This window comes from Arenibacter amylolyticus, from assembly GCF_002150785.1.
In the GTDB taxonomy this organism is placed as follows: Bacteria; Bacteroidota; Bacteroidia; order Flavobacteriales; family Flavobacteriaceae; genus Arenibacter; species Arenibacter amylolyticus.
In genome coordinates this window covers 1-57671 of record NZ_MTAZ01000019.1, presented here as the reverse complement: position 1 = coordinate 57671, position 57671 = coordinate 1, and the positions used below count along the sequence as shown (strand labels likewise).

Annotated in this window: 59 protein-coding genes (1 of these 59 running past the window's edge); 29 read left to right on the top strand and 30 right to left on the bottom strand. The window is 40.4% G+C overall.

Annotated features, from left to right (window positions below; translation table 11 throughout):
• The 3 genes from BV214_RS09035 to BV214_RS09025 form a co-directional block, all read left to right on the top strand.
• Positions 1–1238 carry the 3' portion of a serine hydrolase domain-containing protein gene (locus tag BV214_RS09035; RefSeq protein ID WP_086477179.1) on the top strand. The gene continues 10 nt to the left of window position 1, outside the view, so the window shows 1238 of its 1248 coding nt (coding positions 11–1248); the start codon falls outside the window, past its left edge; it ends in the stop codon at positions 1236–1238.
• A 299-nt stretch (positions 1239–1537) separates the two neighbouring features.
• Positions 1538–2206 (top strand): GDSL-type esterase/lipase family protein, encoded by a 669-nt coding sequence (locus BV214_RS09030; RefSeq protein ID WP_223883320.1) that lies wholly within the window; start codon positions 1538–1540, stop codon positions 2204–2206.
• Between the two features lie 24 nt (positions 2207–2230).
• Positions 2231–3817 (top strand): beta-N-acetylhexosaminidase, encoded by a 1587-nt coding sequence (locus tag BV214_RS09025; protein WP_086477177.1) that lies wholly within the window; start codon positions 2231–2233, stop codon positions 3815–3817.
• 144 nt (positions 3818–3961) lie between these two features.
• Here the strand turns inward: BV214_RS09025 and BV214_RS09020 are convergent, their stop codons facing one another.
• From BV214_RS09020 to ruvX, 3 genes are read right to left on the bottom strand one after another with little or no spacing between them, the layout of a single operon-like run.
• Positions 3962–4393, bottom strand: a complete 432-nt coding sequence (locus BV214_RS09020) for a DUF5606 family protein (protein WP_086477176.1) — start codon at positions 4391–4393, stop codon at positions 3962–3964.
• A gap of 58 nt (positions 4394–4451) precedes the next feature.
• On the bottom strand, positions 4452–5042 hold the full coding sequence (gene def / locus BV214_RS09015) for a peptide deformylase (RefSeq protein ID WP_086477175.1): 591 nt from the start codon (positions 5040–5042) through the stop codon (positions 4452–4454).
• Positions 5043–5046: 4 nt separating this feature from the next.
• Positions 5047–5457, bottom strand: coding sequence for a Holliday junction resolvase RuvX (ruvX, locus tag BV214_RS09010; RefSeq protein ID WP_086477310.1), 411 nt, complete (start codon positions 5455–5457; stop codon positions 5047–5049).
• A 103-nt stretch (positions 5458–5560) separates the two neighbouring features.
• Here ruvX and BV214_RS09005 point away from each other — a divergent pair, with 103 nt between their 5' ends.
• The 9 genes from BV214_RS09005 (at position 5561) to BV214_RS08965 (ending at position 15674) form a co-directional block, all read left to right on the top strand.
• The gene (locus BV214_RS09005) at positions 5561–6376 is read left to right on the top strand and encodes a 2,3,4,5-tetrahydropyridine-2,6-dicarboxylate N-succinyltransferase (protein WP_086477174.1); all 816 of its coding nucleotides are present in this window, start codon (positions 5561–5563) and stop codon (positions 6374–6376) included.
• A gap of 651 nt (positions 6377–7027) precedes the next feature.
• Positions 7028–7822 carry a glycosyltransferase family 2 protein gene (locus BV214_RS09000; protein WP_086477173.1) on the top strand — a complete coding sequence of 265 codons (795 nt, stop codon included), beginning with the start codon at positions 7028–7030 and terminating at the stop codon, positions 7820–7822.
• 538 nt (positions 7823–8360) lie between these two features.
• Positions 8361–9047, top strand: a complete 687-nt coding sequence (locus BV214_RS08995; protein ID WP_086477172.1) for a phosphocholine cytidylyltransferase family protein — start codon at positions 8361–8363, stop codon at positions 9045–9047.
• Positions 9044–10861 carry a CDP-glycerol glycerophosphotransferase family protein gene (locus BV214_RS17120; protein ID WP_086477171.1) on the top strand — a complete coding sequence of 606 codons (1818 nt, stop codon included), beginning with the start codon at positions 9044–9046 and terminating at the stop codon, positions 10859–10861. Before BV214_RS08995 ends, BV214_RS17120 begins: the two co-directional genes overlap by 4 nt.
• A 4-nt stretch (positions 10862–10865) precedes the next feature.
• Complete coding sequence (locus BV214_RS08985) at positions 10866–11438, top strand: L-threonylcarbamoyladenylate synthase (RefSeq protein ID WP_245806766.1); 573 nt, start codon at positions 10866–10868, stop codon at positions 11436–11438.
• Entirely contained in the window at positions 11438–12862 is a 1425-nt protein-coding gene (locus BV214_RS08980; protein ID WP_086477170.1) for a CCA tRNA nucleotidyltransferase, read from the top strand. The genes BV214_RS08985 and BV214_RS08980 overlap by 1 nt, the downstream gene beginning before the upstream one ends.
• A 98-nt stretch (positions 12863–12960) precedes the next feature.
• Positions 12961–13995 carry a COX15/CtaA family protein gene (locus tag BV214_RS08975; protein ID WP_086477169.1) on the top strand — a complete coding sequence of 345 codons (1035 nt, stop codon included), beginning with the start codon at positions 12961–12963 and terminating at the stop codon, positions 13993–13995.
• A 26-nt stretch (positions 13996–14021) separates the two neighbouring features.
• On the top strand, positions 14022–14519 hold the full coding sequence (locus tag BV214_RS08970) for an IS1096 element passenger TnpR family protein (protein ID WP_086477308.1): 498 nt from the start codon (positions 14022–14024) through the stop codon (positions 14517–14519).
• Positions 14520–14615: 96 nt separating this feature from the next.
• Positions 14616–15674: a nucleoid-associated protein gene (locus tag BV214_RS08965; protein ID WP_086477168.1), complete on the top strand. Its 1059-nt coding sequence runs from the start codon at positions 14616–14618 to the stop codon at positions 15672–15674.
• Between the two features lie 91 nt (positions 15675–15765).
• On the opposite strand, the gene BV214_RS08960 is transcribed toward BV214_RS08965, so the two are convergent.
• Positions 15766–16845, bottom strand: coding sequence for a hypothetical protein (locus tag BV214_RS08960; protein ID WP_086477167.1), 1080 nt, complete (start codon positions 16843–16845; stop codon positions 15766–15768).
• A 742-nt stretch (positions 16846–17587) separates the two neighbouring features.
• Here BV214_RS08960 and BV214_RS08955 point away from each other — a divergent pair.
• The 3 genes from BV214_RS08955 (at position 17588) to uvrB (ending at position 21479) form a co-directional block, all read left to right on the top strand.
• Positions 17588–18496, top strand: coding sequence for an ABC transporter ATP-binding protein (locus BV214_RS08955; protein WP_086477166.1), 909 nt, complete (start codon positions 17588–17590; stop codon positions 18494–18496).
• Positions 18497–18509: 13 nt separating this feature from the next.
• Complete coding sequence (locus BV214_RS08950; protein ID WP_086477165.1) at positions 18510–19343, top strand: ABC transporter permease; 834 nt, start codon at positions 18510–18512, stop codon at positions 19341–19343.
• 147 nt (positions 19344–19490) lie between these two features.
• Positions 19491–21479: an excinuclease ABC subunit UvrB gene (uvrB, locus tag BV214_RS08945; protein ID WP_086477164.1), complete on the top strand. Its 1989-nt coding sequence runs from the start codon at positions 19491–19493 to the stop codon at positions 21477–21479.
• A gap of 134 nt (positions 21480–21613) precedes the next feature.
• Here the strand turns inward: uvrB and BV214_RS08940 are convergent, their stop codons facing one another.
• The 4 genes from BV214_RS08940 to BV214_RS08925 form a co-directional block, all read right to left on the bottom strand.
• Positions 21614–21985, bottom strand: a complete 372-nt coding sequence (locus BV214_RS08940) for a DUF2200 domain-containing protein (RefSeq protein ID WP_086477163.1) — start codon at positions 21983–21985, stop codon at positions 21614–21616.
• A gap of 28 nt (positions 21986–22013) precedes the next feature.
• The gene (locus BV214_RS08935) at positions 22014–22451 is read right to left on the bottom strand and encodes an SRPBCC domain-containing protein (protein ID WP_086477162.1); all 438 of its coding nucleotides are present in this window, start codon (positions 22449–22451) and stop codon (positions 22014–22016) included.
• A 127-nt stretch (positions 22452–22578) separates the two neighbouring features.
• Complete coding sequence (locus BV214_RS08930) at positions 22579–23487, bottom strand: SDR family oxidoreductase (RefSeq protein WP_217868680.1); 909 nt, start codon at positions 23485–23487, stop codon at positions 22579–22581.
• Between the two features lie 351 nt (positions 23488–23838).
• The gene (locus BV214_RS08925; protein ID WP_086477161.1) at positions 23839–24735 is read right to left on the bottom strand and encodes a restriction endonuclease; all 897 of its coding nucleotides are present in this window, start codon (positions 24733–24735) and stop codon (positions 23839–23841) included.
• 383 nt (positions 24736–25118) lie between these two features.
• Here BV214_RS08925 and BV214_RS08920 point away from each other — a divergent pair, with 383 nt between their 5' ends.
• Positions 25119–25421: a monooxygenase gene (locus BV214_RS08920; protein ID WP_086477160.1), complete on the top strand. Its 303-nt coding sequence runs from the start codon at positions 25119–25121 to the stop codon at positions 25419–25421.
• Positions 25422–25573: 152 nt separating this feature from the next.
• Here BV214_RS08920 and BV214_RS08915 read toward each other — a convergent pair whose 3' ends face one another.
• Together BV214_RS08915 and BV214_RS08910 are read right to left on the bottom strand one after the other, a co-directional pair.
• The gene (locus BV214_RS08915) at positions 25574–26002 is read right to left on the bottom strand and encodes a DoxX family protein (protein WP_086477159.1); all 429 of its coding nucleotides are present in this window, start codon (positions 26000–26002) and stop codon (positions 25574–25576) included.
• A 45-nt stretch (positions 26003–26047) separates the two neighbouring features.
• Entirely contained in the window at positions 26048–26971 is a 924-nt protein-coding gene (locus BV214_RS08910; protein WP_086477158.1) for a ClpXP adapter SpxH family protein, read from the bottom strand.
• A 301-nt stretch (positions 26972–27272) separates the two neighbouring features.
• Here BV214_RS08910 and BV214_RS08905 point away from each other — a divergent pair, with 301 nt between their 5' ends.
• A complete protein-coding gene (locus BV214_RS08905; protein ID WP_086477157.1) occupies positions 27273–27641 on the top strand; it encodes a winged helix-turn-helix transcriptional regulator in 369 nt (122 codons plus the stop codon).
• Between the two features lie 165 nt (positions 27642–27806).
• Here the strand turns inward: BV214_RS08905 and BV214_RS08900 are convergent, their stop codons facing one another.
• Positions 27807–28232, bottom strand: coding sequence for an Hsp20/alpha crystallin family protein (locus tag BV214_RS08900; protein ID WP_086477156.1), 426 nt, complete (start codon positions 28230–28232; stop codon positions 27807–27809).
• Positions 28233–28665: 433 nt separating this feature from the next.
• On the opposite strand from BV214_RS08900, the gene BV214_RS08895 reads away from it, so the two are divergent.
• Positions 28666–29049: a DUF1456 family protein gene (locus tag BV214_RS08895; protein WP_086477155.1), complete on the top strand. Its 384-nt coding sequence runs from the start codon at positions 28666–28668 to the stop codon at positions 29047–29049.
• 35 nt (positions 29050–29084) lie between these two features.
• Here BV214_RS08895 and BV214_RS08890 read toward each other — a convergent pair whose 3' ends face one another.
• The 3 genes from BV214_RS08890 to BV214_RS08880 form a co-directional block, all read right to left on the bottom strand.
• Positions 29085–29423 (bottom strand): hypothetical protein, encoded by a 339-nt coding sequence (locus tag BV214_RS08890; RefSeq protein WP_086477154.1) that lies wholly within the window; start codon positions 29421–29423, stop codon positions 29085–29087.
• Between the two features lie 188 nt (positions 29424–29611).
• A complete protein-coding gene (gene sucC, locus BV214_RS08885; RefSeq protein ID WP_086477153.1) occupies positions 29612–30805 on the bottom strand; it encodes an ADP-forming succinate--CoA ligase subunit beta in 1194 nt (397 codons plus the stop codon).
• Between the two features lie 180 nt (positions 30806–30985).
• Positions 30986–31624 carry an LON peptidase substrate-binding domain-containing protein gene (locus BV214_RS08880; RefSeq protein ID WP_086477152.1) on the bottom strand — a complete coding sequence of 213 codons (639 nt, stop codon included), beginning with the start codon at positions 31622–31624 and terminating at the stop codon, positions 30986–30988.
• A 165-nt stretch (positions 31625–31789) separates the two neighbouring features.
• On the opposite strand from BV214_RS08880, the gene lysA reads away from it, so the two are divergent.
• Together lysA and BV214_RS08870 are read left to right on the top strand one after the other, a co-directional pair.
• Positions 31790–33031, top strand: a complete 1242-nt coding sequence (lysA, locus tag BV214_RS08875; RefSeq protein WP_086477151.1) for a diaminopimelate decarboxylase — start codon at positions 31790–31792, stop codon at positions 33029–33031.
• A 64-nt stretch (positions 33032–33095) separates the two neighbouring features.
• The gene (locus BV214_RS08870) at positions 33096–33623 is read left to right on the top strand and encodes a thioredoxin family protein (protein WP_086477150.1); all 528 of its coding nucleotides are present in this window, start codon (positions 33096–33098) and stop codon (positions 33621–33623) included.
• Positions 33624–33702: 79 nt separating this feature from the next.
• On the opposite strand, the gene guaB is transcribed toward BV214_RS08870, so the two are convergent.
• The 6 genes from guaB to BV214_RS08840 form a co-directional block, all read right to left on the bottom strand.
• Positions 33703–35175 carry an IMP dehydrogenase gene (gene guaB / locus BV214_RS08865; RefSeq protein ID WP_086477149.1) on the bottom strand — a complete coding sequence of 491 codons (1473 nt, stop codon included), beginning with the start codon at positions 35173–35175 and terminating at the stop codon, positions 33703–33705.
• 62 nt (positions 35176–35237) lie between these two features.
• A complete protein-coding gene (locus BV214_RS08860; RefSeq protein WP_086477148.1) occupies positions 35238–35741 on the bottom strand; it encodes a hypothetical protein in 504 nt (167 codons plus the stop codon).
• Complete coding sequence (locus BV214_RS08855; protein WP_086477147.1) at positions 35731–36276, bottom strand: FMN-binding protein; 546 nt, start codon at positions 36274–36276, stop codon at positions 35731–35733. The genes BV214_RS08860 and BV214_RS08855 overlap by 11 nt, the downstream gene beginning before the upstream one ends.
• A 193-nt stretch (positions 36277–36469) precedes the next feature.
• Positions 36470–37648 (bottom strand): hypothetical protein, encoded by a 1179-nt coding sequence (locus BV214_RS08850; RefSeq protein ID WP_086477146.1) that lies wholly within the window; start codon positions 37646–37648, stop codon positions 36470–36472.
• A 140-nt stretch (positions 37649–37788) separates the two neighbouring features.
• Positions 37789–38658: a hydroxymethylglutaryl-CoA lyase gene (locus tag BV214_RS08845; RefSeq protein WP_086477145.1), complete on the bottom strand. Its 870-nt coding sequence runs from the start codon at positions 38656–38658 to the stop codon at positions 37789–37791.
• Between the two features lie 28 nt (positions 38659–38686).
• A complete protein-coding gene (locus BV214_RS08840; RefSeq protein ID WP_086477144.1) occupies positions 38687–39316 on the bottom strand; it encodes a LysE family translocator in 630 nt (209 codons plus the stop codon).
• A 119-nt stretch (positions 39317–39435) separates the two neighbouring features.
• Here BV214_RS08840 and BV214_RS08835 point away from each other — a divergent pair, with 119 nt between their 5' ends.
• Positions 39436–39858: a Dabb family protein gene (locus BV214_RS08835; RefSeq protein WP_086477143.1), complete on the top strand. Its 423-nt coding sequence runs from the start codon at positions 39436–39438 to the stop codon at positions 39856–39858.
• Between the two features lie 34 nt (positions 39859–39892).
• Here BV214_RS08835 and BV214_RS08830 read toward each other — a convergent pair whose 3' ends face one another.
• Positions 39893–40936 carry a quinone-dependent dihydroorotate dehydrogenase gene (locus BV214_RS08830; RefSeq protein ID WP_086477142.1) on the bottom strand — a complete coding sequence of 348 codons (1044 nt, stop codon included), beginning with the start codon at positions 40934–40936 and terminating at the stop codon, positions 39893–39895.
• A gap of 79 nt (positions 40937–41015) precedes the next feature.
• The gene (locus tag BV214_RS08825; RefSeq protein ID WP_086477141.1) at positions 41016–41429 is read right to left on the bottom strand and encodes a hypothetical protein; all 414 of its coding nucleotides are present in this window, start codon (positions 41427–41429) and stop codon (positions 41016–41018) included.
• A gap of 234 nt (positions 41430–41663) precedes the next feature.
• Here BV214_RS08825 and pepT point away from each other — a divergent pair, with 234 nt between their 5' ends.
• Together pepT and BV214_RS08815 are read left to right on the top strand one after the other, a co-directional pair.
• Positions 41664–42911: a peptidase T gene (gene pepT, locus BV214_RS08820; RefSeq protein ID WP_086477140.1), complete on the top strand. Its 1248-nt coding sequence runs from the start codon at positions 41664–41666 to the stop codon at positions 42909–42911.
• A gap of 36 nt (positions 42912–42947) precedes the next feature.
• A complete protein-coding gene (locus tag BV214_RS08815) occupies positions 42948–43538 on the top strand; it encodes a YdeI/OmpD-associated family protein (protein ID WP_086477139.1) in 591 nt (196 codons plus the stop codon).
• Between the two features lie 105 nt (positions 43539–43643).
• Here the strand turns inward: BV214_RS08815 and BV214_RS08810 are convergent, their stop codons facing one another.
• The 4 genes from BV214_RS08810 to nusB all read right to left on the bottom strand — a co-directional run bounded on the left by BV214_RS08810 (position 43644) and on the right by nusB (position 47014).
• A complete protein-coding gene (locus BV214_RS08810) occupies positions 43644–44960 on the bottom strand; it encodes a Gfo/Idh/MocA family protein (protein ID WP_217868683.1) in 1317 nt (438 codons plus the stop codon).
• A gap of 290 nt (positions 44961–45250) precedes the next feature.
• Positions 45251–45538 (bottom strand): preprotein translocase subunit YajC, encoded by a 288-nt coding sequence (yajC, locus tag BV214_RS08805; RefSeq protein WP_086477137.1) that lies wholly within the window; start codon positions 45536–45538, stop codon positions 45251–45253.
• Positions 45539–45551: 13 nt separating this feature from the next.
• On the bottom strand, positions 45552–46025 hold the full coding sequence (locus BV214_RS08800) for a DUF1573 domain-containing protein (RefSeq protein WP_086477136.1): 474 nt from the start codon (positions 46023–46025) through the stop codon (positions 45552–45554).
• Positions 46026–46066: 41 nt separating this feature from the next.
• On the bottom strand, positions 46067–47014 hold the full coding sequence (nusB, locus tag BV214_RS08795; protein WP_086477135.1) for a transcription antitermination factor NusB: 948 nt from the start codon (positions 47012–47014) through the stop codon (positions 46067–46069).
• Positions 47015–47193: 179 nt separating this feature from the next.
• Here nusB and BV214_RS08790 point away from each other — a divergent pair, with 179 nt between their 5' ends.
• The 3 genes from BV214_RS08790 (at position 47194) to BV214_RS08780 (ending at position 52004) form a co-directional block, all read left to right on the top strand.
• A complete protein-coding gene (locus tag BV214_RS08790) occupies positions 47194–48948 on the top strand; it encodes an ABC transporter ATP-binding protein (protein ID WP_086477134.1) in 1755 nt (584 codons plus the stop codon).
• A 76-nt stretch (positions 48949–49024) separates the two neighbouring features.
• Positions 49025–49393, top strand: a complete 369-nt coding sequence (locus tag BV214_RS08785; RefSeq protein WP_086477133.1) for a PUR family DNA/RNA-binding protein — start codon at positions 49025–49027, stop codon at positions 49391–49393.
• A gap of 85 nt (positions 49394–49478) precedes the next feature.
• On the top strand, positions 49479–52004 hold the full coding sequence (locus BV214_RS08780; protein ID WP_086477306.1) for a M14 family zinc carboxypeptidase: 2526 nt from the start codon (positions 49479–49481) through the stop codon (positions 52002–52004).
• A 72-nt stretch (positions 52005–52076) separates the two neighbouring features.
• On the opposite strand, the gene BV214_RS08775 is transcribed toward BV214_RS08780, so the two are convergent.
• From BV214_RS08775 to BV214_RS08760, 4 genes are read right to left on the bottom strand one after another with little or no spacing between them, the layout of a single operon-like run.
• The gene (locus BV214_RS08775; RefSeq protein ID WP_086477132.1) at positions 52077–53123 is read right to left on the bottom strand and encodes a lysophospholipid acyltransferase family protein; all 1047 of its coding nucleotides are present in this window, start codon (positions 53121–53123) and stop codon (positions 52077–52079) included.
• Complete coding sequence (locus tag BV214_RS08770) at positions 53120–54040, bottom strand: bile acid:sodium symporter family protein (protein ID WP_086477131.1); 921 nt, start codon at positions 54038–54040, stop codon at positions 53120–53122. The genes BV214_RS08775 and BV214_RS08770 overlap by 4 nt, the downstream gene beginning before the upstream one ends.
• Before the next feature lie 3 nt (positions 54041–54043).
• Positions 54044–54382, bottom strand: a complete 339-nt coding sequence (locus BV214_RS08765; protein ID WP_086477130.1) for a tRNA-binding protein — start codon at positions 54380–54382, stop codon at positions 54044–54046.
• Complete coding sequence (locus BV214_RS08760; protein ID WP_086477129.1) at positions 54379–54684, bottom strand: phosphoribosylpyrophosphate synthetase; 306 nt, start codon at positions 54682–54684, stop codon at positions 54379–54381. The genes BV214_RS08765 and BV214_RS08760 overlap by 4 nt, the downstream gene beginning before the upstream one ends.
• A gap of 109 nt (positions 54685–54793) precedes the next feature.
• Between BV214_RS08760 and BV214_RS08755 the strand changes: the two genes are divergently transcribed.
• The 3 genes from BV214_RS08755 to BV214_RS08745 all read left to right on the top strand — a co-directional run bounded on the left by BV214_RS08755 (position 54794) and on the right by BV214_RS08745 (position 56994).
• Positions 54794–55354: a thioredoxin family protein gene (locus tag BV214_RS08755; RefSeq protein ID WP_086477128.1), complete on the top strand. Its 561-nt coding sequence runs from the start codon at positions 54794–54796 to the stop codon at positions 55352–55354.
• Between the two features lie 394 nt (positions 55355–55748).
• The gene (locus tag BV214_RS08750) at positions 55749–56387 is read left to right on the top strand and encodes a peroxiredoxin (RefSeq protein ID WP_086477127.1); all 639 of its coding nucleotides are present in this window, start codon (positions 55749–55751) and stop codon (positions 56385–56387) included.
• Between the two features lie 412 nt (positions 56388–56799).
• Entirely contained in the window at positions 56800–56994 is a 195-nt protein-coding gene (locus BV214_RS08745) for a cold-shock protein (RefSeq protein WP_086477126.1), read from the top strand.
• The last annotated feature ends 677 nt before the right edge of the window (positions 56995–57671 follow it).

Below are 57671 nucleotides of genomic sequence, written 5' to 3'. Positions count from 1 at the left end.
CCACCCGCCTATTTACTCTCCTAAGTTTCCTATTGCTTTTTGGTAGTTTAACCTATGGACAAGCCGATATACAGCTAACTCCCAGTTCCGTTGTAGCGGGTGTTGATAAGGATCGATTAGCGAGGTATGATCAATTTCTACAAAAGGAGATAGCGGATGGAAGAATTCCAGGGGCAGTTTCTTATATCATGAGAAAAGGAGAGGTTGTCCATAAGTCCGCCTATGGATATAGCAGCAAGAATGAAAAGAAACCCATGGAACAAGATCAACTCTTCCACATCATGTCCATGACCAAGCCCATTGTAACCGCTGCATTTATGATGTTATATGAGGAAGGGCATTTTTCATTGACCGATCCAGTTTCCAAGTACCTACCACAATTTAAAAATGCCCGCGTGGCTAAAAACGTAGATCAGGGTGCCCAAGGGGAAACCGTTCCGGCCAATAAGGAAATTACCATTAACCACCTATTGACCCATACAGCAGGTTTTTCACATGGATTGGGGGGAACAAAATTAGACAATGACTATGCAAAAGCGTTATATTCAGAACCACATAACAACATAGAAAGCAGGGTAAACACCCTGGCCAGTTTACCCTTGGTAGGGCAACCTGGAGAACAATGGTACTACAGTGCCTCGCCAGATGTATTAGCCTTGCTTATAGAACACTTTAGCGGATTAAATGTTTCAGAATTCCTAAAAAATCGTCTTTTCACCCCCTTAGATATGAATGACACTGGATATAACATTCCTAAAGATAAAAGCAATAGATGGGTACCGGTACATCATATTGACAAAGATGGGACTCTTATAAATTCTCCCAACCAATTACCCATTGAAGGCAATACCATCTATGGAGGCACACACGGCCTTTTCTCCACTGCTGCAGATTATATGAAATTCTGCCAAATGTTACTCAACCAAGGAACCTATAAGGGCAGACATTTTCTAAGCCCAAAAACTGTGGAGATCATGACCATGAATCATGTTGGCGACTTATATGAAGCTCCAGGACAGGGTTTTGGACTTGGTTTTGGGGTTACCACCAATTTAGCGGAGAGTAAAAGCTTGGGGTCTGTAGGGCAGTATTATTGGAGCGGCGCCTATAGCACCTATTTTTTTATTGACCCCAAAGAAGAGATGGTAGTTATCTTAATGACCCAATTACAGCCCTACAATAATTATTATGGTGAAAAAATGCGACAGCTGGTCTATCAGGCCATTATACAGGAGTAACTTAATTTATTGATGGCCAGTGTATCTAATTTGGTAGGAAAATCAGAACCAACGAATGCCCCCTAAAGGTCGCAGGCGATTAAAGAATTCAGGCACAGCAGGTACAGGGGAAGGCATAACAAGGCAGCCCCCTAATTGCTTTACTCCAATCCTTAACAACCTTTACCCCATTCAACTATGGTAGGATTTTCTTTAAAGGACCACGATTCAATACCCACATCTTAGCCTAGGCGTTCTCGGTCGAAATTTATTGGTCTATTACTAAAATCATTTAAATTTGTTTATTAATTCTCATCCAATTGAAACCAATATTTTACCTCCTATTAATATTCCCCCTCCTTGTACTGGGGCAGGATAACATCCCATTCGCCCAAGAGGTACAAGCCCTTAAGGCGAAATACGATACTATTTGGGATAGCAACCAGGAAACCATTGTTTTTACTGGAAGCTCTAGCGTTCGCATGTGGAAAAACTTGAACGACCTGTTTCCGGGTCAACAAATTGTGAATACGGGATTCGGAGGATCCCAGGCGACTGATTTATTACACCATAGACAAGAGCTCATCCTGCGATTTAATCCTAAGAAGGTCTTTATATATGAAGGGGACAACGATATTGTTTCGGGCAAAAAAATTAAAAATATCGTAGCGACCACCCAACAAATAATCTCTCATATTAAAAGGGAAAACCCACATGCACAACTGATCTTAATTGCCGCAAAACCCAGTATCTCCCGTTGGCACTATAAGAGAAAATATAAAAGATTGAACCGCCGTCTCCAAAAATTGGCTCACAAGGAAACCGGAGTACAATATGCCGATGTGTGGACTGCCATGCTAGACGGTAGGCAACTGAAACAAGATATTTTTATTGAGGACGGACTGCATCTAAATGAAAAGGGGTATAATCTCTGGTATTCCGTAATTGCCCCGTTTATGAAAGACGACCGCGACTTTATCACTAAATGACATTAATTTTTGAAATTGCTTATTATGAGAAGAACACTATTATTGAAACCTCTTTTACTCCTCTGCTCCTTGCTAGTCCTTACAGCATGCAAGCAAGGCCAAAATGACATTGAGCATTATCCAGAAACCAATTTGGCCCAGGAAAATCTAATTCCCAAACCGCTACAAATTAAGGCCACCCATAGCGCGTTTGGTTTGGACCAAAACACTGGAATCTACACTGCAACCGGTTTTTCGGAATTGGGCCAATACCTTGCCGAAAAAATAAAATGGCAAACCAACTTAGACCTTTCGGTAAATGGAACTTCCAACTCAAACCGGAACATTTTAATCCAAAAACTAAATGACAGCAAGCTTCCCAACAAAGAGGCCTACGAATTAAATATCTCTCAAGACTCCGTTGTTATTAGCGCAAACACCGCAGAAGGAGCTTTTAGAGGCGTACAGACCCTAAGACAACTGATCCCAGAGACCAGCAATGACACCCTGTCCAAGAATAAATTGTGGTTAATTCCCTCCGGAAAAATAACTGACTACCCCAATTTTGAATATAGGGGTGCTATGTTAGATGTAGCACGGCATTTCTTTAGCGTGGAAGACGTAAAAAAATATATAGACCTTTTGGCCTATTACAAGATCAATGCACTACACTTGCATCTTACGGACGATCAAGGATGGCGAATTGAGATAAAATCGTGGCCCAAGCTTACCGAAATTGGTGGAAGCACCGAGGTAGGTGGTGGTCCTGGAGGATTCTATACCCAAGAAGAATATAAAGACTTGGTGGCTTATGCCGCAAAACAGCACATCACCATCATCCCTGAGGTGGACATGCCCGGACACACCAACGCGGCATCCTTGGCCTACCCCTTCCTAAACGGAAATGGAAAGGAAGTAACTCCCTATACGGGCATCGAAGTAGGCTTTAGCACCTTTGACACCAGAAAAGACTCTGTATACGACTTTATAGATGATGTAGTTAGGGAAATTTCGGAAATGACCCCGGGCCCCTACTTCCACGCGGGAGGAGATGAAAGTCTGGTTACCAAGAAAGAAGACTTCAACTATTTTATATCTAGGGTAGATAAAATTGTTAAAAAACACAACAAACGTATGATCGGTTGGGATGAGATTGCCCATGCGGATATTGATACCACCGCTATAGCCCAATTCTGGAGCAATAAGGACAATGCGAAGCTTGCGGTTGAAAAAGGATTAAAAGTAATCCTCTCCCCGGGTAAGAAAGCATATCTTGATATGAAGTACGACTCGCTTTCCAAGTACGGATTGCACTGGGCGGGGTATATTCCTGTAGACACCGCTTATATCTGGACTCCAGAACGATATATTGAGGGCGTTAGCAAAGAGAATATTTTAGGAATAGAAGCGCCACTATGGTCAGAGACCATTACCAATATGGAAGAATTGGAGTATTTAGCCTTTCCCAGAGTAATAGGCCACGCCGAACTAGGGTGGAGTACTGAAGAAAATAGAGATTGGGAGGACTATAAACAGCGATTGGCCAATCAGACGCCTTACCTAGATCGGATGAACGTAAAGTATTACCCCTCCAAATTAATAGATTGGAAAAAAAGCAAGGATTCCAACTAAGCCTTGTGCGAATTACACTTTTAAAAACAACAGCTTCCCAAAAGGAAGCTGTTGCATGAAAGATCTTGATTAAACATATAATAGTAAAAAAGCCTTCGGAGTTCCGAAGGCTTTTTTACTTATCGTAGTGGAAATCAATCCAATTTATTCATTTTCCTCGGAAGCAATTTCTTCTTCCTCTTCCGAACTGTCGAACTCAGTTATTCCGTGCTCGTGCAACAAGTTATACCATTGGATAATTTTTTTGATATCGCTGGCATATACCCGATCTTCATCGTAGTTAGGCAAGACCTCAAAAAGATACTCCTCCAATTTAATTTTAGCGTCCTTATGGCTAACCGATGTTTTGCCACCGTTTTCCTTTTCCTTGATCTTTTCAAATACATCTTTTAAGGGAACTTCTTCCTCTAGGGTGTAGATAGCGATTTCGGAAAGGACACTGACGTTGTTCTTAAAACTAACGGTCACTTTCTTACCGTCCAATAAAGATTCTGCCACAAAACCAGAACGAGTCTGTGTCAACAATTTATAAAGTCCGGGTTTTCCTGAAATGGATAATATTTTATTTAAACTCATCTGACATCTTAAATTTCAAGCGCAAATATTACACTTTTTGTTTATATAAGAAATTGTTTTAACGTGCTTTTTTTTGCTGTGGGAATCGCATACGGTAATCTACTTTCACCTTCCCTTTGGAAATATTGGACAACTTACCTTTTAAAAGCCTCTTTTTTAAGGTAGATAGTTTATCCGTGAACAGCACCCCTTCAATATGATCGTACTCATGCTGAATAACACGGGCTAGCAATCCATCATAAGTTTCCGTATGCTCTTTAAAATCAGCATCCAGATAAGAGATGGTTACGGTATCCTTTCTAGAGACATCCTCCCGTATTTCCGGAATACTCAGACATCCTTCGTTAAAGTTCCATTCCTCACCGGTCTCTTCCAAAATATGCGCATTGATAAACACCTTTTTAAAGCCATTCAATGCTTTTTGCTCTTCTTCGGAAAGATCTTCATCCTCGGAAAAAGGGGTCGTATCTATTATAAAAACCCGAATTGGAAGCCCTATTTGAGGTGCTGCCAAACCAACACCATAAGCGTTGTACATGGTGTCCCACATATTGGAAAGCAATTCCTCCAATTTAGGATAATCTTGATCAATATCTGCTGCTACTTTTCTTAAAACGGGATCTCCGTAGGCTACTATTGGTAATATCATGCTACTATTTTCTATTTAAATATGCTTGAAGGATGAGGGTTGCACTAATTTCATCGACCAAGGCCTTATTTTTTCTCTTTTGCTTCCCAATTCCGCTATCGATCATAGTCTGTACGGCCATCTTAGAAGTAAAACGTTCGTCTTGCCGCTCTACTGGAATTTTAGGGAATACCCCTTGCAGAGTTCGCAGGAAAGGTTGAATCAACGCTTCAGATTCGGAGGGCTGGTTATTCATTTGCTTTGGTTCCCCAACTACAAATACCGCCACATTCTCCTGTTCTACGTACGTCCTCAGAAAATTTAAAAGTTCTTTAGTGGGAACGGTCGTTAATCCCGATGCAATGAGTTGCAACTCATCGGTCACCGCAATACCCGTCCGTACTTTTCCATAATCCAAGGCTACAATTCTTCCCAAACTATTTTTTTCGCAAAAATAAACCATAAATTGTTATAAGTGTAAAAACAAAAGGTTAATTACAAAGTTGCCCCTATCTTTGTCTAAATTTGAAATTACGACTATGACAGAATTAAGACAGACCATAGAGAATGCATGGGAGAATAGAGAGCTTTTAAAAGAGACCGCTACGCAAGATGCCATTAGGCGCGTTATAGATCTATTGGATAAAGGTGAATTGCGATGTGCATCCCCTACCGAGGATGGGTGGCAAATTAACGAATGGGTAAAAAAAGGCGTAGTTCTTTATTTCCCCATCCAGAAGATGGAAACTTTGGAAGCGGGTATCTTTGAATACCACGATAAAATGCCTTTAAAGAGAGGCTATGCAGAAAAAGGGATTCGAGTAGTTCCAAATGCGGTGGCCAGACATGGTGCATACATTTCTTCTGGCACCATCCTTATGCCGAGTTATGTTAATATTGGTGCTTACGTAGACGAAGGCACTATGGTAGATACTTGGGCTACAGTAGGGAGTTGTGCACAAATTGGAAAAAATGTTCACCTTAGTGGTGGTGTTGGTATTGGTGGCGTATTGGAGCCGCTACAAGCTGCTCCCGTAATTATCGAGGACAACGCCTTTATAGGATCTAGATGTATTGTTGTAGAAGGGGTACGTGTTGAGAAAGAAGCGGTATTAGGAGCCAATGTGGTACTAACTGCCTCTACAAAAATTATTGATGTTACCGGAGATACTCCCGTAGAGCGTAAAGGCTTGGTACCTGCACGATCCGTAGTAATTCCTGGAAGCTACACAAAATCATTCCCCGCGGGCGATTTCCAGGTTCCTTGCGCATTAATCATCGGGACCCGAAAAGAAAGTACCGATAAGAAAACATCCTTAAATGACGCCTTGCGCGAATACGATGTTGCCGTATAATGCGATCTAAGCATTAATCCTTTACCGGTTGTACAGATAAAATTGATCGGGGATGTTCTTCCTAGCACTTATAGTGCAAGCAGTTTAAGAGGAACATCCCCTTCAATCGGTTATAGTTGAATCTACAAGTACCCCATGCCGACCCTAACAATTACTTAAACAGTGATTCCGATATATTCCTTAATACTGAATACAGAAATAGTATTACATTTTGTTGATGCGGACCCTAAGGCAACAAACAGCGCGAATCACTCAAAGTTCGCCTCCCATTACCAATATGTTACTCCCCACGGAATAAGCGACCTGTAGATTCGCTTTTCGAACCCTGATACAGCCCCCTTTCATAACTTTCCTTTTTCTATAAATCCTTTCTTAAAATAATTCTTTCAAGGGTAGCATAGCACCTAATAGTTGGAACCATCCAGCAAAACTTCTTTCCCTGATCCCCCTTGACCTGTAAGGTGGCCTTTGCTTCCTCAATATTCGTAGGAGGAATAAATGGTTGCTATCATCATATAAAACATCAAAATACTACCCGCCACATTTTCATTGAATGTTATGTTTTTAAAGTAAAGCTGGAAATTAAACTCCAATAGTTTACGCAACTATTTCCCGCTACCCTATCTAATCAGAAACACCTTATTTAATGTCATGATACACAACACGGAAAGAATTTCGGCCTTAATCATCACATATAACGAAATGGGATACATAGAAAAATGTCTGGAATCCGTTTCCTTTGCCGATGAAATTATCGTTGTAGATTCTTACAGCACTGATGGCACCTACCAGTTTCTCCTAAATCACCCTAAGGTAAAGGTTCTACAAAAGCCCTTTGTGAACTACACGGATCAAAAATCCTTTGCTTTAAAACAAGCAAGCAACGACTGGGTTCTATTTCTGGATGCCGATGAAGTAATAACGGAGCCATTAAGGGAGGAGATAAAAATTACGGCGACAAGAGATTCCAAGCACAGTGCCTATTGGTGTTATAGAAAATTTATGTTTCAAAACCGACGTTTGTATTTCAGCGGCTGGCAAACCGATAAAAACTATAGACTATTCAGGAAAAGTAAAGTCCGATTTTGCGATAAAAAAATAGTACACGAAACGCTTATTGTTAACGGGTCTTCAGGTGTATTACATAAACCTCTTATGCATTACTGCTATAAGACCTATACTGACTACAAAATGAAAATGATGAAATATGGCCGATTAAAAGCCAAAGAAGCCTTTCAGCAAAAGAAAACATTCAACTATTTCTCCTTAATTGTAAAGCCTTTGTGGAAATTTTCCTATAACTATATTATTAGATTGGGTATTCTTGATGGCAAAAAGGGGATCATCGTATGTTATTTGAACGCCCTTGGGGAAGGGGAAAGGTATATGGAGCTAAAACGCCTATGGAAAAAACGACAACATGTGTATTCCCCATCCTTTAGGTAGCCGTTTTCGGCACCCTTTATAAGCCCCACAAAGGGCTACTTTATTAGAAGGATAATCCAAGCGCATTCACAATGGCTAGACATTGCCGTTCCACAGCTTCCGTAAAGCCTAAATCTTTAGTACGCAATAGCACTCTTAACCCTATACTGTGCGAGCAAATTAAGAAGAACATCCCCAACAACCAGCTCCCTTCTTCCACCCTACTTTGAAATCTCTGGATTATAATAATCCATTTTATAGGACCCTGTATAACGATGAATGCTTTTTGTATATTGATGCATGTAATACATATTTTAGTGCCAGCATATCCAACGAAAAAGGAACTATAAAGGCCAATTCACCCACACCTATCACTACAAACCGTTAAATTTAACCGTGTAGAAAGCCACCTTTTGAGAAGGTTAAATGCTTAAGGATTTCATAAATCGACTAATTAAAATTAACTTTGGCCACGAAAATTACGACCTCGATAGAGGTTGATGCTGTTAAATCTAAAACTTTGGCTATACAACCGGTTTAGCCCCTTATAAACATCCAAATGAAAATTGTTATCCTTGCCGCAGGAATTGGTTCAAGATTAGGAAATCCCTTCCCAAAGCCGCTTACCCCTTTAAATAACGGCAAAAGCATCATGGAAATACAGGTTTCCAACCTAGACCAAGTCTTCAACGCAGAGGATATATCTGTGGTAGTAGGCTTTAAAAAAAATCTGATCATGGAGAGATTTCCAGATCTGACCTTTGTCTACAATCCATTTTTTGATCAAACCAACACCTCTAAAAGTCTTTTAAAAGCCTTAAAAAAGAATAGGAATACCTCTGTACTTTGGCTAAATGGCGATGTGGTATTTGATGTAAAAGTACTTTCCCTCCTAGAACCATACATCTCTAAAGATCAATCCTTTGTAGCGGTTAACACGGATAAAGTTGGTGAAGAAGAGGTAAAATACACCCTTAATGATAAATATATAGACCTGTTATCCAAAACCGTAGAAAATGGGTTGGGTGAAGCCGTTGGTATAAACTATATATCCAAAAATGACATTAAGCAATTTATTCAGGCGTTGGAACAGTGTGATGATAACGATTATTTTGAACGTGGACTTGAAATTGCCATTGCCAATGACGGACTTGAAATAGAAGCTGTGGACATCTCTAAATACGACTGTATGGAAGTAGATTTTCAGGAGGATTTGGACAACGCCAATAACCTATTTACTAGATGAGGGTAATCCTATTTTGTCAAAACGCTTATGCTTTTGGAATATTAAGACCAATTCGCGATCTTCTAAAAGAACAGAGGCATACTTTCGTATGGTACATCTCGGATAAGCTACTAGACAATTTCCCTTTTAAAAAGGACCCTTACACCTTAAGCATATTAGATCTTCAACGATTTGAAAGCGACGTAATATTTGTTCCGGGAAACGAGGTTCCCTATTATCTAAGAGGTTTAAAAGTACAGGTATTTCACGGTTTAGCCGGCGAAAAAAAAGGGCATTTTAGAATCCGACATTACTTTGACCTTTACCTAACCCAAGGCCCTTATTTCACGAAGAAATTTAATGAATTAAAAAGAAAACATCAGGATTTTGAGGTCATAGAAACAGGGTGGCCCAAATTAGATGTCTATAGTACGGAAAGGACAAAATACGATCTCAAAAAACACGAGGCACTACAGCAGCAGCAAACGGACAAAATAATTCTTTACGCACCTACCTTTTCCCCTAGTTTAACCTCTGCTCCATTTTTAGTAGAAGAAATAAAAAAATTGGCGGTAAGCACTGGCTATCTGATCTACTTAAAGTTTCATGATCTTATGGACCCGAAATGGATAGCGCACTACAAGAAATTAGCCGAAGAAATTCCCAATATTGTTTTTAAATCAGATAAAAACATAACGAAACTTCTTCTACAAGCCGATCTGCTTATCAGTGACACCTCATCAGTTATCTATGAATTTATCCTCCTCAATAAACCGGTAATTACATTTAAAAATATTTCCAAGAATATTGCATGGGATAACGCTAGCACTTACACCGGACTCACTGAGAAGGTTAACGTAAATATAGAAAAGGATCCTTTTGCAGCTGAAAGGGCTCATATCACTGAGCAGTTTCACCCCTATCAAGACGGGAAATCTGCACAGCGCATGATAAATGCCGTCACCAAATATATAGAAACCAACGGTGTTCCAGACAAGCGAAAACTCTCCACCCTAAGGCGACTCAAAATCAATTCAAAATTTGGAAAACCCGTACAGAATATTTTCAACGGAAAAATCACCAATAAAATTTCCGCCGTTTTAATTACCTATAACGAAGATATCCATATCAATGCCGTTTTAGAGAATCTTAAATTTGCAGACGAAATTATTGTGGTGGATTCCAACAGTACGGACGGCACCATTGAAAAGATTAAACAACATCCAGAGGTAAAATTAATTATTCGTCCTTTTGTAAATTATACGGATCAAAAAAGTTTTGCCATGGACCAGGCCACCCACGATTGGGTTCTATTTTTGGATGCAGACGAACGTGTGACCGATAAATTGCGAAACGAAATATTACATACCGTAAACGCTGAAAATCCCACCGCAGTTGCTTATTATTTTTACAGGATTTTTATGTTTAAAAATAAGGTGCTGCGTTTTAGCGGTTGGCAAAGCGACAAAAATTATAGACTTTTTAGGAAGAGTAAGGTACAATTCACCAAAGACAGAATTGTTCACGAAACTTTGGTGGTGGATGGGAAGTCGGCAGTATTAAAAAATAAATTGATCCACTACTCCTACAAAGATTACGAGGATTACAAGGGGAAAATGATCAAGTACGGTCAAATGAAAGCCGAAGAGGAGTTGGCGAAGGACTATGACCCCAACCTCTATCATTTTATATTCCGCCCCGCCTATAAGTTTTTAAACCACTACCTCCTAAGGTTAGGGATCTTAGATGGTAAAAAAGGAATTATCATCTGCTACCTAAATGCCCTTGGGGTATATGCGAGATACAAGAAATTAAGAGAATTAAGAAAAAACTGATACCATGAAGGACGACATGCGAACCGAGATCAACAACTGTTTGGAAGTCCTAGCCGAGGGCGGATTAATCGTCTACCCCACAGACACCATTTGGGGCATTGGTTGTGATGCTACCAATGAAGCGGCGGTTGCCAAAGTATACGCCCTTAAAAAAAGGGTGAACACCAAAAGTATGATCTGTTTGGTGGCGAACGATTTTATGCTGGAACAACACATCACCAAGGTACCCGATCTGGCCTACGACCTTATGGACCTGGCTACTAAGCCAACGACCATTGTTTATGAGGCGCCCAAGGGAGTTGCCAAGAATTTAATTGCGGGAGATAACACCCTGGGGGTTCGGGTAGCCACGGATAATTTTTGCCAAAACCTCATCAAGAGATTTAAAAAACCCATTGTTTCTACCTCTGCCAATATTTCTGGGGAAGCTAGTCCCACTTGCTTCGCAGAAATCTCGGAGGAGATTTTAAAAGGTGTGGACTATATAGTAAATTTGGAGCGCGATATAAATAAGACTACCCCATCCTCCATTATCCTCCTAGGAAATGATGGTACGGTTAAAGTGATCAGAGAATAATGACGAAGACAAACCTAGAAGCGGCCATAGACAATCCTATTTTCACCACCATTTCCAATGTTGCCAAGGAGCTTTCCATGGACGCCTATGTGATTGGGGGATATGTTAGGGACCACCTTTTAAATAGAGGAACACCTAAGGACATCGATATCGTTGCTATTGGGAGCGGGATAACCCTAGCGAAGCAGGTAGCGTCCCAATTGCAGGGAAGTACGGACGTTTCCGTATTCAAGAATTTTGGCACGGCGATGATCAAATACAAGGATATTGAGATCGAATTTGTTGGGGCCAGAAAGGAAAGTTATCACCGGGATAGCAGAAAACCAGTAGTAGAGGACGGTAGCTTGGAAGACGATCAAAAACGACGGGATTTCACTATCAATGCATTGGCAATTAGCCTAAACCCCCACGACTATGGGCAGCTATTGGACCCCTTTGACGGGATAGGGGATTTGAAAAGAAAACTAATCAGAACCCCCTTGGATCCCAGTATCACCTACTCGGACGATCCCTTACGGATGATGCGGGCCATTAGATTTGCTACCCAATTAAATTTTACTATCCATCCAGAATCATTGGATGCCATTACCAATAACAAGGATCGTATAAAGATTATATCCAAGGAGCGGATTGTGGATGAGCTGAATAAGATTTTAGCCAGTGAAAAACCTTCTATCGGATTTACGCTCCTTCACAAAACGGGGCTCCTTAAATACATCCTTCCAGAACTGTTGGCTTTGGAAGGCATAGAAGAAGTAGAGGGTCAACGCCATAAGGACAACTTTTGGCATACCTTGGAAGTGGTAGACAATATAGCGGAGAACACGGATAATCTTTGGTTGCGTTGGGCCGCCCTATTGCACGATATTGGTAAAGCGCCCACCAAAAGATTCGATAAAAAAGCCGGGTGGACCTTTCACGCCCACGAATTTGTAGGCGCCAAAATGGTCTACAAAATCTTTAAACGCCTTAGAATGCCCTTGAACGATAAAATGAAATTCGTTCAAAAAATGGTACTTATGAGCTCTAGGCCCATTGTACTTTCCGAGGACTTTGTAACCGACTCCGCAGTAAGGCGACTAATTTTTGATGCCGGGGAATACGTAGAGGACCTAATGACCTTGTGCGAAGCGGATATTACTACCAAAAATCCCAAGAAACAACGGAAATACAAGAACAATTTTAAAATTGTCCGTCAGAAAATTGTAGAGGTAGAGGCCCGTGATCATGTTAGAAACTTTCAGCCCCCTATCAGCGGGGAAGAAATCATGGCCACTTTTAACCTAAAACCCTCTAGGGAAATAGGAATCATAAAAGAAGTGATTAAAGAAGCCATCTTGGAAGGGGAAATCCCCAACAATTATGACGATGCCTATGCCCTAATGCTAAAAAAGGGAAAGGAAATGGGACTGGTTGCCAAGTAAACAATTATAGCATTGTAGACTGCCTTAACTTTTATAGGATAAAAAATAAGGCATCCATATAAGAACCGTAAATTTGAGAAACATTTTCAATCTTTCAAATGCAAAATAACTTTATAAAAATTGCCAAGATCGCTTTAGTGTTGGTCTATCTCGTTATTATAGCTGGGGCTGTAGTAAGAATGACGGGAAGTGGTATGGGCTGTCCGGATTGGCCTAAATGTTTTGGATATTATATTCCTCCTACGGAACAATCGGAACTGGAATGGCAGCCGCAACGGGAGTTTAAAAAAGGGCAGGTCATTATTGTGGATGAAACCCTTCAGGTGGCCAAGTCCGACTTTACTACTTCGGACACATTTGACGCAGAAAATTGGTCCCTTTACACAAAACACGATTATGCCGTATTTAATCCAACTCATACCTGGGTAGAATTTATCAATAGGCTCTTTGGGGCCTTAGCAGGACTGGGAACCTTGGTTATGGGAATAGCCTCCTTTGGCTATTGGAAACGAAACAAAAAGATCACCATTCTCTCATGGGCGGTAGTCTTTGGGATGGGCTTTCAAGCTTGGTTGGGCGCTACAGTAGTATACTCTGTACTGGCCCCAGCAAAAATCACCATCCACATGGTAATGGCATTGGTAATAGTAGCGGCCATACTCTACATAATACATGCGGCCAGTGAAAGGGACCAGACCCATAAGGCAGACAAAATGGCCAAAAACCTGATTTTAATTACCCTAATCGCTACCCTTCTACAGGTAGTATTTGGAACACAGGTAAGACAGTTTGTTGATGAACAGATTATGATGTACGGGGACAATGCACCGGAATTGTGGCTGCAATCTCCCGATCTATTTTTCTATATTCACCGATCCTTCTCGATCCTCGTGGTACTGCTAAACCTGTACCTCGCGTATAGAATTACGAAATTTAATTTGGGATACTCCAAAATTTACTGGGTATTGTTAATGTTGCTGATTGAAGTTATCAGCGGTCTGGCCATGTATTTTTGGGATTTCCCCTTCTCTACCCAAGCTATACACTTAGTAATGGCCGCCCTCCTTTTTGGATTTCAATCCTATTTGGCTTTGGAAGTCATAAATGCTTTTAAAACGAGGAAAACTTCGTAACTTTGCCTCCACAAAAAAAGGACGAAATGATATATAAAATAAGGATCATTCTAGATGCGGATAAGGATATCTTTAGAGACTTGGAAGTAGAGGCATCTACCACCTTGGAGGAATTTCATGACGCTATTACCCAATCTTTTGGGTTTTTAGGGAATGAAATGGCATCCTTCTACACCTGTGACGAGGAATGGAACCAGGATGAGGAAATTGCCTTGTTTGACATGAGCGAAAGTGGAAGTGATGTTCGGCTGATGAGTGAGGTATTGCTGAGCGATGTGGTTACAGAAGCAAATCCTAAACTTATCTACGTGTACGACTTCTTGAGCATGTGGACCTTTTTTGTGGAATTGGCCGATACTACCGAAAAGATAGACGGACAATCCTACCCAAATATCTTGTTTAGTTTTGGTGAAATACCAGATTCCCCACCAGAAAAAAAGTTTGAGGCTGACGAAAGCGAGTTTGATTTTGACAATACCTTAGACAACTACGAAGACTTGGATTTTGATGAGAATTGGAATTAATTTTCCACTTTTACATTTACTTTACCCCTACCATATAAACTAAAGGGGCATGGGGCCATGGCCACCTAACAATCCCAAATCAATAATGTTAATTTCATGATCAACTTATATACTACGCAGATTGAAACGATTTCCATACATCGTGTGGGAAACAAAAACAAAAGTGAAGGTGTATTTTTATCGGAGGAGCCCTTTGCTCTGAACGATGAGACTACCGGGCTATTAAAAGAATATTTTTTTAAGCCCTTTAGGGAAAAGGAGGAGAATTACTTTCATTTTTACAATGAGGTAGATTTGGAATTCAACGAACTCTACAATGTGGTAGATGCTATTTTCAAGAACCCGAATACCCTCCATGAAAATTCTAAAAAGGTAGCCAATCACCTCTTTGAGCAATCTAATCACCCTCATATTAAAAGTGGGGAACTCTATGTTACCTACCTTACGGATGTGATGTTAGACAATGTTAAGATGGATGCCGTTGGTATATTTAAGAGTGAGTTGAAACACGATTTCTTACAATTCGAAGAAAATGGTGCCAACCTGGATATATTGGTACAACAGGGGATCAACATCAACAAGTTGGATAAAGGTTGCTTGGTCTTTAACACCGAAAGGGAAGCAGGGTATAAAATACTATCCGTAGATAGTAACCGCTACGATGCCAAATACTGGCTGGAAAACTTCTTGGATGTAGAAGCCTTATCGGATGACAACTTTAAGACAAAGAACTACTTGAAGTTCTGCCAGAGCTTTGCCAAAGACGTAGTATTACCGGCCGAGGATAAACAACAAGAGGTCCTTTTTATGAATAGGGCTGTAAACCATTTTGCTAAAAATGATACTTTTGAGGAGACCAACTTCCTGAACGAGGTAATGGAAAACCCGGAACTTATTCCAGAGTTTAAGCACTATAAGGAAGAAAAAGGCCCTAAATATAGCATAGACGATGTGGCTTCCTTTGATATTGTGAACAAAGCCGTATCCGATGCGCGAAAGAAAATAAAGAATGTCATTAATCTAGATACCAACATCCAGATTAAACTAGATTTCATCAATCCAGAATCTGCTGAAAAATTTGTGGAAAAAGGATGGGACGAAGAACGTCAGATGTACTACTACCTAGTATATTTTAACAAAGAACAAAAGAGTTAAGCATCATTACTAAAGAAGGGAAGTTTAAACGCTTCCCTTTTTCATTTTTACCACCCAATAAAATTCCTTCATAAAAAATAAACAAACGTCCTTATAGTTTTATTTTATTCTCCAAAATTTGCTTCATACTTACATCCTCGTAATTCCTTTTAACAAAATCTAAGGCCAAGGACAGCACCTCTCCCATAGACTTACAGTTTTTAAAGGCAATATCGCCAGTAAGTTCGTGGATATGTTGGGACAAGGCTTCAATATTTTCTGGATTGGAGATTTTGTCAGACTTGCTAATGGCGATGAGTCGCTTAATCCTGTTACCCGAACTCAAAATTCGCTTCGCAACAATAGAGCGCTCCTCAATTTTGTATTGATCCACAGAATTTCGCTGTAGCTTGTCTTTTACCAACATCACCATTGAATAGTTTTCCTTAAAAAACTGCGGACGGTACACCTTCAACTTACCCTCATAGCATTGCTGGTCAAAATCAATTGCCCGTATCTTGTAGACTACATGGTCAAAATCGTGCGTAGGCACAATGACATAGTTATACGAACGCATATCCCCTAGGAGTCGGATCATACAACGTTCATTGAACTTTACAAACTCTTTTGCCAACTGGGATTTTTCCGATTCCGTACACTTGGGTAAAAATTCCTTGATAAAGACATCTCCCGGAATTCCGGAAATATGCTCTTCAATTAAGGTGTCTTTATACACCAAAAAGTTTAGGTTATAGGGAGATAACATATGCTCTAGCTCCAGGCCATAAATTCTGGATGCATCGGTTTTTTTCACGTAAAAATAGGTGTAGTTATCGTTCAGCACGTTCCTTACCTTGATCCTAAAGGGTTTGGTATTCCCAAAAGTACAATAGTCTACCGCATCCACATTAAGGAAGGGAAAGATACTATCACTACCGTCGGAGTGAAGAATGGAATACACTTTCTTTAGACTACTGTCTATTTCCTTCCTATCGAACTCATTGTAATAGACCCTCACCCAAAGCGTATCCTCATCATTGGCGTCGTAAACCACTACAGAGCCCGCAAACCTAAGCAGATCATCATAGAAAATAGGAATTTCGGTTTTCCTACTATAATGCGCTAAGTATGCGTCCAGTTTATCATTGACCGGGAACGGCGGCTTTTTCTTAGACATCAATTTTTCGGACATAGGTGTTAATTTAATAAAGTATTTAAAAGTTTATACTGAGTTGGTTTATGTGATTTTATCCAATATACATATCCTAGCACGCAATAAAAATTTAAAAATCATAAAAACGGGATATCCAACCTTGCTTTTTTGGCCTTTAAATTGCTCATTGACCACCATTTTTCTTTTTAACAGAAAGTTAATCGCCTAAATCCAACTCCTTAAATTCTTAGGGAAATTACACAAATCCTGTCATGCGTTATCCCATAGCACCTAAAATTAGTCGACTCCTTTATTAGTGGTCTAAAAAAATGATTTCCTCCCTCTAATGCTGATATAACAAGGCATCCAATTACTATAAAATTGGCTGAAGCTCGGTAAATTCTTGGGATAAAAACTGTTTCCAAGCACGATTATAAAGCTAAAATAGTGCCAAAACCATTTCCTGCAACAGGAAAAGCAGACTTTACAACATTTCCTACAAGTTTTCACTGTGTCTTGTTAGATTTGAGGTTGACCAGCCTACATCCAAAGCTACTTAAAGATTGTTTAGATGAATTTAAAAAAGGTATTATTACACCTAGTTAACTATCCCTGAACACCTTATATCAACCCAGCTTTTTTACTATTCTACGCGAACGGTAATAATATTAGCTAGATAAGGATTAAAACCGTCGATAGGATTCGATTAGATTCCTTAAAATTGTAACAAAACCATCAGTTGCTCGTCAAGTAGGTACGAACAACTCCAAAAACAACCAACTTGGAAACAATTTTAACTGTTAACAACCTAACCAAAAAATTTGGTTTCCTTACCGCCGTTAAAGACCTCTCCTTCACTATAGAAAAGGGGAATGTCTACGGTATTCTAGGCCCTAACGGAAGTGGGAAGTCTACCACCCTGGGCATTGTATTGAACGTAGTAAACCGCAGTGCAGGCAGCTTCTCTTGGTTTAACGGCAGTCTTTCTACGCATGAAGCCTTAAAGAAGGTGGGCGCTATTATAGAACGCCCCAATTTTTATCCGTATATGACGGCCGTTCAAAACTTGAAACTGGTCTGTAAAATAAAAGAAGTATCGCCCGATAAGATAGCGGAGAAATTAGAATTAGTAGGACTATTGGATCGGAAAGACAGTAAGTTCCGTACCTACTCCTTGGGGATGAAGCAACGCTTGGCCATTGCCTCTGCCCTACTAAACGATCCTGAAATTCTTATTCTGGATGAACCAACTAACGGATTAGATCCGCAGGGAATTCATCAAATTCGAGAGATTATAAAGAAAATTGCCTCCCAAGGTACCACCATATTACTGGCCTCCCATTTGTTGGATGAAGTTGAAAAAGTTTGCAGCCACGTAGTCATTCTAAGAAAAGGGGAGAAACTATATTCGGGACCTGTAGAAGACATGCTTGCCAGTCACGGATTTTTCGAATTACAAACTGAACACACCGATGCCTTACTCGACTTTTTAGAGAAACAGGCCATTTTTGGTGCCGTAAAGCAAGAAAATGGCGTGATTAAAGTAATCTTAAAGGAAGAAATGGATGCAAAAACCTTGAATGAGCAGTTGTTTGCAAAGGGAATAGTACTCTCCCATTTAGTGAAACGAAAAGAGAGCTTGGAAGAACAATTCCTCACCCTTACCAACAACATTCAAAAACCAGCTTAACCCTACTTTAATTATGTTGCGACTTTTACAAATAGAGTTAATAAAACTATGGAACAACCGAGCCAGTAAAGTACTGATCATCTCCTACTTCACCCTCTTGTTATGTATGGCACTGATAGCGGCTATAAAATTTGATATTGGCCCCATACAATTCCATATGGCCGAGCAGGGGATTTTTAACTTTCCCTATATATGGCACTTAAACACCTGGATTGCTGGTGGATTAAAGCTATTTTTTGCCATCGTTATTGTTTCCATGATGGCCAATGAATACAGCAATAAAACCATAAAGCAAAATTTAATAGACGGACTTAGCAAGAAAGAATTTATTGCCTCCAAGTTTCTTACGGTATTTACGTTCTCCCTAATATCTACCTTATTCGTATTTCTGATCTCCCTGACACTGGGGCTTATTTACTCCGATTTCACCGAACTCTCCATCGTATTTTCCGAATTAGAATACCTATTGGCCTATTTCGTAAAACTTTTGGGATTCTTTTCTTTCTGTCTTTTTTTAGGCATCCTAGTAAAGCGATCGGCTTTTGCCTTGGGATTCTTGATTGTCTGGTATGCCATAGAGAATTTAGCCCTCCGTTTTCTGGTATGGTGGTTTGCCGGGCAGGAAGCTTCAGCCACATTTATGAAGTACCTCCCGCTGGAATCCATGTCTAACCTAATTAAGGAACCTGTAACCCGCTTTAAGGCGGTACAGAGCATGGTGGCACAGGTAGGGGAAGAGCTTAATAAAAATTACAATGTCCATTTTTATGAACTACTGATAGTACTATTGTGGACAGCCATTTTCATCTACCTATCCTATGCCTTATTAAAAAAACGGGATTTATAGGGAATACACTCCTTAACTGCTTCTAAAGAGTACTATTTGAACAGTTACATCCTCTACGCCTGCGCAATTTTTAATCGCTGACCGGTACAATCTTAAATTCTACCTAAAGCGTCCATGGGATTGGGCGCCTTTTCGTATTTTTAAAAAATGAAATTTAAAGTTGTTTCGGAGTTTAAACCGACAGGAGATCAGCCTACAGCAATCAAGGAATTACAGGAAGGCTTGGAGTCCAATGTCCGGTATCAAACCCTATTGGGGGTTACCGGTTCTGGAAAGACCTTTACTGTTGCAAATGTGGTGGAAGCGGTACAGCGCCCAACCTTAGTACTTGCCCATAACAAAACCTTGGCGGCACAATTGTACTCGGAGTTCAAGCAATTTTTCCCAGAGAATGCTGTGGAGTATTTTGTTTCCTATTACGATTACTACCAGCCTGAAGCCTATATTCCCACTAGCGGGACCTATATAGAAAAAGATTTATCCATTAATGAGGATATAGAAAGATTACGGTTAAGTACTACCTCCTCCCTACTCTCGGGAAGACGGGACGTACTGGTAGTAGCCTCCGTTTCCTGTTTATATGGAATAGGGAATCCGGTGGAATTTAAAAAGAACGTGATCCACGTACAGCAAGATCAGGTAATTTCACGGACCAAACTTTTGCATCAGTTGGTACAGAGTCTTTATTCTAGGACTACTGCCGATTTTAAGAATGGTAATTTTAGGGTAAAGGGCGATGTGGTGGATATATTTCCCAGTTACGCCGACCATGCTTTTAGGATTCATTTCTTTGGGGACGAGATTGAAGAAATAGAAGCCTTTGATCCTTTAAAGAACAAGATACTAGAAAAGTATGATCAATTGACCATCTACCCTGCCAATATGTTTGTTACCTCCCCGGATGTACTACAGAATGCCATTCACCAGATTCAAGAGGATATGGTGAAGCAGGTGGATTATTTTAAGGAAATTGGTAAGCCCCTTGAGGCCAAACGACTGGAGGAACGCACCAATTTTGATTTGGAGATGATTCGTGAACTGGGGTATTGCTCCGGCATTGAGAACTACTCCCGCTATTTGGACGGCCGGTTACCAGGGACCCGTCCCTTCTGCTTGTTGGATTATTTCCCGGACGATTATTTAATGGTGGTGGATGAAAGCCACGTAACCATTCCACAGGTACACGCCATGTATGGGGGCGACCGATCCCGGAAAGAAAATTTAGTGGATTACGGATTTAGGCTCCCTGCTGCCATGGACAACCGCCCCTTGAAATTTGAAGAGTTTGAAGCACTTCAAAATCAGGTGATCTATGTAAGTGCCACCCCTGCAGATTATGAGTTGGAATTAAGTCAGGGTGTATATGTAGAACAGGTAATACGCCCTACTGGATTGTTGGATCCTATTATTGAAGTGCGCCCTAGTTTAAACCAGATTGATGACCTTATTGAGGAGATCCAAGTCCGCGTAGAAAAGGACGAGCGGACCTTAGTAACGACCTTGACCAAACGGATGGCCGAGGAACTAGCAAAATACCTGACCAGAATAAATGTACGGTGTAGGTATATACACAGTGATGTAGATACCTTGGAGCGGGTAGAAATAATGCAGGACCTACGTAAGGGGATCTTTGATGTCCTTATTGGTGTAAACCTATTGAGAGAGGGACTGGATCTACCGGAAGTATCTTTGGTAGCTATCTTGGACGCTGACAAGGAAGGTTTTTTACGAAGTGCCCGATCCCTGACCCAAACCGTGGGAAGAGCGGCAAGACACTTAGATGGCAAGGCTATTATGTATGCGGACAAGATTACCAAAAGCATGCAACAGACCATAGACGAGACCAACTACCGCAGGGAAAAACAGACCAATTACAATACGAAGCACAACATCACTCCTACTGCTTTGAATAAAAGTTTGGACAGTGTACTCGCGAAAAATTCGGTCTCTACCTATCACTTTGAAAAGGAGGAAATAAGAGCTGCGGAACCTGATATGATGTATCTAACCCCTCCTCAAAAGGAAAAGATGATCAAGGAAAAGCGCAAGGCGATGGAAAAAGCTGCTAAGGAGCTGGACTTTATGCAGGCTGCTAAATTGCGGGACGAGATTAAAGCCTTGCAAGAACAGGAGTAATTAATTCCTTATACCTTTAAATCCATAAGGGGGATTATTTATTTATATATTGATTGAAGGGAAAAGCGTGGAGCCGCAAAAAAATCAGGTCGATTCTTTTGCGGCTCCCTGCTACCTACGTTTTATGATTGCATTTATGCGGTCTCCGTTCGTAGAATTTTTTCCATTTTCCGTCCTCTGGCCAGTTCATCTACCAACTTATCCAAATAGCGCACCTGTTTTGTTAGTGAATTATCGATTTCCTCGATACGATACCCACAGATCACCCCTTTAATAAGATGGGCGTTGGGGTTTAGCGCTGCCTTATCAAAAAATTCTTTAAAATTGAGTTTCCCGTCGATTGCTTCCTGGATTTTAGCCTCATCATAACCGGTGAGCCAAGTAATTACCTGATGTAATTCTTCCTTAGTCCTATCTTTTTTCTCCACTTTGGTTACATAATGTGGGTAAACCGAGGCAAAAGTCATTTTTGCAATACGCTCATTGTGTTCTGGGGTAACTTTCATTTACTATAATATTTAATGTTTTATGTAACTAATTTTTCAAAAAATCATAGGCTCCCTTACGGAGGGATATACCATACTCCAAATAGGCTTTCATACAGGCAAGAAAATTTGCCCAACCTCCCGTATTATCTATGAGCCATTCCATGTTCTTTTCGTTAAGCTCCTTTCCGTTCTCGGACACACGAACCACCGTGCTATGGTCTGGTTGCGGCTCCAACACAATTTTCACCACAGTAGCTGGATCCCAGACAAAGGATACAGAACTATTGGGTTTTACCTCGATATCACTTAGGGGAAAGGTCTCATCGAACTCGGGGAACTTCCAAACTATTTCCTCTTCAGAATCTAAGCGACCACTACTTTCAGAGATGAAGTATTGGGTCATTTGTGCTGGGTTCACAATACTCTCAAAAACTTCTTCTACCGGCTTCTGAATTTGAATGAATGCTTTAGATATAAGTTTCATGTGTATCTATTTTAAATTATAATTCGTTGGCTGCTATTTCCCTAAAAGTAAAGATTCTTTGTTTACCGATGAAACATGGCGGACTTCCCTAAAATTTAATGCTCGAATATGGCTTGGAGCTAGTTACTCACCCCTTAACTCCCCCACCCCTGGTCGCAAATTCCTTTACCGAGCATAGTTGTAGCTTAAATTTATCTAGGGTGGTTTTCATATCAATTTCGCTTCCGCTCACCACGCCCAAGGTTAAGGCTGCAATAGATTCGGCCAAGGGGTCTTGGGCCCCCTCCTTTTGTGCTCTAAGGGCTTGTTCCGGCACAAATTGAAGCTCAAACTTCTTCTTTTTAGTTTCCTCAAATATGGTTACCACCTCTAGCGGACTCAATGCCTTAGGACCTCCAAGCAAAATTGACTTATTATGCGCGGCTGCATTATCTAGGGATGCTACTGCAAAAGAGGCGACATCCTTTAAAGAAATCCAGGAAATCTTTTTCTTGCCTTCCCCAAATATGGTGGCTTTGGCATTGGCCGCATCAAAACCTACCAGCGGACTTAACCATACCTCCATAAAATAGGTGGGTTGTAAAATAGTATAATTTAGACCACTATTTTCTAGCTGCCTCTCCACCCTTCGCTTGGCATTTTGCAATGGAAATTGCCCTGGCATTTCACTAAAAGAAACATAGATAAACCGTTCTACACTCACATCAGCGGCTGCCTTAATAAGGTTTATTTGTCCGTCCTCATCCACAGTTTTAATGGTATCCCCTTCTTTTCTGGAATGCGTGGAGGAAACCGTAGAAATGACGGCATTAACCCCTTGTAAAGCACTATCTAAGGAATCCCTATCCTTTAGATCGCCCTTCACTGTTATCACCCCCATTTTCTCTAAGTGAGTTACCTTGCTAGCATCTGAAGTATCACGCACCAATCCTTTTACCTTCCTGTTCGCTGCGATTAATTGACGGCAGATTTCACTTCCCAAGAAGCCAGTAGCTCCTGCAACCAGTACCACTAACGACTTATCTGTGCTGTTCATATTATTGGATTTAAAGATTCTAGACCAGTATGCTGCCTAAAGTGCTACTCAAAAAAAAACATCCCTTTGAGTATAACAAACAGTAACACTACACCACAAGGACTTGGTGGGTTAACTTCCTTTTGGGCTTGGCATATCCATATCTGACTACCAACTGTTCATCGCCGCTATTACATTTGAAGGAACTTAATTCCCACAATACTTAAAGTTACTAAAAAAATGCGGTTTTTTAAACCCGTTTAAATCCAAACTAATAAACTACTATTCAAATATTTAGGACAGTTTAAAAATCAATAAAAACAAGTGAAAAGAACCTATAGACCTACAGTTGTAGCTTTTCGTGGAAATCATTTATTCTCCCTCAAAAAAGTCATTATCCAATTCTTTTACCTCATATACTGTTTTCACTTGCACCCCGACATTGTATTGATGCATTAGGTCTACTAATTTAGGTCCGTCAATTAGAATTATAGTATGATGGGCTTCTCTTGCTTTCTGAATGGCAGAATTGTCAAAGGTTGAAGTTGTTATAAAAACTCCTTTACTCGTATCCCCACTCATTGCCCCTATGAAATTACGAATATCTTTTTCACGCACTTTGTTTTCATTATATCGCTTCGCTTGAGTATAAATTTTTTCGAGTCCGAGTTTGTCTTCATTTATAATACCATCAATACCTCCATCACCAGACTTTGATGTTTCAATAAAATCTCCATAACCCATTCTTTTTAAAAGAATAAGAATTACTTTTTCAAAGTAATAAGGATCAATTTCTTTCAGTTTTTCTAATAGCTCAGTTTTAACCTCAGTTTCAATTGTAGAGAACCCAGAATCTATTAGATCTTGAGGCGATGCATTGTCTACATTTACTGAATCAATTTCAACTTCTTCGTCTTTTTTACTTTGTACAGATTTTCTATGCTTAACAAAATCCTTATCATTTTGAAGTTGCCTTAGCGACAAACTACCTGTCTCCAAAATTTGCTTACCCTTCTCCGTAATTTGGACCAGTCCCCTTTTCGGATATGAAACAAACTTCCCCATTTTGAGGTATGATTTTCCCCATGAAATCCTATCTAGTAATACATTGGATCCTGAACTGGTTTTTTTGTTTAACAGTTTGTCTGATAAATCCGAATAATATTTGTCACGTACACGAATTGACAACTCTCTACTTTTAATGGATTCTTCATAATTTAAAATTTCTAATATCGGCATGAAAGTTTCATGATATTTAGGTAGTTCCATTTATCCTTAATTTGCTCTAATTATACACAATCACCTCATTAGTCTACCAAGAATATTATTATTCTATCTTGTAGGAGTTTATTGTAAAAATCTAATATAATCCTTTTAAGTTAAGACCTAAAATGCGGTTTATTTTTCCCGTTAATAATTTCTAAACACCGCTTCCTTTAATTCAAAATTAAAAACACAAAATACATCTGCCCCTTCTAGAGCTGACTGCAAAACAATACCAATCCTACCACAACTAACTTTTATCTTTCCCTAGACCTCATTTATTCGTATCTTATGGTTTCCTGCAGGAAATTGGTTTCTTGGAGGAAAGCTATAGCTTGTTTGTTCTTCCCCTTCTGGAACTTTGTCAACTAATTAAAAAATGTACGATTATGGCCGTCATCATGTATGTAGATTTTCCACATAAGGAAGTGTGGGGAAAAGAAATGGCAATTCAAATGAACGATCTTGCCCAAAGTATTACCAAGGAACCCGGTTTTGTTTGGAAATTCTGGACCGAAAATCAAAAAGAAAATATGGCAGGAGGCGTCTATATGTTCGACACTCGAGAAAATGCCGAGAACTATCTAAAAATGCACACCGAACGCTTAAAGAAATTTGGGTATTCTGATATTAAAGGAGGGGTGTTCGAAATAAACGAAGCGCTTTCCAAACTATGCAAGGCACCGCTCTAAACAGCTAGTCGAGCGTCTTAAACTTAACAATTCTGTTCTGTAATTAAGTACAGATACGGAATATAAAGAGGGGCTGCAGCCCCTCTTTAATACTTTGTTCCCCTATTAATCAATAGCTTCAGCGATAAAAGCTAGTAAAAATTAGTAGTGCCCTACTCCTCTTTAATTTTAGCGTACACCAAATTATCCAGTGAAATTTTACCGGCACCTAATAGGCCTATAACCACATAAACCGTTGCGTAGAAGAGGGGCAGTTCCTGCCTCCCAAATCCATCAGTGGCATGGACTATAAACGCAGCTACTAACATAGTGATGAGTAATGGTAGGGTGGCAAAGCGAGTTCCCAAGCCCAGAATTAGGAGCAAGGAACAGAACACTTCGGAAAAAACGGTAAGCGCTAGGGACACCGTTGCTCCTAACCCAATGGGATCTGGAAACTGAATGGGGTCACTACCAAATAAGGCGGATAATTTCCCCATACCATGGGTCAACATGAACACCCCTGCGGCCAGACGGAGCAATAATATTGCATAACTTATCGTATTGGAGGTCTCCCCGGGATTAAAGATTTTTTTGATCATTGGTGATTTATTTAAAATTTATAGGTTGATGGTGGATAGTACATATTATTGTAAAATCCAGATGGCCCCGTTTTTTGTGTTCCATTTATCTAACTTTCCACTATCTGAAAGCGCATTCAACATTTCCTCACTTTCTATTCTTGGCGCACCGGATAGCACGGAATACTCTTTTGCTGTTAGTGTGGGATATTTAGAGAATAGTGTTTCCCAGTTTTTACTGTATTCACTTTTTGAAATATTCGGATTCAGTTTAAGAATGGCCGCTTCGTAAAGGGCGTAGGGTTTTGATCCATATACCAATTCTTTATTTCCAGCATCATCCAAAAAGTAGATAGTAGGGAATCCTCTTACCCCATAATCCCTTGCCACTTTTAAATCCTCTTCAAACAAGGATTTGGCCTTGCCTTCAAAATCGACTTTTAATTGGGTCACATCCAGTCCTACGCTAGTTGCGGCAGTAGCCATGTGCTCCCATTTAGCAAGATTCTTTTTCTTTAGGAACATCATTTCCCTCATCTCCCTCATAAATAGCACGGCCTTCTCTTCATCCTGTAATTGCGCTGCCTTAAAAGCAATGGAAGGTGGGTAGGACGAGTTTAAGGGGTCTTCTAACCACAGATCCCCATCTATGGGCATATCGTAATAAACACTCACCTCATCCCAGTGTGAAGCAACATCGGAGGGCTTACTGATACCTCCACTATTGTAACTCCAATTTGGTAATAAGCCACCCATTCTGTATTCAATCTCTAACTGATTTCCATATTCCAATTTCAGTTTTCTCAATTGGGGCTCAATCCCCCAACAAGAAGAACAAATTGGATCGGTAAAATAAACCAACTTAATTTTTTTATTGGTAGCGGCAGGGGTTGAATCGGAAGCCTCTTGAACTTCATTAGTCGTTACCTCACACATTCCCGTTTCTATATCGCATAAAAGCGGATTATTTTTTGATGTTTCGTTACTCATATCTTTTGATTTTTCCCAATAAAGCGGTAAAACCCTAATGGATGATTCGTTTAATAATTTTAAGGATTGATTTTAACTGATATTTTTAATCGACATTGTATTCCTTTTCTTGTCAGTAGGGCCCTTTGTGACTACAGTTGAATTTCCCTCCTCATTGGATACACTCCTTTTTCATTTTTAATCACAGGCAAAGATACGGGGAATAAGCTGTATATTTGATACGCATTTCCTTTTGGGAAGTAGTTTCCTATAGGGAACTACCCTTGGTAGTAGCACCTTCATATTTAACACAAAAAAAACTATGAGAAAGAAAGCAGTCATAAACAACTCCCCGGTTTGTCAGGTTAGAATGCAGGCCATTAGCGACACCATGAGTATTTTATCTGGCAAGTGGAAGTTCCATATACTGGGCACCCTCATAGAGGGCGATAAGTTAGGCTTCATGGATTTACTACGCGAGGTGAAGGGCATTGGCACCAAAATGCTCTCCAAGGAACTCCAGGACCTGGAAATGAACCAGTTGGTGAGTCGCACCGTCATGAACACCAAGCCCATCACGGTAGAATATTCTATCACCAAGTATGGTAAAACCCTGTCGCCCTTAATAGACGAAATGGCAAAATGGGGAATTGAGTATAGGCAATCTATGATTGATGCCGAACGCGACTAAGGCATTAAAACGCTTCTGAGTTCTATTGCAAAAACCTAATTGCATCTCACGGAAAACTTGAGGCTGCTATAACAATGGAAGGCGCCTTAATAATATAAAGCGCCTTCCTTCACTAACCAACCAAACTATGAAAATTACCCTGTAGCCAGGGACTTCTTCCTATCTTTAAGAGATGGTAATTGCCCTTTTAGGTTTCGGCATGGCCTCCTCCTTTTTAGGCAGTTCAAACTTTAAAATTCCGTCTTCGTACTTAGCATCAATCTTGTCCGGATTTACACTTTCGGGCAAGCTAAACACACGCCTAAAGGAATTATAAGAGAACTCCCTTCTGGTGTAACTATCCTCTTCCTTACTGTCTTCAGTTTTCACTTCCGAGGAAATAGTAAGTACGTCATTATCGATCTCAATATTGAAATCTTCTTTATTTCTACCAGGAATGGCCATTTCTAACTCAAACCCAGTTTCAGTTTCTTTTACGTTTACGGCTGGCATTGAATCTCTTACACTATCCATACCGCCAAACCAATCTTGTCTTAAAAATTCATTCATTAAAGACGGAAAAACGATGTTATTTCTTTTTACTATACTCATAATTATCAATTTTTTTTGTTCAACTTTCTTTTGTTCATAAGGTGAAATGCAAAACGCATACCAGTACTAAATTCATGACGTTTTGACCGATTTGACGCGGCTTAAGGTGTCATTTCGTCATCTTTATGCGTTATTACCCGCTATTTCTTGGCAAAAAGGATCCAACCCACCTCCAAATCCACCTACCCTTGTTCTATGAGCCACTCCAGAATCAAACGGCTTACCCTCCCCATATTTCATTTATAAAACAACTTACCTAACCTCCTATTTTTCGTTAACGCAAACCTCCCTCTCTCGCAAGCAATTAATTTAATAGGGCCGGTAAGGGGTTTAAATTTCAAATGCCCCATATAAACCGATTTAGCCGCCGTAAAAAAGGGAGTAGATAGTCATTGGGTTTAAATTTTGTAATATCTTGCCAAAAAATAATAGTATGACCAATAACGATATTCTAAAAAAGTTACGGGTAGCCCTAAAACTTCGAAATGACGAGATTGTAGATATTTTACAACTGGTAGATTTTAAAATATCCAAAAGCGAACTGGGCGCTTTCTTCAGAAAGGAAGACCACCCCAACTATGTAGAATGTGGCGATCAAATTCTGCGGAATTTTCTAAACGGATTGGTCATTCACTACAGGGGCACCAAGGACAACCCCAAGGACACTGAAATTAGCTTACCCAAACCGGCAAAATCAACATCGGCAAAGCCCAAAACTCAAAAAGCCTCAGCGCCAGCTTCATTTAAGGGCAAGTACAAGAAGAAGCCTACTCCGGACATCAGCCCGGTTAAATACAAGAACAAAAAAAAGTCCTGAGTGTTATTCAGGACTTTTTCTAACAACTTACCGCATTAACTCTTGACCTCGACGGGAATCTTATAGGTTTCCCCAATCTCCAATTCGGTGCATTTTACCTTTTCGTAATTCAGCCTACTTTTTATATAGGCATCTAACGCCTCTTCATTGGTCATTACTGAGAGTACTACAATTTCTTTTTCGGTATTCACCGTAAAGTAAACCACAGCGCTCATGTCCTCTTCCATTAGACTTAGAGGCACATTACGGGTTAAAAGCTCGTTAATCTGTTGGGTTAACCCCTTGGGAGACTCCTCCTCCAAACCACTATTGGCAAAGACACTCCCTACAGAAAATAGCATTACAGCTACAAGAATTAAATTTAGTTTTTTCATGATGCTCGTTTTTTAGATTGATGAACTAATAAATAATGTATTGATGAGATACACCTAAAAGACGGGCAACTTTAAACATTGTTACGCTCATATCCATTTTTAACAAGCTTTTAACATTGGAAGCAGAAAACAAAAAAAAGGCAGCTCCCATCGGTAACTGCCTTTTAACTATCAAAAATAATATATTCTTAGGCCAAAACCTCTTTTACCTTATCGGCAGCCTCTTGGAACTGAACAGCAGCGTGAACGGCCAATCCAGAGTTATCCAAGATTTCCTTCGCCAATTCGGCATTGGTCCCTTGCAATCTAACAATAATTGGAACTTTAATGGCATCGCCCATATTCTTATAAGCATCTACCACTCCTTGCGCTACTCTATCGCAACGTACAATTCCTCCAAAAATATTAATAAGGATACATTTAACGGCCGGATCCTTAAGGATGATCCTAAAGGCTTCTTCAACCCTTTTAGCATCTGCAGTACCACCAACGTCCAAGAAGTTGGCAGGCTCACCACCAGCCATTTTAATCAAGTCCATGGTAGCCATCGCCAAACCGGCTCCGTTCACCATACATCCCACGTTTCCGTCCAAGTCCACGTAGTTAAGTCCAACAGCCCTTGCCTCTACCTCGATTGGATTCTCCTCGCGAAGATCCCTCATTTCGGCATATTGCTTTCTTCTATATAACGCATTGTCATCTATAGAAACCTTAGCATCCACAGCCATGATCTTATCGTCCGACGTTTTAAGCACTGGGTTAATCTCGAACATACTTGCATCACTTTCTATATACGCTTTGTACAAGTTGGATACAAACTTGGTCATTTCCTTAAATGCCGTTCCAGACAACCCTAGGTTGAAAGCTATCTTTCTAGCTTGGAAAGGAAGCAATCCGGTTGCCGGATCAATTTCCTCCGTAAAAATAAGGTGTGGAGTCTTTTCTGCCACTTCCTCTATATCCATCCCACCTTCGGTGGAATACATTACCATGTTTCTTCCTGTACCTCTATTGAGCAAAACGGACATATAGAATTCACTCGTTTCACTATCCCCTGGATAGTAAACATCTTCTGCCACTAAAACCTTATGTACCTTTTTTCCTTCGGCCGAAGTTTGTGGAGTTATCAGGTTCATTCCAATAATGTTCCCTGCAATCTCCTCGACCTCGCGTAAGTTCTTGGCCAGTTTTACACCGCCACCTTTACCGCGACCTCCAGCATGGACCTGAGCCTTTATTACATGCCATCCGGTCCCTGTCTCCTGCGTTAACTGCTTGGCGGCCTCTACTGCCTCCTTAGCATTATGTGCAACTACTCCGCGTTGGATACGCACTCCAAAGCTTGCTAAAATCTCTTTTCCCTGATATTCGTGAAGGTTCATAAATTATAGGTATCTATTTGTTACGTTGCAAAAATAGGAAACCCAATGGATTTACCCTAATTAAATAAAATAGAAAGCTAAAACCTTATCACACAGGACGAAATAAGCTACATCTCCCCATAAAAGGAGGTGGTTTTTAGAAATGGCCACTAGCCCATCAGCATTTTTTTGGCGTCCGAATTATAATTTAAAGTTTTTGAAGTCTAACGGATCAAAACTTTTAAAATGCCCGTTCATCCCAATCATTTCCTTTGCCCTATCTACCTGCTCCAAAACTTGGATTATGTTGAGCAAATGGTGTTTTAGCAAAAGAAGCTGCTCACTCTCATACGCCATCTGCAATAAAAGATATTCCTGAGAAAGGGACAATCCTACTTTGTGAACCCAAACATGGAGGTCTAGTTGCTGGGTGTCATGCACCAATACAGAAGCCCCCATAGATTGATACAAGCTCACCACCAGCTGCAATACCTCTCCAATAAGTGCTACCTCCCCATCTTTATGGTAGTCTAGATAAGAAACTTCACCCCCTGCATATTTCTTGGAGGCCATGTTATTTTGAAAAGATAGGATCTTAAAAACTCGTTGAGCCTTGCAGACAATATCCATTTCCCCATTGGGATAGGTTTTACTGATGCCCTCTAGCCGCATTTCGGTCCCAAATGCAATCTTCCCATCTATATAGGCCGGCACCCCAAAAACCCCGCTACCTATACTAATATCCCCGATCAACGCTTTATAACGATCTTCAAAAATATGTAGGTGAACCGTTTCTCCTGGAAAAAATACCGCCTGTAAAGGAAACATTGGTAACCACATAGTCTAATATGTTTAAACCCTAACATCAGCAACAGCTAGCCACGAAAGCAATCAAGCTGCTTTTTTTTGTTGCAAATACAACATTGTGTTACATATTTCTAATAATCCTTTTTATTTTTGCTATCAAACAATAAGTAGTATAGATTTGTATAAAATTCAGATAAAATGCAACGAACTGATCTATTAAAGATAGCAAAAACATTTGGTGATCCGGTGTATGTTTATGATTCGGAAAAAATTATTTCCCAATACCACCGTTTGACGAATGCATTTAAGGGTGTAAAGAAGTTACAACTTAATTATGCGGCCAAGGCTCTTTCCAATATTACCATTTTAAGGTTAATGAACAGTTTGGGCAGTGGTCTAGACACCGTATCTATACAAGAGGTACAACTAGGCTTGTTGGCTGGGTTTAAACCCAACGACATTATTTACACCCCCAATGGCGTGTCTTTAGAAGAGATTGAAGAAGCCGCTAAGCTAGGGGTACGTATCAATATTGACAATTTATCTATCTTAGAACAGTTCGGTAGTAAGCACCCAAATATTCCCGTTTGTATTAGGATAAATCCACACGTTATGGCTGGGGGCAACTCTAACATATCCGTTGGGCATATCGACTCTAAATTCGGGATCAGCATTCATCAAATTCCGCATTTGCTACGCATTGTAGAGCTGACCAAAATGAACGTGAATGGGATTCACATGCACACAGGAAGCGATATATTGGATATAGACGTATTTTTATACGCTTCTGAGATCTTGTTTGAAACCGCAAAAAACTTTAAGAATCTAGATTTTATAGATTTTGGAAGCGGTTTTAAAGTACCTTATAAGAAAGGGGATATAGAAACCAATATTGAGGAGTTGGGCACCAAATTAACGAATCGCTTTAATTCCTTCTGCAAGGAATATGGTAAGGAGCTTACCTTGGCCTTTGAGCCAGGAAAATTTTTGGTGAGCGAGGCGGGTGTTTTCTTAGCCAAGGTAAATGTGGTTAAACAAACCACCTCTACGGTGTTTGCCAGTGTAGATTCTGGCTTCAACCACTTAATAAGACCCATGCTTTATGGTGCTACCCACTTTATAGAGAATATCTCCAATCCGGACGGACGGGAACGTTATTATTCTGTAGTGGGTTATATATGTGAGACCGATACCTTTGCTAGCAATAAGAGAATTAAGGAAATTGCAGAAGGTGATATACTTTGCTTTAGAAATGCGGGTGCCTATTGTTTTACCATGGCCAGCAACTACAATTCTCGTTACAGACCAGCAGAAGTGCTTTGGCACAATGGCGAAGCTATCCTAATTAGGGAAAGGGAAACGTTTGAAGATTTGGTACGCAACCAGATAGACGCAAAAGATCTATTTAGCCCCGCAAAAGAAAAAGCGGTTGCAAAATAAATCGGTCCAAATAGCGTTAGGTTTTCAATGCTAATGCGACCAAGCACAAAAATTTAGAATCCCCATGGTTAGAAAATCTCTATTCACGCTACTGACCTCTTTAGGTTTTGCGTTGATGTCTTTTAATAGTACGGCACAGACCGTGGAATGGTTAAGCTGGGAAGAAGCCATAGAATTGGCAGGTACCGATAAGAATCCCAAGAAGATTTTTGTGGACGTCTACACCGACTGGTGCGGATGGTGCAAAAAGATGGATAAGGACACTTTTCAAAACCCTCAAGTAGCTGCCTATATGTCTAAGACCTATTATATGGTAAAACTGGATGGAGAAGGGAAAGAACCCATAGAATATAAAGGACAGACGTTTAAGTATGTTCCCTCTGGGAGAAGTGGATACCACGAATTGGCCGCTGCCTTAATGCAAGGGAAATTGAGCTATCCTACGACTATTTTTTTAGATGAGCAGGCAAATATGCTATCCCCAGTACCTGGATACCAGAAACCTGAACCATTTTTGAAGATTGCCAAATATTTTGGGGAGGACATTCACAAGGAAAAAGATTGGCAGACCTACGTCAGCGAAAGCAAATAATATAATTTTAGGAATTATAGGACATAAAAAAAAGACCCAAAGTTGGGTCTTTTTTTTATGCTCTATACGTACATTTCCCCTACCTACTGTAGTTGGGAGATTCTTTGGTAATGGTTACATCGTGTGGGTGACTTTCATTGATACCACTAGAAGTAATTTTCACAAAACGTCCGCTCTCCTGCAGAGTTGCTACATCTTTAGCACCACAATATCCCATTCCGGCACGTAGTCCTCCAATAAATTGATGGATACTCTCGTAAAGATCACCTTTATACGGAACGCGACCTACAATTCCTTCGGGCACCAACTTTTTAATATCATCTTCCACATCTTGGAAATAACGGTCCTTACTCCCTTGCTTCATGGCTTCTACGGACCCCATTCCTCTATAGGTCTTGTACTTACGACCTTCGTAAATAATAGTCTCTCCTGGAGATTCTTTGGTTCCTGCCAACAAAGAGCCCAGCATTACGGAATCGGCACCTGCAGCAATAGCCTTGGGTATATCTCCTGTATATCGAATTCCACCATCGGCAATAACAGGAACTCCACTTCCTTTAATGGCCGCTGCTACTTCCATAACAGCAGAGAACTGTGGAAAACCTACTCCGGCTACCACTCTAGTAGTACAAATAGATCCAGGACCTATTCCCACCTTCACGGCATCGGCACCAGCTTCCACCAAATATTTTGCTGCTTCCGCAGTGGCAATATTCCCCACCACCACATCCAGGTCCGGGAATTTACTTTTAACCATATTCAATATCTGCACCACCCCTTTGGTATGTCCATGGGCGGTATCTATAATAACAGCATCTACCCCTGCATTAACCAAGGCTTCTGCCCTTTCAATGGCATCGGAAGTTACTCCCAATGCAGCTGCTACACGCAATCTTCCATATTGATCCTTGTTGGCGATGGGCTTCTGGGTTAATTTAGTAATATCCCTAAAAGTGATTAACCCCACCAACACATTGTTTTTATCAACAACGGGAAGTTTTTCTATCTTGTGTCTTTGCAGAATATCCTCGGCCTGTTCTAGGGAAGTCCCTTCGGCTACGGTAACCAGGTTCTTATGGGTCATAACCTCCTCAATGGGTCGGCTATTATTTTTTTCGAAACGCAAATCCCTATTGGTGACTATCCCGATTAGCTTTCCTTCATCGTCTACGATTGGGATACCGCCAATGCTATAATCCTTCATATAGGCTTTAGCATCACCTACTTTGGATTTTAACGGAAGGGTAATGGGATCTAAGATCATTCCGCTTTCTGCACGTTTAACACGTCGCACCTTTTCGGCCTGATCCTTTATGGTCATGTTTTTATGCAACACCCCAATTCCTCCCTCACGGGCCATAGCGATGGCCATGCGAGATTCCGTTACTGTATCCATAGCAGCGGATACAATGGGAACGTTTATTGTAATATTTCTTGTAAATTTTGTTTGGATGTTGACTTCCCGTGGGAGAACCTCGGAAAATGCCGGTACTAAGAGTACATCATCGTAAGTTAGACCTTCGCCAACAATTTTTTGTAGGTGCGCTTTCATAGCAATTAAAGATTAATTGCGTGCAAATATACTACATTCAGAAATAAAATTGGACAGTTATTTCAATTAATGATGCGGGAAGGCTTCAAAAATAATTGAAATACCACTAGAAGTGCAGCTACACTAAAGGTGAGCGTCATTAAAAAACCAGACAACATCACCACATATTTCATCCACAGCCATCCAGACCACATAAGATAAATTCCCCCAAAGGTTAGCAACACGGAAATAAAGGGCTCTATAGTTAGGAAAAGCTTTAATTTATGCGGTAGTTTAGTTATCCAGACCAAGATCCCCAGAAGAAAGAATATCAGGGACATGGATAATATATGGGTATGGATGATGGTGAGCATCTCCCTATCCCCTTTTTTAAACTTCATTATTTCGGCCTCCTCATCTTCCTCATTACCCAAGTAGTTTTCCACCAAGCCAGTGCTGTTGGTAGAACTGGTTTCGTACACAAACAATAATCCGGTATAGTATCCGATACTTAATACCAATACAAAACACCCAATAAACCACTTGATACCCGATGGCAAATTGCCCAACAGACCGTTATAATTCATTTAAGAGATTTTTCTTTTGAAGAATTGCTAAGGATTGAAAAAGATTATCCATTGCTGTAGTCATGGAACGAACGGAAATTGTAGCACCTGAAATACCATCAATATTGGTGGTGTGATCTACCCTATCTGCACTACTCTTCCCATTAAATTGACGCAGCCATCTTTTACTACCGATTTCTCCCCCGTATTCTTCGCGATAGACCAACACTTTGGAATGGATTACCTTTAAGTCGGCATCGAACACCACTAGATAGTCGAACGTTGCTGTTTTACTTGGGGCGTTCCCCACATAGATATATCCCAAGGCAGCGTTCCCCTGCTTTAGTTTGAAGAAATTATCCTCATTAAAACTAGCGGGTAGTTGTTTAAGTGCATCTTTTGGCAGGGAAATGGTTTTCAACTCAATATTTTCCGATCCAAAGACCCGCTCAATTTCTTTACCGACCTTCTTCTCAAGGTATTTGGGCAGCCCAAAGGAAGAGAAGCCCCAAGCGACCAAGAGTACTAAACTGATGATTTTAATTCGGTATTTCATGCCGCAAAAATAGTAATTTAGAATGATTTTTAATAATAAAGCAAAGAAGCAATCACATATTTTCCATTAAAACTCACAAAAAGAGGGCGCTACAACCTCAAAGAAGCATAAAAAAACCCGACAACTAGCAAAATACATGACTGTTGTCGGGTTATAACTTCTCCTTTTAGCTTTTTAATAGAAGGATGTTATTTTAGAACCAAACCCCTATACCAAAGTTTAGGCGATTCTTAACCTCGTCTCCGGACAAGGCATTCTCCCTAAATTGATAATCACCTTTTAATACCACCCCAGGTGCAATATGATAGCTTAACCCAGTAGTAATATCCGTTCTATCATAAGCCTTGTTTTGCGCCAATCCACCAGCGGTATCGGCATGGGTATTGTAATTTTCGTATCTGGTAAAGAAAATCAACTTTTGCTCCTTATCTGAAGGCAATAAATTATATGCTCCTTCCACATAGTACCCTTGCAATTCGCTTCCTAAATCCCTATTGGTTAACGCATTGTACTTATCGGTGTCCGACAGGGAAGCGTGTACAAACTGTCCTCTGGCAGTAAAGCGACCTAAGGCATAGCGTGCATCCAAGCCGTACATAGCAATCCCAATATTAGCCCCATCAAAATCCTCTACATCGTCTGTTGCCTGAGTTTTACCTAGGTAGGTAGAAAGTCCCAATCGCAATCCTGGAACTCCGTAGTAATCCAATTTAGCAGAAAGGGTTGGACTGTCCACGGTAGATTTAATCCCTTTTTGTCTACCACCACGCAAACCATTGGATCCCTTAAGAAAACCGGAGACACCACCTTCTCCATCAGCTACGGTAGATTTAAACCCGTTAAAAATATAGGCTTGATATCCTAAATTTAAGCTATTGGAACGGCCACTGACCCCAACACCCAGTTCTCTCCAAGTGGTAGGAACAATTACGTTGTCCATTGCCGGACGCTCCACCCCATTAAAGGTAGTAGGCTCGTGGTATTCATTGATGATTCCCATAGGCACCAACATTAATCCTCCTCTTAGGTTTATATTATTCCCCACATTGTAATTTACAAATGCCTGCTCTACATATACCTCCTCTACATGTTCGAATTCAATTTCTGTAAAGAATTGGGTTCTATCATTGAAACGATACCCTAACAATAAAACCAAACGCTGTACATCCAACTCCCCATTGCTCCCTTCGGGCTGGTTGTATAGCATTTCACCATAAGCGCCAACCGTAACCGCTGCACCATAGGTGCCCGATAAAATTCGCTGGGCGGAATTCTGTTGATTTTGTGGATTCTGAGCGGTAGAATCGCTCTTGATTTGCCCTATCATGGCCGTGCTAAACAACATAGCCAGAAGAAATACTGATGTTCTCATACAATTAAAACTTATTTAGACTCATTAAAAACAATAAAATCGAGCGCAAATATAATCGCAGAATCCGTTTTCACAAAAATAATTTAAAATAAATCTAAATAAAAGTTAATAGAGCGGGCCAAACAGATAGCAACCTACTTCTAATGGTATTCGGAGAAGAGGTCCGAAGCCTTATTGAATGCGGCTTCGAAGGCCATCCAATTTACATTGGTCTCTAGCTTAGCACTCGTAAAATAGGATAACATTTTTTCGGTAGGCATATTACCGGTTAGTTCGTCCTTTGCCATAGGGCAGCCTCCAAATCCTTGGACGGCCCCATCAAACCTTCTACAACCCGCCTTATAAGCTGCATCCACTTTTTCGTGCCATTTACTGGGAACGGTATGCAAATGCGCCCCGAATTCAATTTCTGGAAATTGGGGGATAAGATGTGAAAACAGATAATCGATCACCTCAGGGGTAGAAGCTCCCACAGTATCGGACAGCGAGAGGGTTTTAATCCCCATTCCTGCTAACTTTTGGGTCCACTCCCCCACAATTTCCACATCCCAAGGATCCCCATAGGGATTACCAAACCCCATAGAAATATAAGTTACTACTTCCTTTCCATGCTCATGGGCTATTTTCAAGATTTCATCCAAGGTCTCTACGGACTGGGCAATCGTCTTATGGGTATTCCGCATTTGAAAGTTTTCGGATATGGAAAAGGGATACCCCAGATAATCTATACTATCATGTTCCACCGCATCTTGAGCTCCCCTAACGTTGGCAACAATTGCTAGGAGCTTAGATTTTGTTCGGGAGAGATCTAATTGCCGTAGCACCTCTGCCGTATCTACCATTTGCGGAATAGCCTTAGGGGAAACGAAACTACCAAAATCTATGGTATCAAACCCACAGTTGAGAAGCGCTTGGATATACTTCACCTTTTTCTCGGTTGGTATAAATGCCTTGATGCCCTGCATGGCATCCCGTGGACATTCTATTATTTTAATGGTAGTGTTAGACATGCTTGAATTAATGACTTGCTCAAAATTACTATTTATTCTCCGATAACAATAGATAAATACCAATACCCACAAAAACCACGATTTGCACCCATTTTAAAATCTTACCCAGGTTATTATGAGATCCAATATATTTCGATATAGAACCAGACAAGATGGCGATTCCGCTAAAAATAATAAAAGATACCCCCATAAAAATAAATGCCAATACATAAAATTGGACTACCACGTTTAGGGTTTCACTGAATAGGAATCCCGGAAAGAAGGCTAGGAAAAAAATGCCCACCTTCGGATTCAGCACATTCATTACAAATCCCTGTTTATATAGAGCACTTAAAGACCTACCATCATCGGTCCCCTTGGAAATTTCCAATTCCCCTGGACTGTTAAATACCTTATAGGCCAAATAAAACATATAGGCCGCCCCAAAGAGTTTGATAACAAAAAACAGATAATCGTGCTCCTTAATAAGGGCTGCGACTCCAAAAGCCAAAAGGGTAGCGTGTACCAGACATCCCGTCATTAAACCTGCAACGGTGGCAATACCATATTTCTTACCTTGGGCAAGGCTCTGCACTAGCACGAAAATATTATCCGGACCTGGGGAAATTGCCAGTACCGCTGTAGCAAACATAAAAGCTATAAGAATTTCGTAATTCAACGGCACCCGGATTTAAGCATTCTAAAACACATCATTTTTGTATATTGAGCAGTAAAAATAACAACATTCCAGTATTTCACCTTCCAAAATCAGCACCAATTTATTAAATAACGAGATCCATGAAAACATTACTAAGCCTTAGTAGTTTCGCATTTATTTTAATCTTAATAGGGTTCGTAAGTCCCACAACATTAAACCATTCATCATCTGCCAATATGCAAACCATCGAAAAAAAGGACAGCCTGTTACGGCACGTAGTCTTGTTTAAATTTAAGGAAGGAACCTCCAAAGCGGATATTTCCAAGGTAGAAACGGCCTTTTCGGCATTACCGAACAATATACCGGAGATTATGGATTATGAATGGGGATTAAACAACAGTCCGGAGGGTATCAATAAGGGATTTACCCACTGTTTCTTAGTGACTTTCAACAGTGAGGAAGCCCGTGCCATCTATTTACCCCATCCAGCACATAAAGCATTTGTAGATGTCCTATCACCTCATCTAGAAGATGTAGTAGTGGTAGATTATTGGGCCCAATAACCATAATTATCACCCCTGACCACAAGTCCTCCACTTAGTTGTTAGGACTATTGAGAATGGCCTTATTGATGCGTTTGATAAGGCCTGGACCTTCATAAATAAAACCAGTCCACAATTGAATTAGATCTGCACCGGCTTCCAGTTTCTCCAGCGCATCCTCTGGGGAATGGATTCCGCCTACACCAATAATTGGGAAGGCCTTGTTGCTTTTATCGGCCAAAAATCGGATTACTTCCGTACTCCTTTTTGTTAAAGGCTTCCCACTAACCCCTCCGTTTTCAGCCACTAGCTTGGGATCGGATTGCAGCCCTTCCCTAGAAATGGTAGTATTGGCAGCAATAACCCCATCTATTTTCGTATCGGAAACGATATCGATGATATCCAATAATTGCTCATCCGTTAAATCGGGCGCAATCTTCAATAAAATAGGGCGTTCCTTTACCTTCCTCGTTTTGGCTAGGGCTTTATTCTCTACTTTTAATGCTTTTAATAGCGCTGTTAAAGGCTCCTTGTCTTGCAACTCCCTTAATCCTGGAGTATTGGGAGAACTTACATTCACCACAAAATAATCTACCTCGTTAAACAAGGCTTCCAGACAGATTAAATAATCCTTTACTGCTAGATTATTAGGGGTTAGCTTATTCTTTCCGATATTTCCACCGATTAAGACGCGGTGTGGTTTTTGTAAATTTTTGACGGCCTCTTCCACCCCCAAATTATTGAAGCCCATCCTATTAATTATAGCCTGATCCTCTTTAAGGCGAAATAATCTCTTTTTAGGATTTCCATCCTGTGGCTTGGGTGTAAGGGTTCCTATTTCTATAAATCCGAATCCAAAATCGGACAATTCATTATACAGTTGGGCGTTCTTATCGAAACCAGCAGCAAGTCCCACTGGATTTTTAAAGGTAAGACCAAATAACTTTCGTTCCAATCTGGGATCGTTAACAGCGTAAATGCCACGGAACAAACCAGAGAGTCCAATCTTGGAACAAAACTGAACGAATTTAAAGGTAAAGTGATGTACTTTTTCCGGATCAAATTGAAATAAAAGAGGTCTTACAATATTTTTGTACATAGGAACGAATTTGCGCAAAAATACAAACTACCCCCCGTATATACTCCTATTTACCCTTAATTTATCAACATTTTCCTACCTAGTTATCACCTGGTTTTTTTATTGGTTGTCTTTCTACCTCACGGCATAAGGCAAGATACCTCTGGTATTGTTTTTCATTGAGTAAGGCCAGGAATTTACGATCGTATTTTGTAAAGACGGCCTTTACTTTATTTTCCAGCGCCAGACGTTTAGCCTCCAAGGTCTCAAAATCTTCCGGAGTAGTTTGTGGATGGCTTTTAAACAACTCTTTTCTTTCTTCCTCCAACAACTTAGTCTCTACCCCTACCGCTTCATGAAAAGTTTGCAGTTGTTCCTTCTGCGCAGCATTGAGCTGAAAAACTTGCTCTACGGTATCCATATTGGATACCCCAATCCCAAGACTACATTCTTTTTGTGCCATAAGGGAAGATCCCCACCCCAACACCATCGACAAAAACAAATATTTAAACATGGTAGATTATTATTGTATCTATACAACAACAATTCCGCACTAAAATTATATTTGCCCCACAGATTTTTTTTGATTTTGGCCCGAAATTTTCATTTGATTCCCTTTCAACGATCATGATCACCAATACGCCTTCCTTTCTACAATTGCAAGGCTGAGGGTTTATTTTAAGCTCCGATTTAAAAGTGATCCTCCAAAAATTTAAATAAACCGTACTTTTGAAAAAAATAAAATCACATGCAACATATTATAGACCGATTTATAAGTTATATCTCCATTGATACTCAAAGCGACCCCAATTCTAACACCACGCCAAGCACTAAAAAACAGTGGGATTTAGCGCATAAACTGGTAGCAGAGCTAAAGGAAATTGGCATGCAAGAGGTAGAAATTGATGAGAACGCCTATATCATGGCCACCCTCCCCAGCAATATGGACAAAGAGGTACCTACCATTGGTTTTATTGCCCATTTTGACACCTCGCCAGATTTCACGGCCACCAATGTAAACCCGCAGATTATTGAAAATTACGACGGAGGCGACATTGTATTGAACAAAGAGGAGAATATAGTGCTTTCCCCTAGCTATTTTGAAGATCTTTTGCAGTACAAGGGCAACACCCTTATTACCACTGACGGCACCACCTTGCTGGGTGCAGACGACAAGGCGGGTATCACCGAAATTGTTACCGCCATGGAGTATTTAATTCAACACCCTGAGATAAAACACGGAAAAATACGGGTAGGATTCACGCCCGATGAAGAAATTGGCAGGGGCGCCCATAAATTTGATGTAGCTGCTTTTGGTGCCGACTGGGCCTACACCATGGATGGTAGTCAAATTGGGGAATTGGAATACGAAAATTTCAATGCCGCCGGCGTAAAAGTGAAAATCAGCGGAAAAAGTGTGCATCCTGGCTATGCGAAGGGTAAAATGATTAATGCAGTTCTTATAGCCAATGAATTTATCAGTAGTCTACCCGCAAATGAAGTCCCCCAGAAAACTACTGGTAGGGAAGGATTTTTCCATGTGCACCATTTTAGTGGGGAAATAGAAAATGCATCCATAGAACTAATTGTAAGAGACCATGACCTGCAGAAATTCAATGATTGTAAAGCCCTACTACAGGAGATTACGGATAAATTGAATGCCACCTATGGCCCCCAGGTCACCCTTGAGATTAAAGACCAGTACTTTAATATGAGAGAAAAAATTGAACCCGTAATGCATATTGTGGATATCGCAGAAAAAGCCATGAAAACCTTGGGGATAACCCCCATTATTAAGCCTATTAGAGGTGGCACAGACGGTTCCCAGTTAAGCTTTATGGGTCTTCCCTGCCCCAACATTTTTGCAGGAGGTCATAATTTTCATGGTAAATATGAATACGTACCAGTAGAAAGTATGCAAAAAGCGGTAGATGTTATCGTAAAAATTTGCGAACTTACTGGAGAATTGGACCTAGACAAACTTCCCGAAAAATAAATTTTAAGGAGCTAAGGGTCTTTAATGGACTAAAAGATGGAGAAATGGGAGAAAATTGAGGCCTACTACGCCAAGGAACATCCTTTTAAAGCCGGAATTGCGATCTTAAGGGAAATAGCCCTTAAAACAGCATTGGTTGAGGATTATAAATGGGGCAGTCCCGTCTACACTATTGGGAACAAGAATGTAGTGGGCATCTTAGCTTTTAAATCCTATTTTGGACTTTGGTTTTTTAATGGGGTGTTTTTATCCGATCCCAAAAAAGTACTGGAAAATGCCCAAGAAGGGAAGACCAAGGCCCTGCGTCATTGGAAGTTTACGGCAATTACCGACATAGATAAAGCCACCGTATTGGCCTATTTGGAGGAAGCCATAGCCAATCAAAAAAAGGGAAAGGTCCTGGTGCCAGAAAAGAAAAAGAAAATGATTGTACCGCCACAGCTGAAACAGGTTTTGGAGGAAAATCCGTCATTAAAGACCTGTTTTACAAAGCTTCCTCCCTATAAACAGAAGCAGTATTGCGAATATATTGCGGAGGCAAAGCAGGAGAAAACTAAGCGTAACCGCCTAGAAAAATGCCTTCCCTTAATAAGACAGGAAATTGGGTTGCACGATAAGTATCGGTAACGCCATACACCCTAGAGCTATCAGTAACAAACCTAATTAGCCCATACCCCAGTGTATGGGCTGATTTCAAAGAAAAAGAGCACTTCCCGTTTATTATAATGACCACTAACTACCGGGTAGCTCCCATCCATTATGGTAGTGTGCCTTCATTAACAAATTTGCACTTTCATCCGTAAATTTCTTAGTCTGTTGATCCCAATAGATACGGTTCCCGGTCTTAAAGGCTACATTCCCCATATGACAAACCATGGCAGCATCGTAGCCTATCTGAAGGGGGGCTTTTAACTGCGACCCATCCCTAGATTTTACGGCTTGAATAAAGTTTTGGGTATGTTTATCTAATCCGCTCCCTTGATTTTGCTGCAAGGGCAAACTTTCCATTCTATCCTTTTCGGCAATTACCTCCCATCCATTCCTATCCAACACCAAGGTGCCATTATTTCCTATAAAAGCGATTCCGTGATTACGTCCATAATTCCCACCGTCTATGCCAGTGGCATGTTCCCACAATATGGAAAAATCATCGTACTCATACACTGTTTGGAGGGTATCTGGGGTTTCAGCAGCATCCTCGGGGTAGGCAAACTTACCGCCCAGTGCCATCACTGATTTAGGAGTATGGGCTTTCATACCATACAAGGCATAGTCCATAAGATGCACTCCCCAGTCCGTCATAAGACCGCCCGCATAATCCCAATACCACCTGAAATTAAAATGGAACCTGTTAGGATTAAAAGCTCGCTTCGGAGCGGGCCCCAACCACATATCGTAATCTACTCCTTCTGGAGGGGTGGAATTTGGTAAGACGGGTATAGATTTCATCCACCCTTGGTACGCCCATGCCTTTGCCAATCGTATTTGCCCCAATTTACCGGAATGTACAAATTCCATGGCATCCACAAAATGAGGCTGACTCCGTTGCCATTGTCCAATTTGCAACATCCGATCACTTGCTTGGGCAGCATGCAATAAAACATTACACTCCTCCATAGAATTGGCCAATGGTTTTTCACAGTAGACATCCTTTCCTGCTTGTAGGGCATCTGCCAATTGTAGACAATGCCAATGGTCTGGAGTACCAATAATCACCACATCTACATCCTTATTTGCCAACAGTTTTCTATAATCATTATATAAGGCAGGCTTCTTAAATCCGGCTTTCTCTAAATCTCCAGATCGCTGCTGCAACACCCTTTCATCTATATCACAAAGCCCCACGAGCTGAATTTCATTTATTTTAAGCATGGAAGTGAGGTTGCTGAATCCCATCCCTTTACAACCAATAAGACCTACCCCTATTTGATCATTGGGACTAACCTTTCTTCTCATGGCAGCTAGGAGGTCTATCGGAAAAAGAAAGGAAGCCCCGGTTCCCATAGCCATAAGAGAGCTGTTTTTTATAAAATTTCTTCTAGAATTCATCATGGTTTGTTGGTTTAGGTTGTCTTAAATATACAAATTAGCTAGGAAGTAGCTACGGGGGAACCACCTTTTGAAGGACGCAGAAGCTCGCCGAACCATCCCCTATACCGTACCCAGCTTGCTAAATATAAACTATTGGTTTATCACCACTTTCCCATTACTCCTAAGGATGCCAAGCCCTACATTCCTTATCGTCATAGACAATAGTGATTCCTTAAAAACAAGACCGTGCAACAAAAAAAAGCACCAACAAGATGCTGGTGCTTTAATATAAAATGTAAAATAAAAAATTACTTCTTCTCTGGCTCGTTCAATTTTTTACTCATTTCCATGGAAATGGCAGAACGATCAAATTTTATTTTACCGGCCATGGTCTCTATTACGCAGGAGAAATCCTTATCGTTAATATCGGCAATTTTACCGTGCATACCACTTTTAGTAACTACTCTATCGCCTCTTTTTAATTCGGAAGCAAATTTCTTTTCCTGTTTGGCTCTTTTTCTCTGTGGAGCGATCATAAAAAAATAGACCACCACAAACATTAAGATTAACGGTAAATATGGATACTGTTCTAACATAAGATACTATTACTTATTTAACCGGACCTACTGGACCAGCTCCTTTTGGGGTTATAAATGCTTTTATTCTAAGAGTTTCTGTACCCTTGCTTGTATTGGTAACCACATTAATGGTCTTAGTGATCTGGTTTTGACCTGCACCATTGAATTTCACCAATAGCTCCCCAGTTTCACCAGGTAAAATAGGAGTGTTCTTTGGATAATCGGGAACAGTACATCCACAGCTACTGTTTGCATCCGTAATGATTAACGGACCGTCACCAGTGTTTTTGAAGGTGAAAATTGTTTCTTGGGGCGCATTTTGTTCAATCACACCAAAATCGTGCTCCACCTTATCAAATTCCATAACTGGAATTTTCTTGGCAGCGGCATCTCTTTCTGCTGCAACTTCTACATTGGCAGCATTGATTTTGCTAGAGGCAGCCTCCTTACAAGAGGTCAACACAAAAACAGAAACAAGACCAAGAGTAAAAAATATTCTTTTCATGTTTGATAGTTTTAATTTGGGTAAATTTAAGGATTATTTGTTTATAACAAACCCCTACCAAGTTTATTTAGCTTTCCATTATCCTTGTATTCCCTAACCAATTTATCCAATATTCCGTTTATAAAAATACTGCTCTTTGGCGTGGAGTATTCCTTGGCAATCTCTAAAAACTCATTGATGGTCACCTTTTCTGGGATGGAAGGAAAGTTTAAAAGCTCACAAATGGCCATTTTCAATAATATGGCATCTATATCTGCAATACGATCTTTATCCCAATTGGGGGTTTTCCCCTCAATTTCCTTTTCCAATTCGGCATTGTTCAGAAGGGTCTTGGTTAAAAGACGTCTAGCATAATCCATATCATCTTGGTCCTTCAACAGATTGGGAAGCAAATAAGACGGAGAACTATCTATCTTAATCTTTTTAAACAACTTTAATAGGTAGGTGTTTACGATTGGAAAATCATCAACCCAGGTTAATTTATCATCTTCAAAGTAATCATAGATCTTTTCATTGGGCGCCACAATATCCTTAAAGAGATTTACAATCAATTCCCTGTCTTCCTCATAGGAGGTCTCTGGGTTGGCCATATACTTTTGATAAAGATCACTCTCTATCATTTCCGTGTATATAATTTTTACGTATTCCTCGTTTAAGTACCAGTTATTTAATTTCCTTCTACTGATTTCATCGCGCAACGACAGGTTCTCTGACATTTGCAATAAGACCCTGTTTTTTAGAAATTTTTTCTTGTCGGGGAAGTTGTCGGAAGGATTTTCCAAGTACCTTTTTGAAGATAGCTGTACCTGACTCTGGGCTCTTTCATGTAATTCCAAAAACAAGCTCAACATTAAAAGATAAAGCGAATACATATTATCGATGCTTACTTTTAAAAATTTCTCTTGTTTGTCTAGGGAATCATCCTTGGACTGGGTGAGGGCATAGATACACTGCATAACTTTAACCCGAATGTGCCTTCTTGTAAGCATTTTTTAAAGAACTTTAATGAGATAACAATTTTTTGGGGTACAAAAATAGGATTATATTTTTTAATCATAACTACCTTTTTAGGTATTATCTTAATCCTTTTATAACATATCGTTTAGTTACAAAAAACTATCTTTGGCGAATTACCATTACTTAACTAGATATTTCTATCTCGGCTCCGATGAAAGAACTAAAGCACCTTAATAAATATTTTAAAAAATACGGGCTTAAACTATTCGTAGGTGTAATCATCACTATTGTGGCTCGCGTCTTCCAATTGGTGATGCCCTCCTATGTTAACAAATCCATTGAAGTAGTGGAAAACTACATAAAGGAGGAACTCTTGTTGACTGAGGCAAGGGAAATGCTCTTTGAGTATATCCTTATTATTGTGGGGGCTGCCCTGCTATCCGGATTCTTTACCTTTTTAATGCGGCAGACTATTATCAATATCTCTCGCTATATTGAGTACGACTTAAAAAATGAGGTATTTGACCATTATCAATTGTTGAGCCTCAATTTTTATAAACAAAATAGGACTGGGGATTTAATGAATAGGATAAGCGAGGATATCAACCAGGTACGTCTTTATGGCGGACCTGCAATAATGTACGGAATACAAACCTTAACCCTCTTTGCCTGTTTGGTGCCGCTAATGTTCATAAAAGCACCCACCTTGGCGATGTACGCCCTACTACCCCTACCCATCTTATCTGTTTTGATTTATCAGATCAGTAAAATTATTCACAGACGAAGCACTATTGTCCAGGAGTTTCTGTCTACCCTATCTACCTTTACGCAAGAATCGTTCTCTGGAATATCCGTCATTAAGGCCTATGCCTTGGAACCCAAAATAAATGCAGAACTAAAGACCCTAGCCTTAGAGGGAAAGGAAAAGAGCATGGCCTTGGCAAGGGTAAATGCTTGGTTTTTTCCTTTAATGATTCTACTGATTGGCATCAGCAATATATTTGTAATCTATATTGGCGGACAGCAATATATTAAGGGGGAAATAGCCACTATCGGTATCATTGCAGAATTTATCATTTATGTAAATATGCTTACATGGCCGGTGGCCGTTGTTGGCTGGGTTACCTCTATAGTACAAAGGGCCGAGGCTTCCCAGAAAAGGATTAATGAATTTCTGAAAGAGCGCCCTAATATTGTCAATACCGCCACGGAAGAAACCGAAATTGAAGGAAAAATTGAATTCAAAAATGTAACTTTCACCTACGAGGACACCAATATAGTGGCACTAAAAAACATTTCCTTTACCATAAATAAGGGAGAAACCGTCGCCATCATAGGAAAGACCGGCTCTGGGAAGTCGACCATCCTAGACCTAATAGCTCGACTGTACGACATTGATTCTGGCGAAATTCTAATAGACGACGTCCCCATAAAGGAGCTCAACCTAAACAGTCTGCGAAAATCCATTGGGGCCGTACCACAAGACGCCTTTCTATTTTCGGATTCTATTAAGAACAATATTAAGTTTGGAAAAGAGGATTCTACCGATGAGGAAATTATCGAGGTGGCTAAAAAGGCGGTGGTGCACGACAATATCATGGGATTCACCCATCAATACGATACCGTATTAGGCGAACGGGGCCTAACCCTTAGCGGCGGACAAAAACAAAGGGTCTCCATTGCACGAGCCCTATTAAAGGATCCAAAAATCTATCTCTTTGACGATTGTCTATCCGCGGTGGATACCGAAACCGAGGAGGAAATATTAAATCAACTTAAAAAAGAGTCCCACAACAAAACTACCCTAATCGTTAGCCATAGGGTATCTTCAGCAAAAAATGCAGACCGTATCCTAATCTTGGATGAAGGCAAATTGCTACAGGAAGGCACCCATGAAGAATTGAATTCCGTAGAGGGATATTATAAGGAACTCTACAGCGATCAGCTTTCTGAGAAAGAAAAATAGAAATTTGTTGTCCATTTAGGTTTTTTTTCACACTTTTGACGTATATACGTATGTAAACAACTATTAACTAATCGAAATGAGCGAAAAAGATTTAATGGATCAAGAAGAGATTTACTCGAAAGTATTACGAGCTGGGAGAAGAACTTATTTTTTCGATGTTAGGAGTACCAAGGCAGGGGATTATTACTTAACCATTACTGAAAGTAAAAAATTTACCCACGATGATGGTTCCTTTCATTACAAGAAACACAAAATATACCTTTACAAAGAAGATTTTGCCGCCTTTAAAGACAATTTAGAAGAAATGATGAATTACATCATTGATGCCAAAGGCGAGGAAGTAATATCTGAGCGGCACCAAAAAGATTATAAGAAAGAAGGCTTTACGGAGGATACCGCCACTTCTACTGGCAGTTTTACCGATGTAAGCTTTGATGACATATAATTTATGATTCCCTGAATTAATTTAAACGGTCCTCTTGATGGGGGCCGTTTTACATATAAAGCCATCTTTAAATTTTAACCAATCTATGAGAAATTTTCTATTTGCATTATTGCTGGTATCCTTTTGTAGCATGCACGGTCAAGAAACTGCATCGCTAGATTATTATCTTCCCCAAGACATAAGTTATGACCCCAACATCCCCAAACCCAAAGACATTATTGGGCATGAGGTAGGCGAATGGCATGTAACCCATGACAAATTAGTTTTTTACATGCAGACATTGGCAGATGCCAGTGATAGGATCTCCATTGAAAATAGGGGAACCACCTACGAGGGCAGACCGCTCATTTTATTGACCATCACTTCTCCAGACAATCACCGTAATCTGGAGCAAATAAGACAAGACCATATAAGCTTAACGGAAGATGGAGCAGACACACTTAACTTGGAAAACATGCCCATTGTAGTGTATCAAGGATTCTCCATTCACGGTAACGAACCCAGTGGATCTAACGCCGCCTTGGCCTACGCTTATTATTTAGCAGCCGCTAACGGCCCCAAAATTGAAGAAACCTTAAACAATTCCGTTATCTTATTAGACCCTTCTTTTAATCCAGATGGCTTACAGCGCTTTGCCTATTGGGCCAACACCAATAAGGGAAAAAACATGGTATCGGATGTAAACGATAGGGAATTTCACGAGGTTTGGCCAGGCGGGCGTACCAACCATTACTGGTTTGATATGAACCGCGATTGGCTTCCCGTACAATTACCGGAAAGTAGAGCAAGAATTGCCAGTTTTCATAAGTGGATGCCCAACATTCTTACGGACCACCACGAAATGGGCACCAATTCTACCTACTTCTTTCAACCAGGAGTCCCCAGTAGGGTCCACCCCTTAACACCACCAGTAAACCAAGAATTAACTGCAGAAATAGCCACCTACCATGCCAAGGCATTAGACAAAATAGGCTCCCTTTACTACAAGGAAGAACGCTTTGACGATTATTTCTACGGTAAGGGATCTACCTATCCCGATATCAATGGAAGTATTGGAATTTTGTTTGAGCAAGCCAGCTCCCGTGGACATGCACAAGATTCGGAAAATGGGCTACTTACCTTTCCCTTTACCATCCGCAACCAGTTTACTACAGCCGTATCTACCGTTGAAGCGGCTCGGAATATGCGCACTAAAATACTGGAGTACCAGCGTCAATTTTACAAGGATGTGAAATCTGAGAACCGCAAGGACAAAGTAAGAGGTATTGTTTTTGGCGATAGCAAAGATGCCGCCAAAGCGTGGCATTTGGCAGAAATATTAAAGCTTCAACATATTAAGTTCCACGAACTATCCGATGATATTACCGTGAACGGAAAAGCATATAAAAAAGGCCATAGTTATTTTATCCCCACGGATCAAAAAAATGCACGACTCGTAAAGGCCATGTTTGATAAGAGGACTACCTTTAAAGACAGCATTTTTTACGATGTATCTGCGTGGACCTTTCCATTGGCGTTTAATTTAGATTATGCCGAGCTAAAAAGCACCTCGGCGGCCGGTGATCTGGTAACCGAGCTTCGACCCCTATCGGCGGAGGTAGATCAGCAAAGTTCCTATGCTTACCTATTTAATTGGAATGAATACTACACCCCAAAGGCCTTGAACCAAATTTTGAACAAGGGACTTAGAGCCAAGGTAGCAAAGCTACCCTTTACTGTGGAAGGAAAGAGTTTTGATTATGGCGCCATCTTGGTTCCCGTACAAAACCAGTCCTTAAATCCCGCAGAAATGTTTCAGTTCTTAAATTCGGTAGCCAAGGACAGTAAGGTCCCAATGGTAGCTGTGGGAACAGGTAGTACCCAGGGTATTGACTTAGGGAGTAGCAATTTTGTTTCTTTAAAAAAGCAACGTGTGGCACTTTTGGTAGGAAATGGAGTTACCTCCTACGATGCCGGAGAGTTTTGGCATTTGCTGGATCAACGGTACGATTTTAACCTAACCAAACTGGATACCAAATACTTTAATAACGTTGATCTTTCCAAGTACACCTCCATTGTGATCCCTAACCGGGGGCGCGGAAGTTTCTTGGACGAAAAAGGGACCGAAAAATTAAAGGAATGGGTAAACAACGGGGGAATCCTGATTGGGTACCGCAATATGGCCGATTGGTTTTCTAAAAATGAAATGATGGCCTTGAATTTTAAAAAGGACACGCTGGTTGCCAAAAACGTTTCTTACGCAGAAAAAAGCGACTTTTTAGGAGCGCATGCAACGGGAGGCGCTATTTTTAAAGCCAAATTAGACCGCAGCCACCCTATCAATTTCGGCTACAAGAACGACCACCTTCCATTGTTCAGAAATACCAACATCTATATAGAGCCAGATAAGAATAGCTACAACAACCCCATACAATATACCCAAGATCCACTTTTAAGCGGGTACATTTCGGATAGGAACCTAGAAATGGTAAAAAACAGTGTCCCCTTCCAGGTACAGCGTTCTGGCAAGGGACGGGTTATTATCTTTACGGATAACACCAATTTTAGGGCCTTTTGGTTTGGGACCAACAAGTTGGTGATGAACGCCATCTTTTTTGGAAAGATGATGTAATCCCTTTTTGCTCACCATTTATTGGGGCTGCTTTTTCAATAAAAAGCAGCCCCATTTTTTTTCAAGGGATTACTAGGAGCGAAGCTTAACCAGGCCTATATTGAAAAGAAAATGCCCTGCCACTATTATGGTGGCCCCGGATATCCCCAAATAGTAGATTAAAAGTACCGCCAGCATCAGATAGTACAGGGGGAAAAGCAGTAGAAACCACATAAACCTCACTGTACTCACAAACTCTAATTCCTTAATTTTGGGACGTATAGCAAAGGCCCAAATAAGCGTTATTGGAAAGTTTAATATGTTAAATGCCCATTCTCCTATGCCCCGTTTACTAGGGGACTCCAATACCATAACGCCTTCTTGCGGTGCTTTAGGCATTTCCATTACGGCCCTATTGATGGCTACCGGATCCAAAAAATCTAGTCCACCCCTTTTAAAATGCCTCACAAGACCATCATGCATTTCATCGTCAGCAATATGGGTGGTAAGGGTGGTTAATTCTTGAAAAACTGCCGTTTTCATTCTGCTAACCGAAGTAGCTTCCTTTTCTTTATCGTAATAATCCAACACCCTTAAATCCTTGCCATACCAAACGGACACCTTATCTGGAAAGTTTACAGCATTGTCGTAATTGAATCCTAAAGGGAGTAGCCGAATGTCTAATTGGGGATTCTTTTCCAAGGCTGCAAATAGGAAGCGGGTAAAGCCCTTACTCAGCGGGCGTACTTTTCGCTTTAGGGAATGGTTCCCTTCTGGAAATATAAGAATGGCTTCTCCCCGCTGCAACAATCTACTACAGTATTCAAAGATAGTTTTGTTCTGCTGTAAAGAGCCTATACCATCGCGCATCCTATAGATGGGAATCATCTGCAAGAATTCAAAAAATCTTTTTAGGAGGGGATTATTAAAAACATCGGACCTGGTGAGGAAATAAATCTTTCTGGGACCACGCACCGCTATTAATAAAGCATCTAGTAGGGCGTTCTGGTGATTGGCCAAAAAGAGCAGTGGTTTATCCTTGGGAATATGCGCTAGTCCGCTTCTGGAAATTTTAGAGAAATAACACCACAAGGCAATCCTTATCCATAACCTCAGCAAAAGATATCCCGTCTTTCTCAAACCAACTCCTCTTTATCAACGGGTTTAAAACCCCATAATCCAGCAACGGCCAAACCGGAAATAATATGCCATATTCCCCAGAACGCAGCCAAAAGAGCCATGCCCCCCATGCCATCGAAAAAAGTAAAGATCAACAGCAATCCCAAGCCCGAATTTTGAATACCTGTTTCAATAGCCAAGGTACGCCTATTGGCTTGGGTGAGGCCCATCATACTTGCAAAGGAATATCCGGTAACAAAAGCAAGGAGGTTATGGATAACTACTATCCAGAAAACGTAAAGCACATAATCCATGAAAATATCCCGGTTGTTATAAAGCGCAATGAAAATAAGCGCCACAAAAAATACGATGGAGACCATTTTTAGCATTTTGGCCATTTGGGAAGCCAGTTTGGGTTTTAAATGACGGATGTACATCCCAAATAACAAGGGAACTCCCAATAATAAGGCCACCAATTTAACCATATCTAAAGGGGAAATGGCCACTTCTTTTAATATGACGGCGGTGGGCCCATAGAGCGAGCCCCACAACTGCAGGTTGAGCGGCGTCATCACCACTGCCAAAATGGTGGCAACTGCCGTTAAACTAACGGAAAGGGCGGAATTACCTTTTGCAATATGCGTAATAAAATTGGATATATTTCCACCGGGACAGGCAGCTACCATAAACATCCCGAGGGCAATACTAGGAATGGGTGTCGCTAACAGCACTAGTATATAACTCACCGCGGGCAATAGGACAAATTGACTAAGTATGCCTACGAAAAGTGGTTTCGGCTGCTGCCAGAGTCGTTTAAAATCTTGAATGGAGATATCCAAGGCAATCCCAAACATCACCAATGCCAATGCCAAGTTCATTACCCAAAGGGACGCTTCTGTAAATTCTATTTGTAAACTATCTAAAGTACTAGCCGTCAAAAATTAGGAGATTTTAAGCCCGTTAACCACCTTGGCCTCTGGTTGCAATAACACTACATCGGACCCATCAACAGCACCCAATATAAGACATTCGCTCATTAAATTGGCTATTTGTTTCTTTGGAAAATTCACCACCGCAATCACTTGTTTTCCAACAAGTTGCCCTGGAGTATATCTTTTGGTGATTTGAGCTGCAGTCTTACGCATACCAATTTCCTCTCCAAAATCGACCCACAGCCGATAAGAAGGATTCCTTGCCTCCGGAAATTGGGATACTTCCGAAATGGTGCCCACTCGCATTTCAATTTTAGAAAAATCTTCCCAAGTAATGGTCCCGCTCATCGAATAATCCTTAGTTTATCCATCACTTCTTTGGATACATTCCCAGAATAAGCGCCATAGGCATCCACCAAAAGTCCTTTATCCCCATCTACCGTCTCTATAACAAATAGCACCGCATTGTCATCCGGATCACTTACCCCTTCGAACCGGTAATATTTAACAACATTAAAATCGTGCGCGGCATGCATCCGCTTCAGCTCTTTATCCTCCAGGCCAGTTTCGGCCAGATTGAGATCTTGGGTGTATCCCGCCTGCTTTAGATCGGTGATCGCTTCGGATAAGGTTTGATATGATTCTTTCATAACTCCAAAGTTTATTTCGCTTATTTAAGATAGCCATTGTGCCTTTTAATTGCAAATTAATTTGACTACATTTAGCGGAATAGCAAAAGATAACTAAAGTAAATTTATTATGGCGAACACCCCCAGCAATATGCTGCCTTTGGGCACAATTGCCCCTGATTTTAATTTATTGGATACCACCTTGGAAAAAAAGAGGACGCTGGCAGAGCTAAAAGGTGACAAGGGCACCGTAATTATGTTTATCTGCAACCATTGTCCCTTTGTTAAGCACGTTAACGCTCAACTTTCCAAGACGGCTATAGACTATCAGCCATTGGGAATTTCCTTTATTGGCATATCTAGCAACGATGTGGAGAAGTATCCCAAGGATGCCCCGCATTTAATGAAGTTAATTGCCAAGGAACAGAACTACACCTTCCCTTACCTATACGATGAAACCCAAGAGGTAGCCAAGGCCTATGATGCAGCCTGTACCCCTGATTTTTATTTGTTTGATAAAGATTTAAAATTGGTATATCGCGGTCAATTTGATAATTCCAGGCCTGGGAATGGGTTGGCAGTTACCGGGGCCGATCTTAAGGCTGCCATGGACAACCTTTTAAATGGCACTCCTATCGACCCTTTACAAAAGCCAAGCATAGGTTGTAATATAAAGTGGAAAGAGGCATAAGAGACAGGTTGCGACACAACTTATATTACAAGAAACCCAAGTTTGACCCTAGTATAAATGAATAACGAATACAGGGTGGAAGGCATATAAATTATGTTTTCCACCGCTGTATTATTTGTATTATAATACCCCTCTCTTACCGCCCAAAATAAAATACCAAAAACATTCAAGACTTGTGTACTATAGGAAACTACAAGTCCAAAGCAGTTACTATTAACTAATATAATTCCCTAAATTTTTACGAGAGACATTCAACCAAAATGCAGCTTTCTAAAAATCAAAAACCTTATGGCAGGTATTGATTTTAATACTTTTTTAACCTTTTAAAAAAGTCGAATCCAATATAATCTACTAATTTTATAGGATATTAATTTAAACCAAAAAGACTAAAAAAATGGCGACAATAAGATTGGGCGATTTAGCCCCTGATTTTACGGCAGATAGCTCTGCCGGAATGATTAATTTATATGATTATTTAGGTGATTCATGGGGCATCCTATTTTCTCACCCTGCCGACTTCACCCCAGTATGTACTACAGAATTGGGTGCTGCTGCAAATTACAAGGAAGAATTTGACAAGCGCAATGTGAAGATGATTGCATTAAGTGTAGATAGTGCCGCATCTCATGCAGAATGGATTAAGGATATTAACGAGACTCAAAACACTACGGTTAATTTCCCAATCATTGCAGATGAGGATAGAAAGGTTTCTACCTTATACGATATGATTCACCCTAATGCAGATGCTACCCTAACCGTACGTTCGGTTTATATTATTGCACCAGACAAGACCGTTAAACTAACCCTTACCTATCCTGCTTCTACAGGTCGTAATTTTGATGAGTTATTACGAGTGATAGATTCACTACAACTAACCGAGTACCACAAGGTAGCTACTCCTGCAGATTGGAAACATGGTGAAAAAGTAGTGGTAAGCCCTGCAATAAGCACGGAAGATGCCAAGAAAATTTTCACCAAAGGTGTTGAAGAGATAAAGCCTTATTTAAGACTTACTCCACAGCCTAATTTATAATTTTAGTACTGCTTACAATACACGTACGCTCAAAGCCTTCGGTTCTCCGGAGGCTTTGTTGTTTTACAGCAACTAGGCCCCATGCCCCTACCTTTTTCCAACACAGTGACCAGAACCAAACATCAGCGGGCTCTTCCCCTCGGATCCAAATTTAACACCGGTATCCCTGTCTTATCCGTTTGCAAGGATACAGTGACACACTATCCAATAAAACCAACTAGCTAATAATCTTTTCAAAAGGGGGATATAAAGTACGTTTAAACCCCATTATTTAAGGTCTATATATTGCGGAAAAACGAATCTTTTTATAAAGTTCTAATACGTTGAAAATAAAGATAACTATCAAAAAACCACCACCTTAAAAAATTAAACCCTATATTTGCTATAATATAAATATTTTTAATTTTTAGTAATGAATAAAGGAACAGTAAAATTCTTCAACGACACCAAAGGTTTTGGATTTATCACTGAAGAAGGCTCAAGCGAAGATCATTTTGTACATATTTCTGGACTAATTGATGAAATTCGTGAAGGTGATGTTGTAGAATTTGAACTACAGCAAGGTAAAAAAGGATTGAACGCAGTTAACGTAAAAGTTATAGATTAATTACGATACAACTTTTTTTTAAAGGAAGAAGCCCGTCCTACTGGATGGGTTTTTTATGACCAAATTTTTGAACTTTTTCCTCATCCAACATTCGTTATCCCCCCTAGAATTACTATAAATAAGAAAAAAGCACCCTAGGTTGTAATATTTATAAAATTTAACGCAACCATTTAACAACACCCACATCTACCTTTATATACCAACGTCCCCCGCTTTAAAATCTTATGTTATGACTATCTTCTTTACTATTCTATTGTCGCTCTTGGTGATTAACATTGCCTTACTCTTGTTAAGCCTTAACAAACCTAAGGAGCGGTAAGTATTAGGATATTAAAATAGGCTCCTTGGCCCCCCCTTGGGCAGATTGGATTAAAAGGGCGATTACAAGTTCATCTATTAACCCTAGGTCTTAAGGAAAAGCATTGGACGTTTTTCCCCAGGATATCTATACCCATTTCCAGATTTTTCAGCAAAAGTACTTCTAGTTTACAAGCCCAATCTCTTGTCATTTCATCATCTCCTTCCATAAAAAAAGGCCCTAACCAACTGTCAGGACCTTTTGTTGTATATTTAATTGCTACTCAGCTTTTTTTTTGACGTTCAACCCCTTCGGAAAGGGAAAAACAGATTGGCTCCTGTTTTCCTCAATGCAACACCCTAAAAATATTTGGCGATAA

Coding starts and splice junctions, on each gene's coding strand:
- BV214_RS08785 (WP_086477133.1), top strand. CDS start 49,025: ATGAGCGAAAAAGATTTAATGGATCAAGAAGAGATTTACTCGAAAGTA.
- BV214_RS08930 (WP_217868680.1), bottom strand. CDS start 23,487: ATGAACAGCACAGATAAGTCGTTAGTGGTACTGGTTGCAGGAGCTACT.
- BV214_RS08870 (WP_086477150.1), top strand. CDS start 33,096: ATGGTTAGAAAATCTCTATTCACGCTACTGACCTCTTTAGGTTTTGCG.
- BV214_RS08850 (WP_086477146.1), bottom strand. CDS start 37,648: ATGAGAACATCAGTATTTCTTCTGGCTATGTTGTTTAGCACGGCCATG.
- BV214_RS08970 (WP_086477308.1), top strand. CDS start 14,022: ATGATATATAAAATAAGGATCATTCTAGATGCGGATAAGGATATCTTT.
- def (WP_086477175.1), bottom strand. CDS start 5,042: ATGATATTACCAATAGTAGCCTACGGAGATCCCGTTTTAAGAAAAGTA.
- BV214_RS08920 (WP_086477160.1), top strand. CDS start 25,119: ATGGCCGTCATCATGTATGTAGATTTTCCACATAAGGAAGTGTGGGGA.
- BV214_RS09005 (WP_086477174.1), top strand. CDS start 5,561: ATGACAGAATTAAGACAGACCATAGAGAATGCATGGGAGAATAGAGAG.
- uvrB (WP_086477164.1), top strand. CDS start 19,491: ATGAAATTTAAAGTTGTTTCGGAGTTTAAACCGACAGGAGATCAGCCT.
- BV214_RS08915 (WP_086477159.1), bottom strand. CDS start 26,002: ATGATCAAAAAAATCTTTAATCCCGGGGAGACCTCCAATACGATAAGT.
- guaB (WP_086477149.1), bottom strand. CDS start 35,175: ATGAAAGCGCACCTACAAAAAATTGTTGGCGAAGGTCTAACTTACGAT.
- BV214_RS08845 (WP_086477145.1), bottom strand. CDS start 38,658: ATGTCTAACACTACCATTAAAATAATAGAATGTCCACGGGATGCCATG.
- BV214_RS08940 (WP_086477163.1), bottom strand. CDS start 21,985: ATGAAAGTTACCCCAGAACACAATGAGCGTATTGCAAAAATGACTTTT.
- yajC (WP_086477137.1), bottom strand. CDS start 45,538: ATGTTAGAACAGTATCCATATTTACCGTTAATCTTAATGTTTGTGGTG.
- BV214_RS08835 (WP_086477143.1), top strand. CDS start 39,436: ATGAAAACATTACTAAGCCTTAGTAGTTTCGCATTTATTTTAATCTTA.
- sucC (WP_086477153.1), bottom strand. CDS start 30,805: ATGAACCTTCACGAATATCAGGGAAAAGAGATTTTAGCAAGCTTTGGA.
- BV214_RS08765 (WP_086477130.1), bottom strand. CDS start 54,382: ATGAGCGGGACCATTACTTGGGAAGATTTTTCTAAAATTGAAATGCGA.
- BV214_RS08935 (WP_086477162.1), bottom strand. CDS start 22,451: ATGAAACTTATATCTAAAGCATTCATTCAAATTCAGAAGCCGGTAGAA.
- BV214_RS09025 (WP_086477177.1), top strand. CDS start 2,231: ATGAGAAGAACACTATTATTGAAACCTCTTTTACTCCTCTGCTCCTTG.
- BV214_RS08755 (WP_086477128.1), top strand. CDS start 54,794: ATGGCGAACACCCCCAGCAATATGCTGCCTTTGGGCACAATTGCCCCT.
- BV214_RS08950 (WP_086477165.1), top strand. CDS start 18,510: ATGTTGCGACTTTTACAAATAGAGTTAATAAAACTATGGAACAACCGA.
- BV214_RS08960 (WP_086477167.1), bottom strand. CDS start 16,845: ATGTCCGAAAAATTGATGTCTAAGAAAAAGCCGCCGTTCCCGGTCAAT.
- BV214_RS08900 (WP_086477156.1), bottom strand. CDS start 28,232: ATGAGTATAGTAAAAAGAAATAACATCGTTTTTCCGTCTTTAATGAAT.
- BV214_RS08895 (WP_086477155.1), top strand. CDS start 28,666: ATGACCAATAACGATATTCTAAAAAAGTTACGGGTAGCCCTAAAACTT.
- BV214_RS08975 (WP_086477169.1), top strand. CDS start 12,961: ATGCAAAATAACTTTATAAAAATTGCCAAGATCGCTTTAGTGTTGGTC.
- BV214_RS08855 (WP_086477147.1), bottom strand. CDS start 36,276: ATGAAATACCGAATTAAAATCATCAGTTTAGTACTCTTGGTCGCTTGG.
- BV214_RS08910 (WP_086477158.1), bottom strand. CDS start 26,971: ATGAGTAACGAAACATCAAAAAATAATCCGCTTTTATGCGATATAGAA.
- nusB (WP_086477135.1), bottom strand. CDS start 47,014: ATGCTTACAAGAAGGCACATTCGGGTTAAAGTTATGCAGTGTATCTAT.
- BV214_RS08830 (WP_086477142.1), bottom strand. CDS start 40,936: ATGTACAAAAATATTGTAAGACCTCTTTTATTTCAATTTGATCCGGAA.
- BV214_RS08860 (WP_086477148.1), bottom strand. CDS start 35,741: ATGAATTATAACGGTCTGTTGGGCAATTTGCCATCGGGTATCAAGTGG.
- BV214_RS08745 (WP_086477126.1), top strand. CDS start 56,800: ATGAATAAAGGAACAGTAAAATTCTTCAACGACACCAAAGGTTTTGGA.
- BV214_RS08995 (WP_086477172.1), top strand. CDS start 8,361: ATGAAAATTGTTATCCTTGCCGCAGGAATTGGTTCAAGATTAGGAAAT.
- pepT (WP_086477140.1), top strand. CDS start 41,664: ATGCAACATATTATAGACCGATTTATAAGTTATATCTCCATTGATACT.
- BV214_RS08760 (WP_086477129.1), bottom strand. CDS start 54,684: ATGAAAGAATCATATCAAACCTTATCCGAAGCGATCACCGATCTAAAG.
- BV214_RS08905 (WP_086477157.1), top strand. CDS start 27,273: ATGAGAAAGAAAGCAGTCATAAACAACTCCCCGGTTTGTCAGGTTAGA.
- BV214_RS08925 (WP_086477161.1), bottom strand. CDS start 24,735: ATGGAACTACCTAAATATCATGAAACTTTCATGCCGATATTAGAAATT.
- BV214_RS17120 (WP_086477171.1), top strand. CDS start 9,044: ATGAGGGTAATCCTATTTTGTCAAAACGCTTATGCTTTTGGAATATTA.
- BV214_RS08980 (WP_086477170.1), top strand. CDS start 11,438: ATGACGAAGACAAACCTAGAAGCGGCCATAGACAATCCTATTTTCACC.
- BV214_RS08890 (WP_086477154.1), bottom strand. CDS start 29,423: ATGAAAAAACTAAATTTAATTCTTGTAGCTGTAATGCTATTTTCTGTA.
- BV214_RS08825 (WP_086477141.1), bottom strand. CDS start 41,429: ATGTTTAAATATTTGTTTTTGTCGATGGTGTTGGGGTGGGGATCTTCC.
- BV214_RS08965 (WP_086477168.1), top strand. CDS start 14,616: ATGATCAACTTATATACTACGCAGATTGAAACGATTTCCATACATCGT.
- BV214_RS08880 (WP_086477152.1), bottom strand. CDS start 31,624: ATGTGGTTACCAATGTTTCCTTTACAGGCGGTATTTTTTCCAGGAGAA.
- BV214_RS08750 (WP_086477127.1), top strand. CDS start 55,749: ATGGCGACAATAAGATTGGGCGATTTAGCCCCTGATTTTACGGCAGAT.
- BV214_RS08815 (WP_086477139.1), top strand. CDS start 42,948: ATGGAGAAATGGGAGAAAATTGAGGCCTACTACGCCAAGGAACATCCT.
- BV214_RS08790 (WP_086477134.1), top strand. CDS start 47,194: ATGAAAGAACTAAAGCACCTTAATAAATATTTTAAAAAATACGGGCTT.
- lysA (WP_086477151.1), top strand. CDS start 31,790: ATGCAACGAACTGATCTATTAAAGATAGCAAAAACATTTGGTGATCCG.
- BV214_RS09020 (WP_086477176.1), bottom strand. CDS start 4,393: ATGAGTTTAAATAAAATATTATCCATTTCAGGAAAACCCGGACTTTAT.
- BV214_RS08780 (WP_086477306.1), top strand. CDS start 49,479: ATGAGAAATTTTCTATTTGCATTATTGCTGGTATCCTTTTGTAGCATG.
- BV214_RS08800 (WP_086477136.1), bottom strand. CDS start 46,025: ATGAAAAGAATATTTTTTACTCTTGGTCTTGTTTCTGTTTTTGTGTTG.
- BV214_RS08985 (WP_245806766.1), top strand. CDS start 10,866: ATGAAGGACGACATGCGAACCGAGATCAACAACTGTTTGGAAGTCCTA.
- BV214_RS08810 (WP_217868683.1), bottom strand. CDS start 44,960: ATGAATTCTAGAAGAAATTTTATAAAAAACAGCTCTCTTATGGCTATG.
- BV214_RS09000 (WP_086477173.1), top strand. CDS start 7,028: ATGATACACAACACGGAAAGAATTTCGGCCTTAATCATCACATATAAC.